Raw genomic sequence first — 56,622 nt, 5'->3', positions numbered from 1 at the left:
CTCCCCCGGGCACCAAGCAGGGCGACTACTACTCGCGCACCATCGGGGCCTACGACTACTGGGCCATCGAGTACGGGTACAAACAGGTCAAGGATGAGAAGAAAGACCTTGCCGCGATCGCCGCCCGTAGCGGTGAAACCGGCCTCGCCTTCAGCACAGACGAGGACACCCGCGGCATCGATCCCGATCCGCACAGCCGCCGCTTTGACATGAGCGACGACCTGGTAGCCTTCGCCAAGAATCAGGCTGCCATCGTCGCCGAGGCCCTGCCGAAGGTTGTCGCCGATCTGGTGGGCGATGGCGAAGATTACGAACGGGCGCTCCGCGGATTTCAGGTGCTGCTCGCCACGCACGGCCGCGCGATGTTCGATGCGTCACGCTACGTCGGTGGGCTGTACGTCAATCGCTCGCACAAGGGCGACAAGAACGCCCCGCAGCCCTTCCTGCTGGTCGAAGCCGATCGTCAGCGCGCCGCGATGGACCTGATCGGAGAGCAAGTCTTCAGCGATCAACCGTTCCTCGTGCCCCGCGAGCTGTACAACCAATTAGCACCGTCGAAGTGGTCGCACTGGGGATCTCCCACCGCGCGCCGTGCGGATTACCCCGTGCATGAGGTGATCCTGCTCTGGCAGGAGCGGATCCTAGATCGCTTGATGGCCTCGTTGACACTCCACCGAATCCAAGACAACGAGCTTAAGGCGGACCCCGACGTGGACGTCTTTACCAACGCGGAACTGTTCGAGCGGCTGACTAAGCTCATCTTCCGCGAGGTCGATGACTTCAAGCCCGGCGAGTACTCCAACCGGCAGCCCGCCATCTCCAGCCTGCGCCGCAACCTGCAACGCGCTTATCTTGAGCGGCTCGCCGAGATCGCGATGGGACGCTACTACATCTCGCTCATGGAGACACGAGGCGGAGCGATCATCGATGTTCCGCCGCAAGACTGCCAGACGATCGCCTTTGTCGAGTTGCAAGAACTCAAAAAGAAGATCGACGAGCTGCTCGAGGACGAGCCCGCCCTTGATCGCTACACCGAAGCGCACCTGCGCGAGACCACCGCACGGATCCAAAAGGTCATCGATTCGGAGATGCTCGCGTTCCCCATGCGCAATCGTTACCTCGACAAGGCGATGTAAGTAGCGGCCATTGGTGTTGGTAGTCGGTCCGAGGCACCTCGCTGCGACAGCATCCCAAGCCGGCCGATACCCGTGAGCGGCGGCTGAAGCTACGCTAACGCGACCTGATTAAGCCGTCCTCCTCCGGTCGTGACCAAACGTCGTGAAGCTCATCGTCGCGGTTATCCAACCCACCAAGCTCGAAGCTGCCCAGCGTGCGCTGGCGGCGATCGGCGTAACGCGGATGACGATTGCCGACGCGATGGGATTCGCCCGCCAACGCGGCCACATCGAAACCTATCGCGGGCACGAGTATCAGACGCAGCTTCTGCGCAAGATCGAGCTCCAGATCGCGGTCAACGACGACTTCGTCGACCCCGTGCTGGCGTGCCTAGAAGAGCACGCCCGCACCAGCAAGGAAGGTCACATCGGCGATGGCAAAGCGTTTGTCCTGCCCATGGAGCAGGTGATCCAGATCAGCGACGGGTTGGAGGGTCCGGGTGCGGTGTAGTCACCCGCCTACGGCGTGCAAGTCGGAATTCCTCGACAACGAACGAAGAGTCGAATAAGAACCTATGTCTGCCCTGCTCATCGCGACTGACCTAATGTCGGTTTCTGCCGCGTCGGGAGCCGCACAACGTGCCGGCACCGAGCTACGCACCGTTGGGCCCACGGCGATCGAGAAAACGCTCACTAGCGCGGCCGAGGCCCGGCAAATAGGTCTGATCGTGATCGATCTTACGGCCCCGATCGCCGACGTGGCCGCTCTGGTGGTCTGGCTCCGTAGTGCGGCACCCGCAGCCCAGATCATCGCATTCGGCCCCCATGTGCAAGAGCAGCGTTTGGCCGCCGCGGAGTCCGCGGGCTGCGATCGTGTCATCTCACGCGGGCAGTGGCACAAGCAGGCCGAGCAGCTCTTGCGAGACTACGCCGTCTGACTGTCGGGTGCCGTGTTGGTGGCGTTCTCGTCGATGGCTTGGCCATCAACCCGATGCCGCATCACCAGATAGATCGCGGCCCCGGCAGCGAAAAAGTAGGCGGGGTAGTAACCGCGCGCAAAGCGGCTGAGGGCTGAAACAATCGACACGGGCCCTGTTGGAGCCGACAGATCGAGTGCCCCGAGAGATGTCGTAACGCCCGCGATGAACCCTTCCAGGAGCGCCCCGCCCGCGATCCCGATAACCACGGCAAAGGCCAGGCACCACGCCAGCGTAAACGGACGTTGCAAGGTGTAGGCATAAGCGCGACTAATCGCGTCGAACGCGTCGGACCGATCGATGACGATCGCCGCCACGATAAGCGGCGAAAGCAACAAGGCCCCGCCTGCCAACAACAGCAGCGGAAAGCCAACCCCCACCGCCAACACGGCCCAGACCAAAGCGGGAAGCTGTCCGTCCGAAAGCCAAGCCACGCTCCGCAAGCCTCCGGCAAGCAGCAAGGCCGCGATGCTTGGCATTGCCACGGCGGCAGCCAACGAGGGCATGAGGCCCAAGGCATTACGGGCAATCCGGATCACCCCCGGCGGAGTCGTTCCTGTCAGCTTGTTGCCAACGGTCTCGACTACGAGAAGCCCGACCACAAGCCACCCGAGGGCTCGCCCGATCGTTGCGAAGACCGCCAGCGTGCTCGAAAACAGCGTTCCTGTCGTGACAAGCTCCACATAAGCCTGCGGCCAGCTGGCAAGGTGCCTGACGGCCGACGCAAGCGGATCTGCCCCCTCAGCACCTAATCGGGTGGCTTCTAGAATCCCTTGGTCCAGCAGCACCGCCCCCAGTCCCGCAAACACCAGCGGCCACCCGATCAACGCAGCGGGAGCACGGGCGATCAACAGCCACGGTGCCACCGCCAGCCAATCGATCTGCCGCAAGGTCGGCGGTTCGTCATGCCGACCGCTTGCCGTGGAGTCGGTGGGACTGGTGAAGGAGGTCAACAGCGGATCGGTCCGTTCGGGGGAGAGCCAGCGACAGGGCTAGTTGAGCGAGCCGTCGTGATAATCGTCCGGATCAGGAAGATGGGGCAAGCCCTGCCCTTCGTCGAGCCAACGCCCCAGGTCGATCGTCCGGCAGCGTTCGCTGCAGAACGGCTTCGCCTCGCTCGCGGCGGGCTCAAATTCTTTTTTACAGGTGGGGCACTGCATAAGCGTTGATAACCGCACAGAGAAACACTAGTCCTTGCTCGTCGGCTTGGCGGGCTTGCTCTCGTTCTTGGAAGACTTTGCTTCCCCCTTAGATCCCTCGCTCTTGGAATCTGATTTCTTCTCGGTCGATTTCTTGTCCTTCTCGGCAGCCTTCTTGTAGGAGTCGCTGCGGTAGTCGGTTTCGTAAAAGCCGGACCCCTTGAATACCACTGCCGCGCCCGTGCCAAAGAGCCGGCGCAGCTTCAACTTGCCACAGCTGGGGCACTTCTTCTTTACCGCTTCCGAGATCTGCTGAAAGAGTTCGAACTCGTGTCCGCACGCGTCGCACTCGTAGTCGTAAGTGGGCATCGGGGGGGCTAGCGGGGGGAGTACGGGACGGGGGGAGTACGGGAATTGGGGGGAGAGGAAGCAAAACGCAAGGCAATCTACCGAAAGCTTACCCGGGGGCCCCCGAGGATACGATCACCTGGGCCGGGCGAACCACACGATCGTGCAGGCGGTATCCCACCTGGGCCACATGCATGACCGTTCCCGCCTCGTGCTCTGCTGAGGGCTGCTGCAAGATTGCTTCGTGCAGGTTCGGGTTGAACGGCTCGCCGAGTGGTTCCACCGGCTCACACGCGTGTTGCTTGAGTACATTCAACAACTGTTGCGCAACCAGCCGAAACCCTTCGATCACTCCGTCGGCGGCCGCCCCCTCAGCTTCTGCTAAGCCCTCCTGCGTCTTGCTCGCTGCCTCGAGCGCCCGATCGATCGTATCGATCGCCGGCAGCAGATCGCGCAGCAGAGACAAGGCCCCGTACTTCCGCTGGTCGGCCACTTCGCGGCTCGATCGGTTGAGCACATTCTGCAGCTCGGCTTGCAGGCGCAACGAACGATCCTTCTCGGCGGCAAGCTGCTCCTCGATCGTCGGCTGGTTGTCGGCGGCGCCGCCGCTCGGGTTGGATCCCGAGTCCTTACCGGCTGCTACTTCGCCGGGCAACTCGTCATCGGGCGCGAGCGCATCGATCAGCGTTTCTTTGTCATCGGCATGAGATGAGTCATTCATTGCGGTGTTCGGCTCCTCTTAATTTCAGTTGGCTATCGCTTGGCTTTGTTCTTGGCCTGACGCGGAGCCTCGGGCACTTCGTCCGCATCCGATTCGTCGTTCGCAGCGCCGTTTTCATGGGCCGTGAAGTAATCCTTAAGCTTCGTGAAGAAGCTCTTACGCTCAGGTGCCACGTGCTTGTGTTCGAGCTCTGCCAGCTCACGTAGCAGACGCTCTTCGTCCGGCGAGAGCTTCTTGGGCACCTCAATGGTCACCTGCACAAGCAGATCGCCCATGCCGCGACCGTGGGGATCGGCGATACCAAGGCCCCGTAAGCGAAAGACGTCGCCCGATTGCGTACCGGCTTTGAGCGTGACGGTGGCCCGCCCGTCGAGCGTGGGCGTTTCAAGTTCGCAACCCAGCGCGGCTTGGCTGTAGGTGATCGGCATCCGCACGATGAGGTGCTGCCCCTCGCGATCAAACAGCGGGTGGGCCGCGACCGAGATAAAGCAATAGCAGTCGCCGGGAGGGCCACCGTTGGGGCTTGGCTCGCCCTGCCCCGTGATTCGCACCCGGGTGCCATCGTCCACGCCCGCGGGGATGTTGACTTCCGTCTCCACCGCGCGAAGCCGCTGCCCCGTGCCCCGGCAATCGTTGCACGGCTTGCTAATTGTCTGGCCGGCCCCCTGGCAGGCGGGGCACGTGGTCTGCATCCGCACGATCCCGGCGGACTGGATCACCCGGCCCGCACCACCGCAGTAGCCGCACGTTTCTTTCGAGCTGCCCGGCGCGGCACCGCCGCCGTCGCAGGTCGCGCACCGCTCGTGGCGCTGGAACTCAACCGTTTTGGTGACGCCGGTGGCCGCCTCGTGCAGCGTTAGCGATACGTCGCACCGCACGTCGCGTCCGCGGCGCCGTCCACGTCGGCCGCCACCACCGCCACCGAACAGATCGCCAAACACGTCTCCAAACGCGGAGAAGATATCCTCAACGTCAGAGAACCCACCACCGCTGGCCGCGCCGTTGACTCCGGCATGGCCAAAACGATCGTAGCGCGAGCGTTTCTCCGAATCGTTCAGCACCTCGAAGGCCTGAGCGGCTTCTTTGAAGCTAGCGATCGCCTCATCGTTGCCGGGGTTCTTATCCGGATGGTACTTGATCGCCAGCTTGCGATACGCCGTGGCGATCGTGTCGCCCGAGGCGTCTCGTGAGACGCCTAGCACCTCGTAGTAGTCACGCTGCGTGGCCATACCGTCGCTCGGTGTTCGCGCCGACTGTGTTTAGCAAACCGGGCCACACGCCCTGCGGCGGTGGCCCGGTGAAGGGTCAAAGATCGAGACGCTCGTTAGCGGATGCTGCCAACGATCGCCTTCTTGTCTTGATCACCGGCGTCAAAGTTCGTGACCAGCGTCTCGGTCGTAAGCAATAGGCCGGCGATGCTGGCGGCGTTGGTGATCGCGGTCTTAACGACCTTGGCCGGATCGATGATGCCCGCCTTGAACATATCGGTGTACTCGCCAGCGTTGGCGTCGTAACCGATGTTCTTACCCTTCTGGCTCACTTCGTCCGCGATCACGCTGCCGTGCAAGCCGGCGTTATCGACGATCTGCTTGAGCGGTGCTGCGAGCACACCCAAGACGATATCCACGCCGATCCGCTCATCGCCCTTGGCCGCTGAGCGGGCCTTCTCGACCGCCTCGCGGCTGCGGAGCAGTGCGACACCGCCGCCCGGAAGGATGCCTTCCTCGACTGCCGCCCGCGTGGCGTGCAAGGCGTCCTCGACACGCGCTTTCTTCTGCTTCATCTCGGCTTCGCTCGAAGCGCCAACCGAAACAATCGCGACTCCGCCGGTGAGCTTCGCAAGACGCTCTTGGAGCTTCTCTTTGTCGTAGTCGCTCGTCGAGGACTCGATCGTCTTGCGGATCTGCTCGATCCGCTTTTGGACGTCGGCCGAAGAACCGGCACCCTTGACGATGGTTGTGGTGTCCTTGCTGGCGGCGATCCGCTTGGCCCGGCCAAGGTGCTCGAGCGTTACGCTCTCCAGCTTCACGCCCAGGTCCTCGCTGATGAGCGTGCCACCGGTGAGCGTGGCGATATCGCCCAGCATCGCCTTGCGACGATCGCCGAAGCCCGGGGCTTTGACCGCCGCCACGTTCAGCACCCCGCGGAGCTTGTTAACCACCAGGGCCGCCAGGGCTTCGCCCTCGACATCTTCGGCGATAATCATCAGCGGCTTGCCCTTCTGGCTGACCGCTTCCAGCACCGGCAGGAGTTCACGCAGGTTGCCGATCTTCTTCTCGTGGATCAGCAGATAGGCGTCCTCAAGAACGGCCTCCATCGTCCCCTGATCGTTGATGAAGTAGGGTGACAGATAGCCCTTGTCGAACTGCATGCCCTCGACGAACTCGAGCGTCGTTTCGGTGGTCTTGCCCTCTTCGACCGTGATGACGCCGTCCTTGCCGACCTTCTCCATGGCGTCGGCAAGCAGGTCGCCGATCACCCGGTCATTGTTAGCGCTGATCGAGCCAACCTGGGCAATCTCTTCTTTGCTGCTGACCTTCTTGGAAGAGGCGTCAAGGAACTCGCACACCGCGGCGGCCGCCTTGTCGATGCCCCGACGGATCGCGGTCGGGTTGCTGCCGGCAACGATATTGCGGGCCCCTTCCTTGAGGATTGCCCGCGCGAGCACCGTGGCGGTCGTCGTACCGTCTCCGGCAAACTTGCTCGTCTTGTCGGCGACCTCGTGCACGAGCTTTGCGCCCATGTTCTCGAACGGGTCTTGCAGCTCGATTTCCTTCGAGACCGTCACGCCGTCCTTGGTGACGGTCGGACCGCCGAACGACTTGTTAATGATCACGTTACGGCCGGTGGGGCCCATCGTAACGGCCACCGCGTCGGCAAGCTTGTTGACGCCGGCGAGCACCTTGGCCCGAGCCGCGTCATCGAACATCAGTTGTTTGGCCACGGGTTTATTTCCTTGAATGTGCAGGCCGATTATCGGACGGCCTTAGTGGGCTTTAAAGGCGGGCGTTGCGTCGTCAGCGGCTTCAGCCGGTGACCTTCGCCAGGATGTCGCTCTCGCGGAGGATCTTGTACTCCTCGCCATCGACCTCAACCTCTGACCCGCCGTATTTGCCGTAGATCACTTCGTCGCCAATCGCAACCGACAGCTCACCACGAGCGCCGCTGTCGAGAAGCTTGCCGATGCCAACCGCAACCACTTTGCCACGCTGGGGCTTCTCGCGTGCGGCGTCGGGCAGCACGATGCCACCGGCGGTCATCTCTTCGGCGGCGAGGGGGGAAACCACAACACGATCGTCCAGCGGACGCAGCTTGATGCCTTTGGCCATGTTTTTTTCCTTGATACTTTTGATTGATCGCTTCCTGAGAAGCGTTGGTTGTTGTCAGAAGATCACCGTGTGCGACACCGCGTGGCGGGCTACATCATGCCGGGCATGCCACCCATGCCACCCATGCCGCCCATACCACCCATGCCGCCGCCCATGCCACCCATCCCGTGATCGTGGTCATGTCCCCCCGCTGCCTCTTCATCCTTGGGAGCGTCCGTGATCAACGAGTCGGTCGTCAGCAACAGGGCCGCGACACTCGCGGCATTCAACAGCGAGGTGCGAACCACCTTAGCCGGATCGATAACGCCGGCCGCGACGAGATCGACGTACTCGTCTTTGTCCGCGTTGTAGCCCTCGGTCTTGCCCTTCATCTGGCGGACACGGCTAACGACCACATCGCCATCCACGCCGGCGTTTTCGGCGATCGCGGCAAGCGGGTACGAGAGAACACGCTTGATGATCTCGGCACCGAGCTTCTCATCGCCTTCCAGCGTGAGCTTGTCGACTGCCTTCTCGGCTCGCAGCAGTGCGACACCGCCGCCGGCAACCACCCCTTCCTCCAGTGCCGCGTGCGTCGCAGCACGGGCGTCGTCGAAGAGGTCTTTACGCTCTTTCATCTCCGACTCGGTCGAAGCACCAACCTTGATCTGAGCAACACCGCCCGCGATTTTCGCGAGGCGCTCTTGGAGCTTCTCGCGATCGTAGTCTGAATCGGTTGAGTCAATCTCGGCGCGGATCTGGTCCGCACGTCCTTGGATGGCGTCCTTCGAGCCGGCACCGCCGACAATCGTCGTGTTGCCCGAGGCAACGATGACCTTCTTCGCACGGCCCAGGTCGCTCAGCTGCACGCCGTCGAGCTTGATGCCCAGGTCCTTGAAGATTGCCGAGCCGCTGGTGAGCGTCGCGATATCGCCGAGCATCGCCTTGCGACGATCGCCGTAGCCGGGTGCCTTGACCGCACAAACCTGGACGATACCCCGCAGTTTGTTGACCACCAGCGTTGCGAGCGCCTCACCATCAACGTCTTCGGCGATGATCAGCAGCGGCTTGCCCGCCTTGCTGATGGCTTCCAGCAGCGGCACGAGCAGCTTGGCGCTGGAGATCTTCTCCTCAAAGACCAAGATATGAGCGTTCTCGAGGACCGCTTCCATATCGTCTTCGTTCGTGACGAAGTGCGGCGAGAGATAGCCGCGATCGAACTGCATGCCCTCGACCACTTCCACCGTGGTCTCGCTGCCACGGCCTTCTTCAACCGTGATCACGCCGTCTTTCCCAACCTTGGCAAAGGCGTCGGCCAGCACCGAACCGATTGACGGATCGTTATTGCCCGCGATCGTGGCGATGTGCTGCAGGCTTTTCTTGTCCTTGACTTCAATGGGGTCGGCCTGCTTGAGCACCGCTTGACCAACCGCTTCTACTGCCTTTTGGATGCCCCGGCTGAGCGCCATCGGATCGGCACCGGCGGCCAGCATCTTCAGGCCCTCGCGGAAGATGCCTTCGGCGAGCACCGTGGCGGTCGTCGTGCCATCGCCCGCGACGTCGTTCGTCTTGCTGGCGGCTTCCTTGACCAGTTGGGCCCCCAGGTTTTCGTAGGGGTCATCCAGGTCGATGTCTTCAGCGACGGTCACGCCGTCCTTGGTCACCTTGGGTGAGCCCCAGCCCTTGTCGAGCACCGCGTTGCGGCCGCGGGGGCCCAGCGTGCTCTTCACAGCGCGGGCAAGTTTTTCGACGCCGGCCGCGAGCGCCTTGCGGGCGTCGTCTTCAAACACCATCTGCTTTGACACGGTTGTAGATCCTCCAAGCAGGATTGACGGGTGAGCCGGGGGCTCAGTGGTCTAAAAAGTCATCAGGCCCGATGGCCTGTCATGCATCACGCGGAGCGGCAGGGCCTGCCAAAAGCGGCAGCGCACCCTTTCCACACCAGCTGAAACGCAAGTGGTGTGCCAGCGCCGCGTGCAGGGTCCCTGCTGCCGGCCTGTCCCGGTACGAACCGATGGATTTTTTACGCAAATAGCCGCGTCTAACCCCGCAGCGCCTCGCAAGCCGCCGCCGTCCAAGCCGACTTTAAGCTCAACCGGCAGCCAATATGGCAGGCCGATTGGCTGGTCGAAGCGGTCGTTACCCCGCCGGGCAATACCTTCGTCCGCTGGGGCCGTGAGCTATCCTTTCAGGCCCCCTGTCCCCCCGAACCCCGTTTTCGTTCGATGCCCCACGTTTCACCCCCCGACCCGCTTGCTCCCGCAGATGCTCCGGCGCACGGCGGCGTGGCAGGGGTCGATCTGGCAAGCTACACCAGCGGCGGCTACCAACCCGGCCGCGGCCCGATCGTGCGACTGCTCTGGTGGTTCACCAGTCTCGCGTTGCTCGAGTCAGGGTGGTTTCTGCTCACGCGGCTCAAGCCAACGGTGCTCCGCTGCTTCGGTGCCAAGATCGGCCAGGGCGTGGTGATCAAGCCGCACGTGCGGATCAAGTATCCCTGGCGGCTGACAATCGGTGACCATTGCTGGATCGGCCAAGACGTGTGGATCGATAACCTGGCCGACGTAACGATCGGCCAAAACGTGTGCGTCTCGCAGGGGACTTACTTCTGCACGGGCAGCCACGATCACCGCCGGCGCAGCTTTGACCTCATCACGCGCTTGATCGTGATCGAGAACGGCGCTTGGCTGGGGGCGAAAGCGATCCTGCTGGGTGGCGTGCGGGTGGGCACCAACGCGATCCTCTCGGCGGGGAGCGTCGCCAACCGCGACGTGCCGCCGGCCACCATCGCCGCGGGCAATCCGGCCGTGGTGGTCCGCGAGCGGCCCCCGATCGCGTAAGCTCGCGGTTGGTCTACGCCCCTTTCTTGGGGCTCCGATCCCATGACTCAGGGGCTAACGGCGTGAGTTCGGTCGCCGGGTCGAGATCGGGGATGTGCATGAAGGCGATCCGCATGGGGGCGGTGGTTCGCGCTTCGTGCATCGAAGCCAGGTAGATCGAGTTGACGCCAAACTTGGCGTTGACCGCGTCCATGGTGCGTGCAGCGCTGTGCGCTTGACGATCCTCGGCAAACAGCGGCAGCGCTTCGCGGTGAGCAAGGCTCAGCCGCGTGAGCGTCACCCCCACGCGGAAGGGAACACCCTCCAGGGGCCGTTCGCGCCAGAGGGTCTCGAGCGCCTTGAGCAGCGTGGGCGTGTCGTTCACGCGGCTCAGATTGCTCCGCGCTCGCCAGCCGTCTTCGCCCGCGTAACCAACCCCTACCTCAAACCGCCCGGCAACGTAGCCGATCTTGCGCAACCGGGCCGCGGCCTTGTGCGTGAGCCGAACGAGCACCCCCTTCGCTCCGTCGTCGGTCCGCAGGGCGGGGGGCAGCACGTGCGAGTGGCCCAGGCTGCGCCGCGTGGTGGGCGTCGGGGCCACCTCGTCGCCCCGCAACGCGTGCCACCAGTGCTCTCCGATGACGCTCCCCCACACCTCACGCAGGTCCACGCGCGACAGGGCGGTCAGCTGCCGCGTGGTGCGCACGCCGCGGTTCTGCAGCCGGCGCAGCATCCGCGAACCGATCCCCGGGAAATCATCCAGCGCCAAACCGTACAGCCGCTGGGGCAACTCCTCGCGCACGATGACACTCAGGCCGTTGGGCTTCTGCAAGTTGCTGGCAACCTTCGCCAAAAAGCGGTTGGTCGCGAGCCCGACCGAGCACCGCAGCGCCGGGCCGATCTCCTCGGCAATCGCGCGCTTGACCCGCTCGGCCACCCGCACCGCCTCGTCCACCGATCGCTGGCGGGGGTCCAGGCGGCAGGCCATCTCATCGATCGAGCACACCATCTCGACGGGCAGCACCGTGTTGACCACGCGAACGATCTCGTGATGCAGCGTGACATAGTCCTCGTGGTTGCCCCGGATGAGCGCGATGCCGGGGCACCGGCGGCGCGCCTCGCCCACGTTCGTACCGGTCTTGATCCCGTACGGCCGCGCCTCGTAGCTGACGGCGATGCAGCAGGTGCGGTCGGTCATGGTCGGCACGACCGCCACGGGCCGTCCGCGCAGCTCGGGCCGCAGGTGCTGCTCCGCCGAGGCGAAGAAGGCGTTCATATCGAGAAAGAGCCAATCGACGCGGTGCATACATTTGTACACTATCGACCGCGGGGGGGGCCGTCAATCAACTTTTGCCAGAGACTATTTTTTCCCGGGCGAGCCGCTGCTGCTGCTCGCCGATCGCACACGCTTTAGGAACCGCCGCCATGCCGTCCGCCGTAGGGATCACGCTCAAACAAGCCCAAGCCGCCGTTGCCGCCGCGATCGAGAAGTCGCAAGCGATCGGCACGCTGATGGATATCGCCGTGGTCGATGCGGGGGGCAATCTCACAGCGTTCGCGCGCGAGGATGGTGCCTGGCAGGGGTCGATCGACATCAGCCAAATCAAGGCCCGCACGGCCCGCTACTTCGACATGCCGACCGGGGCGATCGGTCAGCTCTCGCAGCCGGGGGGCCCGCTGTTTGGCATCGAGCACAGCAACGGCGGGCTGATCACGTTCCCCGGCGGCCTGCCGATCAAGAACGCCGCCGGCGAGGTGATCGGTGCCATCGGCGTGAGCGGCAGTTCGGTGGAGAACGACCACACCGTGGCCGAAGCCGGCGCCGCCGCGGTGAAGTAAGCAGCGCTGCAACGCATCAAGCGATCGACTCGCAATCCGAGGGGGGCCGCTGCCCGGCTTGTCCGACCGAGGACGCCGGGCACCCGGCGTTCCCGTCCCCTGCCGTCTAGAGCGTTTTGCTCTTTGGAGGAACGCGGTAGCCGGCGTTGGCGAAGTAGTTTTGGCAGTGGGTTGGAGTGACACGACGCAGGGCGTCTCCGATCGCTTGCACCAAGGCGTCGAAGGTAGGCGGCGACTTCTTTCGTAACCAGCTCTTCGCTTGGGACCACGCCTGCTCGATCGGGTTGAAGTCGGGCGAGTAGGGAGGCAGGAACCAAGCCCGGGCCCCGACCACTTGAAGGGCCTCTTCGACGCCCTTCACTTTGTGGACCGCCAGGTTGTCCATCACGACCAGGTCGCCCGGCTTGAGCTGCGGGGCCAAGAACTCTTCGATGAAGCCGAGGAACGTGATCGAGTTAATCGCCTTCTTGGTCACCATCGCCGTGATGACGCCGCCCAGGCCGATCGCCGCGGTCATCGTGTGCGTCTGCCAGTGGCCGCCCGAGGCCCGGTCCACGACCCGCCAGCCCTTCGCGCTGCGGCCGTAGAGCCGCTTCATGCCGACCCGCACGCCGCTCTCGTCGAGGAAGATCAGCCGACGCGGATCGGTCCGTTTCACGCGGCGGGCCCAACGCGCGCGTTCTTCCGCGACATCTCCGCCGGCCACTCGGGCGCTTCCGGCACCGGGATCTTATTGCCGCGTGACATAGGGGCCTCCGGGGTTGAAGACGACGGAGTCATTCAAGCTACAGCCTAATGCACTTCCAATCGACCGGGCGGCTTGCTCCTGGGTGCTCCCTTGCGAGAGCAGCACCTCCGCTGCGCGGAGCTTCCCGATGATCTCCTCCGCCGTATGCTTCTTCCCTCTGGGCATCGTAACCTCCTTCAAGGGTGTCCTGACGCCCTGATCTTCGATATCAGACCGCGGACTGGTTTGAAGGGGCTGGGTGGGGTTCGAGCAGCCGGGGATGAGCGGCCTGCTGGATTGTGGGTGGTAGAGCCCTATCCGCAGAGAGCGACCTCGGATTTTCGTGGGGACCCCACAATCCAACCTGCCCGGCGTCGGGGCCGGTCGGAATCAACGGTTGTTGGGTTCATCCAATTCACCATCAAAAACTCGCTGCATCCTTAGGCGCAACTCGGCCTCATCTACCTCGTAGTCTTCTCGGTCTTCATCAGGTTTGTACAGGTCTACCAAGCAAAAAAAAGTTGAAAGCTTCTCGCTTGTTATAGGGTCATCTTCCAGGATCTCGTTGTTGTCTCTCTCTGTTCGCCAAGCATCGGCATAAGCGTCTACAAAATCTTCTACAGGAGTCTTCCTTTGAAGAAAATCTTCGGCGAACTTGAGTAATCTTTGGCTCATTTCAGGAACCCATCTTTGATGAACTTGTCAAACTGCGGTGTTCCTGGTTTGAGCTTGAAACATGTTACAAAGTTTCCTGCCTTATCCAAGACAACAGCGAGGTTTGTTTGTGGATTGAAGTGAACGACAGAATCTTCCACATATCCATATGTCCCTCTTGCGGCAGTGCCAGCGTCGTCAAGGTGCTTCGCACTCGACTTGCTTGGCTGTTGGTGGGTTACTTGTTAATCCGTACGATGGCACCTTCCGAGAGCCGTATCATCACGATGGTCTTCCCGCTCCTGAGATTCGTAACTTCAACGGGAGGAAAGGGAGACACCCCAGCCCCGACCATAGCTGAGAACTTGACCATTGTGCCTTCGGCGATCTGTTGCCAACCGGCGATCGCTGAGTCGGCAAGAGGCAGGCTAACGCTCTTGAGCATGGCCACCCGCCCATCGCCGAAATCAATATGCTTCTCGGGCAATGCTAGATTTACCGAGGGAGCCAACTCGTCGATCTGCTTGCGATCCAAGACGCCTTCCCACTCGACGCTCTGGTTCCCGAACCGGCGAGCAAGCCCATCGGTGTCCTCACTGGCCCGCAGGCAGTCAGCAAGTTCATCAATGAAGAGACTCCAGTCGCTTCGCCAAGGTGCTTCTGTCGATTCGCTCATGCTCTATCCCCAGGGGCCGAATGTGCCGTTGTCGATTGCACCACCCAATCTGTCCGCGGCGATGAGCGGCGGCCTGCTCGTAGTTGCATCCCTCCGCAGCCGTGCCAGAGCGTGACCGCGACGTGACGCCGACACCCTTTGGGGGGGAGGCAGGTTTTCATGCCCAAAACGTGAAACGTAGGGGCATGAAACCTAGTGCAGTAATTCTAACCCGCCTCTCTCGCACAGATGTTGGCATGACCTCTTTTAATTAGGGAGCGGCAACCCCCGCTCACACCCCCGCGGGCTCGGCTTTACCATTCGCCCTATACGCCGCCACGACTTCCTGTTGTACGTTTGGCGGGGCCGGTTCGTTGTGGCTGTATTCCATGGCAAACACGCCCGCGCCGGCCGTGAGGCTCTTGAGCCGCGTGGAGTACTCCTGCAGCTCGCTCATCGGCACCACGGCCTTGATGACACAGGCGTCGGTTTGCATGAGCGAGTCGCTCACCCGGCCACGGCGCGTGGCGATATCGCCCGTGATGTCTCCCATGTACTGCTGCGGGGCGGTCACCTCGAGGGCCACGAACGGCTCCAGCAGCACCGGCGCCGCGTGGTGGATCGCTTCGAGGAAGGCCTTCTTGCCGGCCGTGATAAAGGCGATCTCTTTGCTGTCTACCTCGTGATGCTTGCCGTCAAACACCTCGACGCGGACCCCCGACAGGGGGTAGCCCGCCACGGCACCGTCGTCGAGCACCTGCCGGATTCCCTTCTCGATGGCGGGCATGAACTGGCGGGGGATCGAGCCGCCGACGGTCATGTTCTCGAACTCGAAGCCGCTGGGATGGTCTTCGGGCAGGGGGCTGACGCGTAAAGAGACCTCGCCAAACTGCCCGGCCCCGCCGGTCTGCTTCTTGTGCCGATAGTGCCCCTCGGCCGGGGAGCTGATCGTCTCTTGATAAGCGATCATCGGCGGTGAGGTGATCAGTTGCACGCCGTATTGCGCATCAAGCCGTTCGATCACCACGCGCAGGTGCAGCTCACCCAGGCCGCGCAGCACGGTCTGCTTGGTGGCCGCGATGCGTTCCAGCACAAGGCAGGGGTCCTCTTCTTGCAGCTTCTGGATGGCGTTGGAGAACTTGGTTTCGTCGGCGTGACGCTTGAGCTCGACAGCCAGTCCGTACATGGGCCGGGGCAGGGGCAACGGGACGATGTGCGGCGGATTCTCGGGCGTCGCGCCGTCGTGGAGCACCGCGTCGAAGTGGATCTCGTCCAGTTTAGAGAGCGCGCCGATCTCGCCGGGGCCGATGGCGTCGGTCTCGCGATGCTCCTTGCCCTGCAGGCGCATCACGTGCCCCACCCGGATCGGTTTGCGTGAGTCATTGAGGTACAACTCCGAGCGTGCCCGAACGACCCCCTGATGCACGCGAAAAACGCTCAGCTTGCCGATGTGCCGATCGGTAGCCACGCGAAAGACATGGGCGAGGGTGGGCTGGTCAGCGTCGCACTGGGCAATGAGCGGCTGCGAACCGCTGACAAACGGACGCGGGTTGCCTTCGAGCGGGCTGGGCAGGAGCGACGCGGTAACGTGCAACAGATGCTGAATGCCGGCCCCGCTCTTGGCGGAAGCGTAAACAATCGGCACGAGCTGCCCTTCGCGGAGGGCTTTCTCAAACGCGTCGTGCAACGCTTGCGGGTCGAGCCGCCCTTCGCCGCCATCCAGATAACGCTCGGTAAGCGTGTCATCGACCTCGACCACCTGCTCGACGATCTGGGTGTGCGCCGCCTCGGCGGAACTGAAGGCGGTCGGCTCGTGAGCGTCGTGCTCAAAGACTTCGATCACCGATGAGCAGTCAGACGTCGGCAGGTTGATCGGCAAGCAGACCGCGCCGAACGCCTCGCGGATCTGATCCGTCAGGCCCGCCAGGTCAAGATCCGGGACGTCGATCTTGTTGACGACGATCATCCGTGGCAAACGCCGCTGGGTGGCGACACGCATCAGCCGCCGGGTTTCACTCTCGATCCCTTTGGTGGCGTCGATCACAAGCACTACCGACTCGACCGCGGGGAAGCAGGCGATCGCGTGGCCGATGAAATCGCTGACGCCGGGCGTGTCGATCAGATTGACGTGGTGCCCCTCGTAGTCGAAGTGCATGACGCTTGGCTGCAGCGAATGGCCGTGGAGCCGTTCTTCTTCGGCGTAGTCAGAGACCGTGTTGCCCTGTTCGACGCTGCCCAGGCGCTTTATCTCGCCCGCGTGAAAGAGCAGTCGCTCACAAAGGGTGGTCTTGCCAGCACCCGCATGCCCGCACAAGCACAGGGCGCGAATCGAAGACGGAGCCGGCAGCTCCGCGGGGGAAAAACCGTTCATGGACAAGGTCTCCGCGTGCCTGAGAAAAGAGCGTCACTCGGCTGCAGGGAGCCGAGCGTACGCCGGGGCGACGCGGACCGGGTGTCGAACAACGCCGTCGCGGCGTAGATCGCTAGGTTGACCCTAGTCTAACCACACGAGCCACTCCTCGGTAGAGACAAGACCGGCGTCAGCGACAACACCGCCCGGTAACGCAAGCTGAGTCGGCTTGCGCACGCATTCCCCAAGCGCGCAGCGCTGACGAGCACGACGGCCAAGCCGCGATCGTGCTCGTCAGCGCGAGAGGGTGCCAGGAAGATCGACCGGCAGATCGATCGAGCAGCGCAAGATTCTTCCGCCGCTTTCGTAGCCAGCGGCCCCTCGAAAGCGGCACCACCGCACCAAAACCTCGATGCGCAGGTCTCCCAACCCCATGGCAAGCAGGCCATCGTCCGCCGCGACCAACCGCAAGCGACTAAACGCCAGCGGTTGGTCGTGGCGGAAACCGATGCCGGTCTGTTCTAGGTCGCGACCCGTCACATAAACCGCTTCCTCCCCGCTGCGCAACTCGTCGCGCCGTCCCTCCGCCACGGCTTCGACCCGGAGCCGATAGGCAAAGTCTTCTCGTAGCCCGAGACGCCGTTCCTCGCGGCGTTGTCCGCCGCTCAGGATTTGGAGCAAACGGTCGGGACGAGCGGAGCGCAGCGGGAGCGCAAGTAAGGTCATCGGCAGTCGACCTCGCGGGACCGAGCGGCAGCAGAGAAAAGAACCGGTGGCGGAGCCCCCGTTGACCGCGTGCGATCAGCGTCGGGGTGCCATCTGAAAGGTAGGTTGTGCTGCGGTGGTTGGTGGGTCGTGCTGGCCGAGTTCTTGAAATCGGTTGGCCCGGGGATCGCTACAACCGGACACCACGCTTACAGGTTCCACCAGCGGAGCGCTAACGCGACCCCCCAAGCTAGGGCCCCCATGGAAAGCGTTGCCGAGGCGGCGAGGATCATCACCGCAGCGATCCGCTCGAAGAGCGTGGGAACCTCGTGGGTGTGTGCCGGTGGGGCCGTGGCCTGGATCCGCCGACCCGCCGTCCAGGTGCGCCGCGCCGGTGGGGCGGCACGCCGATACAGCCGCAGCGGACCGGCAGAGAGCCGCCCCGTCCCACCGTTGGCACCACGCAGCAGCGCCGCGACCGCTTCCTCGCGTGGGGCGAAAGCTGGCAGGGGCTCGGCGCTGGGTTTCCGGAGCGCTTCGTGAAACAACTCGGGAGCCGGACGTAACGCCTCGGCCAGGCGTAAACACGACTCGCAGCCGACAAGGTGCTCGAGCACCGAGGCGTCTTCAACGGCGTGACCGGTCAGGGGGCCGCGGGTGAGCGCCGCAAACGCTTGGTCGCAATCCATACGCAGGCGTGCAGGCGAACGACGCCAGCGCTGAGCCCGCGCGGCGTGACCACCAATGCAGATAAGGAGGTTGGCGAGATAAGAACTTCGATCCGTGCCGCCGCCTAGTCGCAACTTAGCGTTCGAGCGCAGGTAATCACCAGACCAAACCCCAGGTTTACGGTGATCCGTCAAGAGTTTATTCCGATCTGAGCTGGGCGAGCGCTTCGAGCACCTGCGTCTCGTGGCCCTCAACTTTGACTCGCTTCCACAGCTTCGCCACTTTGCCATCGGCATCGATCAGATAGGTGCAGCGCTGGATCCCCCACGACTTCTTGCCGTACATATTTTTTTCGCGCCAGGCCCCGTATTTTTCCGCGACTTTGTGCTCCGGGTCGATGAGCAGCGGAAAGTTCAGGTGGTACTTTTCGCGGAACTTGGCGTGGCTGGCGGCGTCGTCGGGGCTGACTCCGAAGACTTTCGCCCCGGCCTTGGCCAACGCCGCGCTGGCGTCGCGGAACGCGCAGGCTTCTTTCGTGCAGCCGGGGGTGTCGTCTTTCGGGTAAAAGTACAGCACGACGGGCCCCCCCTTCAGGTCGGCCAGCCGGATCTTGTCCCCCTCGTCCGAGGCAAGGGTAAAGGCGGGCGCTTTGGTGCCGTGCTCAATCCAACCGTCTTCGCTCATGATCAATTCTCTCGTAACTGGCGGGGGAAGAGGCCGCGGGAGGGAGGAAAACGGGGCGGCCGAGCTCGTTTTTCAATCGCAATAGCTTAGGCGGAGTCCCCCTATCGGGCGCCCCCTGCCGACAAGAAGTTGCGAACTTCGCGCTGCTCAGCGCGGTCCTTCACCAAGCGGCCCGAGCCGCAAGCCGTGCCACGGCGTCGCCCCCGCGGGATTCCTCGACTACACTAGGGATAGCGAGGCGGGCATCCAGACGAACCTTCGGGGGTCTGCTTGCCAAACAGCCTCGCGGTCGGGCTTGCGTGCCAGTACTTCTGGAGCAACCGATCGCTTTGCCTCCCCCCGCTCCCTTGGCACACCGCGTCTCGCTCTAGGAGTTGGCCATCCGTATCGATCCTTCAGAAACCCGCGCCGAATTGATTTCCGACACCGTTCCGGCCACCGCGCCGATCGCGGCCGATCCCTTTCGGACCGAATCTCCGCAATTGCCGCTCTCAGCGCGGCCGGCCGGGCAGGCCGAACGCAGCCTGCAGTTGGCCTTGGCAGCCGCTGACGTGGCGCGCGAGAACCGTGGCGAGGAGATCCGCGTGCTGGATCTGCGCGAGGTGACGCCCGAATTCGACTACTTCGTGATCGTGACCGGCAAGAGCCGGCGCCAATTGCACGCGATCAGCGAAGAGATCGACCATCGCCTGGAAGACACGCTGGGCGACTCGCGCCGCAGCATTGAAGGCTACGACGAAAGCCGCTGGATCTTGCTCGACTACGGCTCGGTGGTTGTTCACCTGTTCGACGACGAGACGCGTGGCTATTACGCCCTGGAAGACCTGTGGAACGACGCCCTCGTGACGGAGATCCCCAGCGAGAGTTCCTCCGGGTGAACTAGCGAAAAGCTCGGTTCACGTTGCTCGGGGGCTCCCGACGTGCCTTGCGGCATCGCTCTTCAGGGGGCATCTTCCTGAGCATGAATGCCCTCGTTGAACTCCGCCGCCGCTTTGTCGTTGCCCTAGAAGGACTCGCCGACGAGCCCGCTGCGCTGGCGGAAATGATTCTCCCCAGCCAGGATCCGCGCTTTGGCGATTATCAGGCCAACTGCGCTATGCCCTTGGGCAAAAAGCTGGGCAAGCCGCCCCGCGAGATTGCCACGACCCTTGTCGAGCGCCTCGTCGCGGCACCCGGCTGGGAGAGCCTGTGCGATCCGCCAGAGATCGCCGGTCCCGGCTTTATCAACCTTCGGCTTAAGGACGATGGGATCGCAGCGCGCCTGGTGACGGCGTTGGCAGACACCGAGCGATTGGGCATCGTCCCGGTCTCCGCGCCACGCAAGTATGTGCTCGATTATTCGAGCCCCAACGTCGCCAAGCCGATGCACGTGGGCCACATTCGCTCGACCGTCATCGGCGACGCCCTGTCACGCGTGCTTCGCTTCCTGGGGCATCAGGTGATTACCGACAATCACATTGGGGATTGGGGCACCCAGTTCGGGATGATCATCTACGGATACAAGCACTTCGTTGACACCGAAGCGCTCGCCGCGGCATCGGTCGCGGAGCTGAGCCGTCTCTACAAGCTCGTCAACCAGATCGGCGAGCATCAAGCCAACCTTGCCGAGAAGCGGCCCGCCCTGGCAGAGAAGATCGCCACGCAGGAGACACGCCTTGCGGAACTGGCAACGGCTCCGCCCACGGGTGACCCGAAACAAGACAAGCAGGCTGACAAGAAACGACGGCAAGCCGAGGGCACCCTGGCAGATCTGCGCCGCGAACAAGCCGAGCTCGAAGCCAAGATCGCGGCCTTCTTGGCAGACGCTCGCCTTTCGTCGCTCGCTGCGGCCCACCCGGCAATTGGTGCCGCGGCCCTGGCGGAAACCGCCAAGCTGCACACCAGCGACCCTGAAAACGTTGGCCTGTGGAAGCGTTTTTTGCCAGCCTGCTTGGAGGAAATCCAGCAGACCTACGACCGCCTGCGCGTAACGTTCGACCACACGCTGGGCGAGAGCTTCTACCACGATCGTCTCGCGGGGGTCGTCGAAGCGCTCCAGAAAAAAGGGCTCGCACGCGAGAGCGACGGAGCCCAATGCGTTTTCCTTGAGGGTTACGAAGCGCCGTTTATCGTTCAAAAGAAAGACGGGGCCTACCTCTACGCGACGACCGACCTGGCGACCATCCAGTACCGCATGGAGGAGTGGGCTCCCGACGCGGTGCTCTATGTCGTGGACCATCGGCAGAGCCTGCACTTCGAGCAGCTCTTCGCCACCGCCCGGCAGATTGGCTACGACGACCTCGAGCTGCAACATATCTCGTTCGGCACGGTGCTCGGCGAAGACGGCAAGCCCTACAAAACCCGCAGCGGATCCGCCGTCGGGCTCATGGGCCTGCTCGATGAAGCGGTCGAGCGGGCGGGCACCCTCGCTGCCAAGAGCTCGGTCCTAGAGACCGACACCGAACGGGCAGCCGTCGCCGAACGCATCGGCATCGGAGCCATCAAGTACGCCGACCTGTCGCACAACCGCACGAGCGACTACGTCTTCAGCTATGACAAGATGCTTGCCATGCAGGGCAACACCGCGGCCTACATGCAGTACAGCGTCGCGCGGGTGAAGAGCATCTTCGGCAGGGGGGGAATCGATCCCGAGACGCTCCGCGGAGACGATGCGACGATCGCGTTGTCGAACCCCGCCGAGCGCGCGCTGGCGATGGAGCTGCTGCGTTTTACCGAGGCCCTGGCCCGCGTCGCGGCCGAGTACAAGCCCAACTATCTGACAGCCTACCTGTTCGATCTCGCGCAGCGCTTCGCCGAGTTCTTTGAACAGTGCCCCGTGCTCAAGGCGGACGACGACGCCACAAAGGCGAGCCGCCTGCGACTGTGCGACCTCACCGCCCGCACGCTAGAACAGGGGCTGGCCCTACTCGGTATCCGCACGGTCGAGCGGATGTGACCCAGACGGCAGATCACGGGTGGCTTCTGGTACCTCCAACTCGGTCATGAAGAATTTATGTGCTAGCGGGCCCAGACGGATCGAGCCATCCACTCCCGTGGGAAGACCCAGCCTAGCCGCCAAGGCATCGACCGACTCTCCCGTTAAGGCAGCTGCCTTGGCGAGCGTCGTTCGCCCGTAAATTGATGATGCGTGCCTGGTAACGATCACGGGGCCATCCGCTGAATGCGTCTGATCTGACGAATGTCTTTCGTGTGGTTGGTGGGCCGCTGTTTCAAGAGGGACCATCATCGGGGTGCTGGCGAACGCCAATAGTGCGAATAGCGCTAACATTGCGATAAGCCTACGCGTGCCGCGGCCCTGCTCGGCCCGCCCGTTGACTACACATGCGATCCACTTCCCGTGGATCGCTAGGTGCGCCAGCAATGTGGCGATGGTCGCCACTGCGATCCAGAAGTGCACCTCGCCCCAACCATGACGATCGAGAGACCAGATCGTTGCTCCGCGACCCGAACCAGGCGGCAGTCGTAGCCAGATTAGCAGCCCGGTAGACGTCAACGCCAACGCTTCAATGAACGCCGCGGCGTCGATGGTTGCGTTCCAGCGCGTGCGTGTCATGGTTCCGCCCTCCTAAGGTTTGGGGGGCGTTTCTGTGGCAAGGTAAGCCCCTTAAGGCATTCTTCACCCTATCCGGGCTAATTGAATGTGACGAAGCGTCACCCCTCTGCCGAGCTACAAATCCATGACTGCTTCGGACAGCCTAGGCCTGGTTAAGATGGGCCCTTTCTCGCGTTCGCTACTAAGACGACTCCGCTTCCCCGGCAATGAGCGGATAAACCACTCCGGCAAGAGCTGCACCAACAATCGGGGCAGCCCAGAACAGCCAGAGCTGCTGTAGCGCAGCGCCTCCTGCGATCAGTGCAGGGCCAGTACTTCGGGCCGGGTTCACCGAGAGGTTTGTTACCGGGATGCCAACCAAGTGGATCAGGGTTAGGCCAAGCCCGATCGCGATCGGGGCAAAGCCTGCTGGTGCTCGGCTATCGGTCGCTCCGAGGATGATGAACAGGAAGAAGAACGTGAGCACGGCCTCGGCAACGCCACAAGCAAGCAGTGAGTAGCCCCCCGGTGAGCTTTCCGCATAACCGTTCGTCGCGAAGCCGCCGACACTCTCGAAGCCCGTTTGCCCGCTCACAATCACATACAGCACCCCTGCTGCTGCGAGCGCACCCAACACCTGGGCGATGACATAGGGAATCAGCTCAGCGGCTCTAAATCGCCCGCCAAACAATAAGCCGATCGACACGGCCGGATTGAGGTGGCACCCGGAGATATGCCCTATCGCGTAGGCCATCGTCAGCACGGTAAGGCCAAAGGCAAAGGCAACGCCGAGCCAACCGATGCCGACATCGGCAACTCCGGCTGCGAGGACGGCGCTGCCGCAGCCGCCAAAGACGAGCCAGAACGTTCCCAAAAACTCCGCCGCACACTTCTTGCCCAGTGACATGATCGATCCTTGATTAGCCGAATGACGCCGAGACGGCAGGAGCACCCTCCAGCCACCCTTTGTCTGACGCAAAGAAAAGGAATTGCGGGTTATGACCCTACAGCGCCGCAGGGTGCAACCTCGATTCTTGCTCAAATCCCCAGCGCTGTCGGGCCCTCAGCAGCGATGGCACCCTTTGTTGCCTACCTGATGGGCTGTCCGAGATAGCGCAGCCAGCCCACCAGTGTTGCGCGAGGACCGCTAAGTCTCGTGACTTTCCGTCCCTGCGCCCGTAAGCTACTCGTTCTCCGCGTTTTTTAGCGTTCCGCCCGGCTGTAACCCCCTCCCCGCCCTTCGCATGTTCGACGCCCTTCAAGAAAATCTTGGCGCCGCCTTCAAGACCCTCCGTGGTCAGGGCAAGCTGTCCGAAGCGAACATGCGCGACGGGCTCAAGCTCGTCGAAAAGTCGCTACTCGAGGCCGATGTCTCGTACGAAGTCGCTCGCGCCTTCATGAAGCGGGTCTCCGACCAAGCTCTCGGCGAGAAAGTCCTGCAGTCGCTGCGGCCCAGTGAGCAAGTCATCGGCATCGTCTATCAGGAGCTGGTGAACCTGATGGGGCCCGTCGATCATTCCCTGCACCTGAAGGGCAAAGGGGAGGTCACCGTCCTCATGATGTGCGGCTTGCAGGGTTCGGGGAAAACGACCACCTGCGGCAAACTGGGCCGTCTGCTGAAACAATCGGGACGCAAACCGCTGCTCGTTGCGGCTGACCTGCAGCGCCCCGCGGCGATCGATCAGCTGCACGTGCTCGGCGAACAGCTCGACATCCCCGTCTATAGTGATCGCACTTCGCAAGACCCTGTCAAAGTGACCGGTGCCGCGGTCGAGCAGGCCAAGCGACTCGGGGCCGACGTGGTGATCCTCGATACCGCGGGCCGGCTGCACATCGACAACGAGCTGATGGACCAGCTCAAACGCGTCGACAGCCGATGCTCGCCCGATCAGGTCTACTTGGTCGTTGACGGCATGACCGGGCAAGACGCGGTGAACAGCGCGAAGGCCTTTAACGAAGCGCTCGAGCTGGACGGGGTCATCATGACCAAGCTCGATGGCGACGCCCGGGGCGGAGCGGCCATCAGCGTCAAAGAGGTCACGGGCGTGCCCCTGAAGTTTATGGGCACGGGCGAGCATCTCGAAAATCTCGAGCCGTTCCATCCCGAGCGCATGGCCGGCCGCATCTTGGGCCAGGGCGACATGATGTCGCTCGTCGAAAAGGCCCAACAGGAGTTCGACCAAGACGAGGCCCGCCGACTCGAAGAGCAGCTCTCCAAAGGAGAGTTTTCGCTCGACGACTTCCTCAAGCAGATGCAGCAGATCAAGCGGCTGGGGCCGTTGCGGAAAGTCATGGGGATGATCCCCGGCATGAGCCAGTTGCTGGGCGACATGGACGACGTGGACGCCGAAGGCGACCTCCGCCGCCTGCAGGGCATCATCCACTCGATGACGCCAGCCGAACGCCGCAAGCCGAAGCTGATCGATCACAGCCGTCGCCGGCGGATCGCTTCGGGCGCGGGTGTCGAGCCGCACGCGGTCAACGAACTGGTCAAGCAGTTCGATGCGATCGCCCCGATGATGACCGCCATGGCGGGCAAAGGCATGGGCGACCGCATGAAGATGGTCAAAGAGGTTCAGGCGCAGATGATGGGCAATCCGGCCGGACAGCTTGGCAAGAAAAAGCAGAGCACCGGCAAGCGCCTGACCGCCAAAGAAAAGGCCAAAGCCCAACGAGACCGCGAGAAGCGGCTCAAGCAGCTACGCAAGAACAAGGGCCGGTAGACACGCCCAACCACTCACCAGCCGCCCCCCCCCGCAAGAGGGGTTTCTCTCGGGATTATCAAACCCCGACACGACGGGGCTGAGCGGGGGCTGCCTGACTGGCCTGAGCGGACCCAGCAGGGGCCGTTTGCCGCGTGCTTTGGGGCGGCCCCGGGCCGGGTTGACCGTCTTCCTGCCAACAGGGGTTGATGGAACGGGGGTGGCGTCGTCATATTACCCAATTCCCAATGAAACACCGGCCCCGACCAGTAGCGGGGACGATCCTAAAAACCGTGTGAGACCAAGGCAGTGGCAGTACGCATCCGCATGAAGAAGATGGGCCGGGCCCACCGGCACTTCTTCCGCATCTGCGCCATCGACAAGCGAACCCCGCGTGATGGCCGCGTGCTCGAAGAGCTGGGCACCTACGATCCGATGATCACCGAGGCCGACGCCCGCGTCGTGCTCAAGAACGACCGTGTCGATCACTGGCTCAGCGTCGGGGCGTTGCCGTCCGAGAAGTGCGCCGTGCTGATCAAGAAGTACGGCTCGCAGGGCACGCACCTCGATGCCCAGAAGGCCGCTTTCGAGAAGCTGGCGATGCCGGTCGAGCTGCCCGAAGTCGGCCCGCCCGCCGAAGCCCCCAAGCCTGCCGAGGAGCCCGCCGCTGAAGAGCAATCGGCTGAGGCACCGGCTGCTGAAGAGGCAGGTGCCGCAGAAGCCCCTGCTGAAGAAGCCAAATCCGAGTGAGTTCAGCCGAGTGAGTTCAGGCCGGCTGCCTTGAAGATTCAAGGCAGCGGGCGTGTCGCGCACAGCGAGTGACGCCATGCGGTTTGACGTACTCACGCTGTTTCCGGAAATCTTCTCGGGCTACCTAACCCAAAGCTTGCTGAAGCTTGCGATCGACCGCGATCTGGCTTCGGTCCACCTGCACAACTTACGCGACTACTCGAAAGGAAAGCACAAAGAGGTTGACGACCGGCCGTTTGGCGGTGGTCCCGGCATGTTGCTCAAGCCCGAGCCGACCATCGACTGTGTCGAGGCGGTTCAGGCCGACCCGAGCGCGGGCGGCCCCGGCCGACTGCTGATGCTGACCCCGCAGGGACGCCGACTCGATCAACCGTACGTCGAAGATCTTGCCCAAAGCCCCCGTTTGCTGCTGCTGTGCGGACGCTACGAGGGTTTTGACCAGCGGATCACGGACCTGCTCCAGCCGGAAGAGGTTTCGATCGGCGACTATGTGCTCAACGGCGGCGAAGTCGCAGCGATGACCATTATCGACGCGGTGGTTCGACTTGAACCCGGCGTGCTCGGAGACGAAACAAGCAGCCAAGAAGACACCTTCAGCCGTGCCGGACGCAACCTGGAGTACGCTCAGTACACCCGCCCCCGTGAGTACCGCGGGCTAGCGGTGCCCGAGGTGCTCCTCAGTGGCGACCACGAAGCGATCGCCCGCTGGCGCGAGCAAAACGCGGCCGAGCGAACCCAGCAACGCCGGGCCGACCTGCTGCCCGCCGCTTCACGTTCCGATCAGCCCGCAGCCGATACCACCAACTAACTCCACTATTCCGCAGCCCCCACCGCTACCATGTCACAGAAAATTCTCGATCTGGTTGAGCAGTCCAGCCTCAAACATGGCGAGGACTATCCCGAGTTCGAGATCGGCGACACCGTCGATGTCCACACGCGGATCCTCGAGGGCAACAAGGAACGGATCCAGATCTTTACCGGCGTTGTGATCGCACGCAGCGGCAGCGGATCGCGTGAGATGTTCGTTGTGCGCCGGATTGTGAACAACGAGGGGGTCGAGCGTAAGTTCCCGGTCCACTCGCCCAAGATCGCCAAGATCGAGGTCAAGCGTTCGAGCGTTGTCCGACGGGCAAAGCTCTACTACCTCCGCGACCGCGTCGGCAAGAAGACCCGTTTGACCGAGCGTCGTCGCGACATCGCCAAGTCGTAGGCGAACCCCCGCCGAAACAGCTCACCGAGGGCACGCAGTTTTCTGCGTGCCCTCGGTGTTTCTAATGATTAGAAAGGGGGCCATGCGTTGGTTCCCTTGGCAACTTGGCACCCCCTGGCAGCTTGTCACCCAACCCCTGGGTGAGCGGGGCGAGCGCTTCGCGGCACGGCTGCTCCGCCGCCAGGGGCATCGGGTGCTAATCGCCGGCGGACGAAACCGTTACGGCGAACTCGACCTTGTATCGATCGACCAGCGCACCGCCGAGCGGCGGCTCGTCTTCACCGAAGTGAAGACCCGCCGCAACTTGCGGGCCGGCTCTCCGGCCGAGGCGGTCACCCCTGAGAAGCAGCGCCGCCTGATCCGCACGGCCCAGGCGTTTCTGCGGGCAAACGACCTCGACGATCACCCGATCCGCTTCGACGTGGTCGCGATCCACTGGCCCAAGGACGCACGCCGGCCGTTGTCGGCACAGCACTTTGTCGCCGCTTTCGCGGCGTTCGGGCGGTAGGAACGCAGCCAGCTCGGCTTGTAAAGCGCGCAAGCGGCTCGCTCGTCGGGATGACGAGAGTGGCCAGGGACCCTCAACTAGGGGCTCATCAGCCAAGCATTGACCCGCTCGGCGTGGGTCCAGTTGATGAGGTGGCGGCCCTCCTCGATCCAGTCGGTTACGTGCCGTTTGACGGGCGGGATCACCCCGTCGCCACGGCCATGGATCTGACGCACGGGCACGCCTTGCGCCTCGATGTCGTCGTCATTGAATCGCCACCCGGCGATCGCCCGCGCACCGGCCATCAAGAGCGGATAATTGACCCTTTCGGACATGCCCCGCAGCCGCTGGGTTTGCTCCGCATCGAGCCGCTCCCTGCGGGCAAGCAGGCCGGCACCGCCCCTCAAGAACGCCGGAACGACACTCCTGGGCACGAACCCACCGAGCGACCGTGCCACCGCGAACCGTAGTGGCAGCGTGGCGCGGGTCCGATTGGCCGCGATCAGCATCAGCCGTTGGGGTTTGCGATCGAGAAAGCGTGTCATCTCGACCGCCAGCGAGCCGCCGAAGGACATCCCCCCAAGCTGATAGGGCTCGCGAGTGAGCCCCAGGTGCTTCATTCGATGCGCGAGTTGCTCGGCGGCGGCGGTGAAGGACTTAGCTAGCGGTTCCCGCTGAGGCAGACAAACCACCAGCTCGCGCCCCAACGCTTCCTTCTGGGGGTAAAAGAGCTCGGCATCGGCACCTAAGCCAGGAATCAGCACGGTCCGCATCGTGGATTTTCTTCTCGGGTTCTGTCGTAATTATCCGCTGGGTCGTGGCCGTTGGATTGTCGCCCCTCGACACTCCGGATACGGTAACGCACACCCCCCGTGAGTAACGAGTCCGCTCAGCAACCGAGGCCGACAGCAGATGAACATCTTAGTCACAGGCGGAGCCGGATACGTTGGCTCGCACGCGGTAAAGCGTTTGTTGGCGGCGGGACACAGCGTGGTGGTGCTCGACAATCTCGTGTACGGCCATCGGGCCGCGACAGGTTCAACGCGCCTCGTCGAGGGAGATCTGGCCGATCGTGCGCTGGTCGAAGGGCTGCTCACCGAGAACGCCATCGAGGCGGTAATGCACTTCGCGGCGTATGCGTACGTGGGCGAGTCGGTCACTGATCCGGCAAAGTACTATCAGAACAACATTGTGGGCACCCTCTCGTTGCTGGACGCGATGGTCGCGTGCGACGTGAAGAAGCTGGTGTTTTCTAGTACCTGCGCCACCTACGGCGTCCCGAACACGGTGCCGATCCCCGAGGATCATCCGCAGGCACCGATCAACCCTTACGGGTTCACCAAGCTCGTGATCGAGCGGGCGATGGCAGACTATCGTCGGGCGTACGGTCTGTCTTACGCCGCGCTGCGCTACTTTAATGCTTCGGGCGCGGCCGCTGACGGTTCGATCGGCGAAGACCATAAGCCCGAGACCCACCTCATCCCGCTGGTGCTCGACGTAGCGCTCGGCAAACGCGAGCACATCACTATCTTTGGTGAAGATTATCCGACCCCCGACGGGACCTGCATTCGGGACTACATTCACGTCGATGACCTCGGCGATGCCCACGTTGCCGCGATCCAAAAGCTGGGCAACAGCGCTGACGGTCCGACCGAGCTGCGCGTGAATGTGGGCACGGGGCAAGGCGCGAGCGTTCGCCAGGTAATCGCCGCGTGTGAGTTAGCCACCGGCAAAACCATTGCGTGTGTAGCCGGTCCCCGTCGCGAGGGCGACCCGGCCAAACTGGTTGCCGACCCGCGTGGTGCCGAACGGCTGCTGGGCTGGCGGGCCCGTCACACGGATATCAATGAGATTGTGGCCTCGGCGTGGCGCTGGCACGGGACGCACCCCGACGGGTACGCCGATCGGTGAGTGTCTTCCGTGCCAAGCTCGGGCGTCGCCTCGCTGCCGTGGTACAGGGCTTGGTAGGTTTGGCGATACTGGCGGTGCTCGTCGAAGGGTTTGTTGCCTCCGGATTGATTCGTCCGGTGGTCGTGGCCGGCGGTTCGATGGCACCCCACTTGGTTGGATCGCACCGTCTTGCCGTTTGCTCCGGTTGCGGTGCTTCATGGGCGATCGATCAGGCTGCACAATCCCCCGACGCCTGCCCTGAGTGCGGCTCGGCTTCAACCCAGGTGGTGGCTGACGGGCCGGCTGACCGGCTCCTCGCGGGGCATTACCGTGGCTTGCCTCAGCGCTGGCAAACCGTTTTGCTCCGTTCGCCCGAGGACGCACGCCAGCTGCTGGTGAAGCGGGTGCTTGGCCTGCCAGGCGAAGCGGTTGCGTTGGCCGACGGAGACCTGTGGATCAACGATCGGCGGATCGCCAAATCGTTGTCGGAACAGCAAAGCCTATGGGTTCCGATCGCCCGCTCGCTGCATGGTTGGCGCACTGAAGACGGAGCACGCTTGCCAGACGCGATGATGCGGTACAACACATGGCGCTGCCATGGGGGACGCCTTGTCTTCGCAAATCCCCTCACCGACGACTTACCTTACAACGCCCAGGTAACGCGGCGGGTGCGGCCGATGTTTGACCGGGCCGTCGAGTTTCGGCTGAGTTTGGCGGAAGGAGCGTTGATCGAGGTTATGCCCCAGGGGCGTCGCGATCTACGGGTGCGAGTCGCCCAGGAAGCCGCGGGCAAGCGGGTTGTTGGGTTCGTTGGAAGGCGATCGATTGGGGCGACCCCCTCGAGCGCACCGCGAACGGACCCGTTGGTAACCGTTTCGACTTTCGATCATCAATTGCTTGTCGCGATCGATGGTAAAACCGTGCTAACGGCTCCGCTTGAGGGGCACTTCCTGAGAGCGGGCAGCACAGACGATCGGCTGACCCTTGTGGCGTCGGGCGCGATCACGGTGGCAGGCCTGACGGTCTATCGCGATCAGTACCTAAATGCCCCCGCTGCGTCGCAGGGCACGGACGCCGCTTCGCTAAGCGCTCCGATCGGTGGCTGGCAGCTGGGGCCGGAAGAGTGGTTTGTCCTCGGTGATAATACGGCGATTTCACGCGACAGCCGTAATTGGAAAGCCGGGCCGGGCGTCCCCACCCGCTTGCTGAGGGGGATCGTGCGACGTTGAACGAGGGATGGCTGGCGGGGCCCGGCGCAGAACGCTATATTTCATGCCCGTTGTGTGGCCCCCCAACCATGCAGCCGTCGGCAGTGAACCCCTTTCCCCGGGGCGCGCATTCGACAACCGGGGCGGTAGCTCAGTTGGGAGAGCGCTGCGTTCGCAATGCAGAGGTCGAGGGTTCGACTCCCTTCCGCTCCACTCTTTTTCGGCTTCCTCGGGGTGGTTTTCGCCTACCTCCAGCCAGTGGCAAGATCTACCAAGTCACTCGCGTCTTGGATCCGCGTTCCATTGGGAAGAATGGCTTGGTCGATCTGGTTAGGTTGATCCGGCTTGATCGATCCGGCTTGGCGATCTGCCGCTCATCGCGTTAGGCTGCCGCTGGCACGATGTGCGACGCACAGCGCCCACTCGTCTGCCTCATGCGGGGCCACGGAATCCCCCACGTATCCAGAGCATCTGTCCTGCAACGGAGAGCCAACGATGAAGCTAACCGAGTTCTACACCGTCGTCTCGGGTCGGGTTGATACGGACAAGACCAAGATCAACGCCGCCGAGACTCGCCGCGTTCTGTCCGAAGCCTTTATCGTTCTCCAAGGGCTATCAGCGGCCGAGGCGGCCGATTTGTTTGCCAAGGGGCTTGCGACCGCCGCCAAGAAAGCGGGCAAGTAGACTGTCGCAGCGGCCAGCTGGTCGCGGCCCTGTTGTACGCCGTCCACCATGTCGCCACGGTCTGCTTACCTTCACGTGCCGTTCTGCCGTCATCGGTGCGGCTATTGCAACTTCGCCGTGATTGCCGGGCGTGATGATCTGGCAGCCGACTATCTGCGTGCCATCTCGAAAGAGCTGTCTTGGCTGGGCGAGCCACGGCCTGTCGAGACGCTGTACTTCGGCGGCGGAACTCCCACGCGGCTGGCGATCGGACCGTTGCGCGAATTGCTGACGCTGGCCGATCACTGGTTCCCCGCCGCCGAGGGGGTGGAGCGCGAGTGGACCGTCGAAGCCAATCCCGGCGATTTGTCGGCCGAATCGGTGGAGCTGCTTGCCGACCTTGGCGTCACGAGGCTGAGCCTTGGCGTCCAGTCGCTCAAGCCAAGCAAACTGCTGCGTCTGGAGCGCGATCACACACCCGAGGAGGTGAAAACGGTTGTTGGCGCGGCGCGCGAGGCGGGCTTGGGCGTTGCCATCGATCTGATTTTTGCGGCCCCCGAAGAATCCTTGGAAGAGTGGTTCGACGATGTCCGCGACGCGTTACAGCTTGAACCGCACCACATCAGCACCTACGGCTTAACCTACGAAAAAGGTTCGACGTTCTGGGCCCGCCGCGAGCGGCAGAGCTTGGCAGAGGTGGACGAAGATCTGCAAGCGCAGATGTATATCGGCGCGATCGATCTGCTAACCCGTTCGGGTTTTGAACACTACGAGGTATCGAATCACGCTCAACCCGGCCGACGCAGCCGCCACAACGAAGCCTACTGGTCGGGCCGAGAGTACTACGCCGCGGGTCCCGGCGCGGCGCGGTACGTGGGGGGCGTGCGTGAAACCAACCATCGCAGCACCACTACCTACCTACGCCGCGTCTTGGCGGGGCAATCTCCTGTGGCAGAGCGCGAGACGCTCTCGCCCGAGGCGCGTGCACGCGAACGCATGGTTTTCGGCCTGCGCCGACTCGAAGGGCTGCGGCGCGCAGAGTTTAGGTCTGCCGCTGGGTATTCGCTCGACGAGCTCGCCGGCGAAACCCTTGCCCGACTCGTGGGGCACGCGCTCCTCTGTGACGACGGCGAAGTGGTGCGTCTGACACGCCGTGGTCTGCTGGTCAGCGACGCGATCTGGCCCGAGCTGCTCTGAAGGGGGTCGTTCCGAAGGCCGAACCGTAGAAAGCGCGTGTCGCCACGATCCCGTGTTGAGTGCGAAGCCTACATCGGGGCCCGCGGCAGACGGCGGCGGTGCGGCGGTTCGGCGAGTTCCGGCGGTTCCGAGCCCATCTCGTCGGCCCACATCTCACGCTCTTCGTCTGTCGCGTAGTACTGGAGCCAAATCTCGGGATCGTCGCTGGTGTTGGCGCAGTCCCAGTGCAGGTAGCTGGTTCTTGTCTCGAGCTTTTTCTCGTAACTCGGCAAGATGTCGCGCGCAATCAGCGTGTATAGCTCGCGATCGCTTAAGTGGTCGGTAAAGTCCAGCACCACGTGCTTCGAGTACAGCAATCGAACCGTCTCGGACAGTCTCCGCCGGACCTCGTCATCGCCCAGCGTGTCCGACTCGGGGAGCCGCAGCGGCGGATCAAACCACTCGGCAATCGGCAGCATGGGTGCCCGCTCCCAGGCTAGCATCGACGCCAAGAAATCGTTCTCGCTGTCGGTCGTCATGCGCGCCACATCGACCGACCCTATCGATTCGTCGAAGAGCGGTTCGAGTTCGTTGCGCAGCTCCGCGTTACGGAGCAGACAATCGACTTGATCAGGTTGTTTGCTGGGCGGCTGGGGAGCGTACATCGTCAGCACCGCTAGACGCGGCGAGGTGCAGGAACGAACCGAAGTCTGCGGGGCCGAAGGGATACGACACCGCGGTACAGCAACCTCGACTTTATCAACGGCCGGCGACCTTCGGAAGCGATTGCCACCCCGCTAGTGGGGTTCTCGTCGAGCGCCCGTTATACCTGACCGACACGACGCGCAAGGTCGCGCGGACAGGGTTGCGCAATCGTTAAAGTCGGTGCCACCCGCTTCTAGCGCTTGTCAGAACAAGCGCGCTTTCGGACTCAGACTCAAGGCACCGCCTGCAAAGACCAGCCGGAACAGCGGCGGTCTATCTCGCCGGCTGGTTCCCCGACGGGGGGATCGCCACGCCCATCGCGTTCATCAGCAGCTGCAAATCTTCCCAAGCCTGCCGCTTGGCAGAGGGATTCCGCAGCAGATAGGCCGGGTGATAGGTGCAGACGACCTTCCGCCCCTGGTGTTCATGGACCGTGCCCCGCAACCGCCCGATGGGAGTGGTTGTTGCCAGGTAGCTCTGAGCAGCGACCGCTCCCAGGCAACCGATAAATTCGGGCGCGATCAGGTCGAGCTGACGGCCGAGAAAACCCGCGCAAGCCCGCGCCTCATCGGGCGTGGGGTTACGATTGTCGGGGGGCCGGCACTTTAGCACGTTGAGGATGTAAACCTCGTCGCGGGACAGTCCGCACGCTTCGAGCATTTTGTTCAGCAGCTGTCCGGCCCGACCGACAAACGGCTCACCGAGGCGGTCCTCATCAGCGCCGGGCGCTTCGCCCATCAGGCAAAGCCGCGCCCGGGGGTTTCCGACGCCAAAAACCGTCTGCGTGCGCGAGCTCACCAGCTCGTTGCAGGCGGTACAGCCGGCCACCTCTTGGCGGAGCACTTCCAGGGTGGGTGCCGACGAAGGCTCTGGCGGCACTGCCGTGCGGAGGGCAGAGGGCTCCCGGGTCTGTGCAGGGGGCGATCCAGGTCGCGTTGGTGAGGCCTCTCCGGGCGGCTGCTGGACGTGTGAGATCGCCGGTGCTGCTGAGACGCTGGCGGAGGGGGGGGACTCCTGAGAAAGGCGAGCCGTCGCCCGCGGCAGGATCGAGACTCCCGCCCGTTGGAGGCTCTCCAGACGCTGCAGCACGGTTCCTGGAGAAAGCGGGACCATCGACCTGATCCAAAAAGGGCAGAGACACAAAGCTATCAGCTTTGGCGGAACTGAGGGGGCACTCAGGCGTCCGCCGCAAGACCATGAAGATAGCCGATCGCAGGGGGCCAGCGGTATTCCTCGCGGGTCGGGGCAACTATGCTCAAGGGCTTGCTGAAACGGCGTCTTCCTCGTTCCTCCCTCGGTTTCATGGGTATTCCACAAGTCGCGATCGTCGGGCGGCCCAATGTCGGCAAGAGCAGCTTGCTGAACTGGCTGGCCGGCTTACGCGTAGCGATCGTTGACGACCGACCAGGTATCACCCGTGACCGCGTCGTCTACCTAATGGAGCACGAGGGCCGTTTTTTCGAGCTGATCGACACGGGGGGCATGGGGCACATGGACGCCGATGCCCTCACGCAGGACATCGAGAATCAGATCAGCCAAGCGATCGACTCGGCAGACCTGATCCTGTTTGTGGTCGATACCCGCGAGGGAATCGCGACCATGGACTCGGAGGTTGCCAAACGGCTCCGCTACCTCAAGACGACCGTCATCTGCGTCGCCAACAAGACCGATCACGAAAAATTCGACACCCAAGCCGACGACTTCGGTCGGCTCGGCCATGGCCAGCCGCTCAAAGTCAGCACCGAACAGAACCGCAATCGTTCGGTCCTGCTGAATCGTATCTTCGATGCGCTGCCGGAAGCGGATGAAGCCAACGGCGCGCCAACCGACCCTGACATGAAGGTGGCGATCGTCGGACGACGCAACGTCGGCAAGAGCACGTTCGTCAACACGCTCGCCCAGGCTGAGCGGATGATCGTTAGCGAGGTGCCAGGCACGACGCGCGACAGTGTCGATGTGCGTTTCGAGCTCGACGGCCGCGCGTTCGTCGCGATCGACACGCCGGGCATCCGCCGCACTCGCGCCCAGCAGACCTACGACATCGACTTTTATGGTGCCCACCGCGCGCAGCGCAGCATCCGCCGCGCCGACGTGGTGTTTCTGTTTCTCGACTGCACGCAGCGCATCGGTAAGATCGATAAGCAGCTCGCCGACTATATCGGTAAGCAGCACAAGCCCTGCGTGCTGGTTGTCAATAAGTGGGACCAGCTCGCCGGTTCGATGCCGACCGAGAAGTGGGTCAACTATCTGGCGGACAACTTCCGCATGATGCCCTACGCACCGATCGCATTCATTACTGCCAAGACCGGCAAGAACGTTAAGGCACTGCTCAACCATGGGCAGATGCTCTTCAAGCAATCGATGGAGCGCGTCGGCACGGGTGAACTCAACCGCGTGGTGCGCGACGCCGTTCGCCACACTCCGCCGCCGCTCTATAAGAACCGACGTCCCAAGATCTATTACGCAACCCAGGTGGGCACGCAGCCGCCGACGATCGTGCTGTTTGTCAGCCAGCCCGCGGCGATCACGCCCCAGTACCAGCGCTACCTACTCGGCCGGTTCCGCGACGAGTTTCCTTTCGCCGAGGTGCCCATGAAGATCTATCTGCGGCGCCGCGAGTCGAGCGACACCCGCGACGAGGTCCGGCAGCCTGAAGAGGTCGCCCCTCGCGAAAGCACTCTGCCGGCCGCTGAGCCCGACGCCGCCACCGAGTAGAGCACGCCCTGGGGGGCGACGGAGCAACCGAACCGCTTGGCGGCAGACCGCCACTGCTAGCACTCGGGGCGGTTGCGCGAGTTTCCTCAACATTTGCGGGTCGAAGGGGTAGCAATGAGCTTGCCGAATAAGCGAAGGCTTGCTGTAATCGGGTCTTGGCTATGCGATGGAGCCGTAGCCGAAGCGTGATCCGCTGAGTCTTGCTATGCGAAGAGTCCTGCTTACTTGGAAAGCCGCGATCCACTACGGCGAAGTCTTTGGCTTCGTCGCGGCATGGGTATTTGGGCTCACGGTCCTGTCACAGCTCGCCAGACCGGTTAGTGAGGCTGAGGCTTGGGGTCCGATCGCCTCGGCTGAGCAGCCCGCCGACGTCCTTCGCTGAGCCAATCTGCCGGCGGCTTCTTTGCTTTTTTCGGCTCGCAGGCGGTTCTCCGCCCTTGCCGGGCCTGCCACAGACTGCGGTCTAGGCGGTAGGGCCGTTCTTGCTGCCCTCTTTCCGGCAGCTCCAGCAACTGCGGGGCGACTTGCTCGGGAGATCAACCGAGCCGCGCCTACTGGCATGCCCCTGGCCCAGACGATAAACTACTAGTCTCGGCCCGCGACAACCGCGGGCAGGGACACGAGGGCGCGTAGCTCAGTTGGTTAGAGCGCTTGCTTGACATGCAAGAGGTCACAGATTCGAGTTCTGTCGTGCCCACTCAAATCGTTACTTGGCAGTGATTTAATACAAGGGAAGGCCGGCGTAGAGCGGATGCGTTTTTCGCAAGCGCGCGGTCTCCGTGGATGAAGCCGTAATCCACTGTGGTGGAACGGCTTGGGTGAAGCTGCCTTGCCCGGCTGCCCACAGACTCTGGCAGTTTTGTCAGAGTCGTTCTTTCGGCGACGCCTTTCTCGGTCGCTTAGGTCGCCAAGTTGGACGCTCAAGAGCCGATCGCATGCAACCTGCAGAGGTCTTCGCCGGCGCCTGCTGTTGGCCTTGTCGCTAAGTGCGGTCGGTTGGTGCACCCGAGGCGACTTGTAGAGCGGCGAAACTTGCAGCGGTGTGTAGGACGCGGCTGCAATAACTTCAATCCGAGGACGATAGCTCCGCCGTATAACGTCAAAGGTGACTCACGGCTCCCCGTGGCGCGAAACCTGCCCCGAGCGAAGCGAGGAAGAAGGAGGCGTGACAAGGGGTGCGGTTGATTCCACCGCCTTGTTCTGCCATCACACTTATACTGGATCAGGATGGCACTTACTTTACGGGAACAGCTGCCGGAGGAATCCAATCCCCCTCAAGAATTTCCGTTTCCGGCAGGTATAGACGCACCAGGTAATTCCAGCCTTCGGTAATCGGAAGGTAATTGTCAGCGCCCGGATCACCCCCGAAATGGATGGTCATGCTACCGTCGGCATTCTTCTTGCCTGTCACATTGTTTTTGGAGTAGGCGCCCAGCTGGTTGGGTTCAAAGAAGCCATCCTTGTTGTAGACCGTCACCGACCAGAACGCGCCGACGGGGACATCCTTCGGCATTGTGAGCGTGTAGGCCGTTTTTCCGTCATTCATCTCAGGAAAAATGCTGACGTATGTCGCACCACGAGCCGGATTGCCGCCCCATCCACCGGCGGTCGCCATCAGGTGGGTGATGGGATCCACCTGGCCTCTCTTTCCGAATCCGTCGGAAAAGTCGGACAGCCTAGCCACTAGAAGATTGAGATCTTTCCGTGTTCGCACAAAGGAAGTCATGTCCCATTCCGGCAATTCGAGTTTGCCCGGGGATGCCTGCTTAGTTTGGATTTTATCCTGCAGGGCGTGCGCGGCCTTCATGTCTGCTGGGTCATTTGGATCGGCAAAAGTCCGGAAAAGTGCCATCGCGTAGCGCGTCCCCACAGAGTCCATTGTCAGCATGACTTCCCCGCCTCCGTGCTTGAGGATAGGCATGTAATGATCCTGGCTAATGACAAGCAGAGATTGAAAGCGGTCTGCTGATTCGGGTTTGACGATCACCGCCGGCGAGCTGAGATCGAGGACCACTGCGGAATACAGCGTGTCACGGTTGCCGCGGATGGTCGTCTGGTTCTCGACTGAGTAAGGTTCGCGTAGATGCAGAATCTCTCCGACTCCACCCGCTCTCTCCGCGTACCCCTTGAACTGCACATCGCTCTCTGCGCGAATGTAGTTCATGATGGTGACTGGGATAGTCTCCGCAAGGCCGGCATTCGGGAGGATCGCGGCCAAGGCGACCAATGCTGAGATGGCTATTTTCATAGTGTTGTACTCGTGTGTTGTTGATTTCTTTGCCGAACGCCCCGCATCACCTGTCGGTGGAAGCGGGCGAAGCCCGCTGTATCCGGTCAGGTGCATGCGGTTCTTATGCGGCGTTCTGTTCGAAGCGGCCACTGGTCGTCCAAGCTCCGATAATAGGGGGCTCGTGCCTGGAGCGATCATGGGTGATTTGGCCGATTCGTAGTCTGTTGGCTGGCTTCAGCGTTGTACTGATAGTTGCCCACAAGCTCGTCGAGAACGATCGTGTTAGGCGGTTCGGAATCGGCGGTGGACGTCAGAATCATTTCCTGATCCAACTTGCGCGATCTGAATTTCCAACCTTCCGGTAATTTCAGGCGCTCGCCGAGGGTGGGCAGGTTTTCAATGGTGTTCTTGGGGTCGATCTTCAGGGACAGACTGAACATGGTGTAGACGGCGCCCTCTGGGGTGATAAGCTCGTATACCGTTTCGCCAGCATGGAACTTAAAGGAATTGGTTCGTTTAGAGGTCAGGACATAGTAAGCAGGCGGTTCTTCAGTAGCAGCCTTATCGAGGCTAGGGGTTTCGAAGACGCCTAACACGCGAAATGGGATCGTTCCGATCACCGTCTTCTCGCCGCCATTCCAGGCGATCCCCCCGGTGATACTGTTAGCCACGAGACGGCGCGGACCATTGAAGATGACCCCATCACCCCCGTATTTCTTTATCAAGGTATCTGCATCCAGAGCCCGGAAGCGGGCGTCCATCACCTCGTTGGACGCCTCAAGGTCTAAGCCGAGAGAATTGTGGTAGACACCGAGCCCGCTGCCGTCGGGCTGGCGGTTCATGAACAGAAGTTCGTAGAACGCCCTGCCGCGCCAGTTTTCAATCTCGATCTGGACGGGATCCTTCAGGGCAACTTCCTGTTGGGCAAAGGCCGGCGTCATGGCGCCCAGCAGCACAAGCGCAAGCGCGATTGTCTTCACGGATATGGTTGTCATTGTCTTCACTGTCCTTCTCCTATTGGTTTACCGTCTTGTGACGGTGGTTGTTTTACTGATGTTCTCGCACTCTCTTCACTACTCCAACGATTTCGCTTTGGGAAAGCTCCATGTCCCGTTTAGGATATCCTTCTTCGGCTTACACTCCATAGATGCCACTGCTGGCTTTGCCCAGCAGTGCTGAAGCGGGTACCCGGGGCCCACTGCCGGACAAGCGGGACAGTGGCACACGACGGCACGCTTCGTCTCCACCGTTCGACGCATTCTAGCAAAGAGCTGGCCACGCTTAGGAGTGACCGTATTGAGCGGCGAGAGGCGACCAGCAAACCCGCCGAGGCTGCCTCAACCTCCGCACCGACGGAAATGCTCGAATTCGCGGAGGTCTGATCCACCTACCTCGGAGCAAGTGCGGACGCTTGTCAGAGAAGTGCCAGAGGACCCTCGCAAGGGGGCAGAAAAGCCGATAGATAATCGATTCGTGAGACGAACGGATTGGCTACCTCGACTCAACACAAACGCCTACCAGAAAATTGCTTACGCGGCGTATCGGCCAAGATGACCGACTTGCTACACCTGCAAGAGGTCACCGATTCGAGTTCTATCGTGCCCACGCTTCCTTCCCTAGGCTTCAAGGCTGAATGCCCTGGCCTTAAAGGGCGGTTCCTCTCACCCTTCGAGCGAGCGCTGCTTTTTCCGGCATTGGTGCCGTCCTGCATCTCCTGAGGCCAACTCATGGCGATTACTGCCGCGCCACCTAATCATCGTGTGGAAGCCTCTTGGGGCGCACACAAAGTTCGGTGCCGAGACTTTGTTGCTTCAAACGTGGTGGCCTGCCGAGCTTGATTGCTTGATGATTCTTGCCCACTGCCAAACGATGTCCGTGCTTATCACACCGATCAGCTTAGCCCATGGCCTCCTTGGGCGATTGGCTTGCCGGGGATCGCGCGTCGGTACACTAGAAGGTTGCGACGCCTGGTCGCTGAGGTACGATGGCATCACGCATCCTAAGTATCTTGCCAACCCCCTGTACCGCCATCCATGACGTTCCTCACGCGCGGCAGCCTGAAGGGTCTGCTCGCTCTTGCCGTTGTCCTCACGACGGTCTGCCGCCCGGCCACGGGTGAGACGCCCCTCTCGCCTGAGCGGATCGATAAGATCGCGTTCGGTTCGTGCGCGAAGCAGGACCTCGATCAGCCGATCTGGGACGACATCGTGGCCCAGCAGCCCGATGCCTTCCTCTTCATCGGCGATAACATGTATGCCGACAGGAAGCACCCGCCACGCTCGGCCGGCGATATCGCTGCGGCCTATCGCAAGCTTGGTGCTAAGCCTGGTTTTCGTCGGTTGCGGCGTGCCTGCCCGGTGCTCGCCACGTGGGACGATCACGACTACGGATTGAACGACGCTGGAGGCGAGTTCCCCTTCAAGGAGGCTTCGCAAACCGTCATGCTCTCGTTCTTTCGTGAGCCGGCCGACTCGCCGCGTTGGGGTCGAGAGGGCGTCTATGGGGCCTGGCGTTTCGGGCCCGAGGACCAGCGCGTACAAGTCTTGCTGCTCGACACGCGGTACTTTCGTAGTCCTCTCCGAGAGGTACCCGCTGAGAAGCGGCAAGGCCGAGGTCCCTATGGCCCCCAACCGGACGGCGGAGGGTCGCTGCTGGGCGAAGCACAGTGGCAGTGGCTCGAAGAACAGCTCAGCGAACCTGCCGCGGTGCGACTCATCGGCTCGAGCGTGCAGGTGGTTTCCGACGAGCACGGCTGGGAGGGCTGGAGCAACTTCCCCCGAGAGCGGCAACGACTCTACGACCTGATCGATAGTACCAAGGCCCGAGGGGTGATCTTCCTGAGCGGCGACCGCCACCTAGCTGAGATCTCTCGCAGCACCGAGGCCGGCACGCCCTATCCGATGTGGGACTTCACCTCGTCGGGACTTACCGACCCCAAACAGCCAGCACGCGAGCCGAACCGCAACCGCGTTGGACCGCTCCTCAAGCAAACCCAGTTCGGTATGGTGCGGATCGACTGGTCGGCTGGGCCGCAGTTGACGCTCGAAGCAATCGGGCTGGGGGGCGAATCGCTGCTGAGTCAGCAGATAAACCTTGCCGACCTGCGGGTGACCCCCGCGCCGGCAGTTGTCCAAACGAATTAAGCCACTCTCAGGCCGGATGACCGCCGAACTAACGCTGAGCGCTTACCGCAGCGGTAACTCGCGATCGTAGTCGTGAGGACTTGGACTTCGCCGTCATGGAAGCCGTCTTTTCAGATGACACGGCTTCGCTAGGGGGCGATCGCAGAATCTCCGTGAGCAGGTCGGGCCCTTCGTCATGCCGCTTCAGAACGGCGTGGCGAGGTCCCTCGCTGTAGCTGAGCTCGTGAACCGAGTACCACTGCCCTTCGCGGACGATCAGATCGATCGTTTCACCGTCTCGATACTTTGCGGCCGCGTCCAATTCTTGATTAAGGACCGAGGGCGAGAAAGCACGGCGGTTGACCGCGACCACCTCGGAACGCTCGCGCAGGCCCGAGTCATCGGCAACGCTCTCGGGGACAACGCGTTCGACGACTCCGGCCGTCGAGACCACGATCCCCAGCGAATCGATCGCTTGGATCGAACCCAATACCTCTTCGCGATTGTTGACAAACGTGGGTTTGCGACGGACCCAGCCCAGCTCATAACCCGAGCGATTCACGCCGTCGAGCGCTAGCTCAGCCTGAGGCAGGTAAACGTGCCTTTGGATCATGCCGCGCCATGGGTGATCCGCGAGCGACTCCAGGTTCGCTACTAGGTCGTCCAAGGAGTAACTCGTGGCTACCGGTGAATCGGTATCAACGGCAAAGAACTGCTTGCAAAAATCATCCATCGAGGCCTTGCCGCCCGACTTCTCGCGGAGCAAGCAATCGACGTTCAGCCAGAACAGGGCACCTTCATCGTAGTAATCCTGGCCACGACGCAGATCGGCCCAGTTCGAAGGTCCCCCACGCAGGGTGGGTGCCGACACCGCGGTGTCGGACAACGGACGCCACTCGCGCCCCGTCCGCTGCAACTGCTCCGAGACCTGATACGCGAGGTACTCGCGATGGTAGCCCATCGACACTTGTCCGGAGCGAACCGCCACTAACTGCATCAGGTACTGGGTGAGCCCCTCATAAACCCATAGCAACTCGGTGCCGAGCGGCTCGTGGAAATTGGTGCTCGACATCTTCTCGGGCAAGCGGTGCTTGCCGCACCATGCGTGTACCAACTCGTGGGGCAGCAGGTAAGCCGGACGGTGCCGGTAGAGCGAGTCGTCACGCAGCGCCATGGCCCGCACGCAATTGAGCGAACTCGCGCCGTGCTCTAAACCGAAGCGCGGCAGGCGATCGGTGCAGACTACTAAGAAGGCGTAATCATCAAACGGAGCGGAGCCAAATAGCCGAACAGCCTGGGGCATGATCTCCGTCAGCTGATCGACACGTTCCTGCGGCACGGTTGTGCAGGCGTGGCTGTCTCCGACCAAGTGCATAACCGTCGGCGGGAACCCCTCGCGATCCAGCGGTACAGCCCGGTAATAGCGACCGGCGATCAGCGGTGAATCCACCAACCGCTTAAGGCTGGTACGACCGAGGTCGATCTCGCCCGTCTGGCGGTCGGACGAGATCGGCTTGATCGCGGTACCGACTCCCCAGCCTGCCGGCACACGGACACGTGTATGAATCGCGGTCTGCGAAACATCGCACCCGTCGGGATAGACAAGACAGGTATTAAAGTTGAGCGTCAGCAGTTGTCGCGTTCCGAACGTATCGACACCCGTTGAGAGTTGTGTTGGCTGGTTCGCCAGGTAGGTCAACCGAACCTGAAGGCGATCGACCCCTTCGGGGACCGTCACCCAGAACCGATTCAGGTCGGTCGGGTCTCGCGACCAGCGCAGCGGCTCATCGTCCTCGTTGCTAAAGACCACGCGTGCCAGGTTGGCAATCTGACCGGTTGGCCCCGCGACTCCCGGCACCCAGTTGGCAAACCAAAGCGAGCGGCGGCCCGGCTTGATGGGAATCGTCTGCTCGCTTGTCAGCAGGCTGCGGTGCAGCGTGGTGGCATCGACACTTAATTCGATTACCGGCGTAGCGTCGTCAGGGGCCGCCGTTGCGGGCTCTTGCGGCTCAATCGCTGGTGGCACGGGAGACGGACTGGTCTCTGGGTTGGCTTGCGCGAGCGGCTTAGCGACTTCCGCCGCGGTCAATCGCGCGGAGACCCGCGTCGTTTTCTTGGTTGGGGTCGCTAGCGCTGCAGGGGTATCCGCCAGCGAGACGCTGGCGGCCACAATCAGCCCTAATGCAATGCGAACATAGCGGCTCGATAGCCATGCCCCCGAAGTCGCCGGGCGGCTAGTTGCCGATCTAAAGACCAATCGCTTTGGCATGTTTGCTCCCACACTTCCTTGTGCTTAACGACGATAAAAGCCCCGTCGTTGCCGTAGAGAGAGCGCTCCCACCGCCGCGATCATCAGCGAGGCCGGCTCAGGCGTCGCGAAGCTCATTGCGGTAGGTGGCGCCTGCCTTCCGTACTCGGCTACCCACACGAGGTAGTCCGCTTCGTCAACCGTGCCGCTTCCATCGGCGTCGGCTGCAAGTTGCTCCGTCGAACCGTAGCTGTCTCTCCAGATAGTGTAATCCGCGAGGTCAACAACCGCATCTAGATTGAAATCGGCCGCGAGAGGCTCCGCGGCAAAATTCGGTAGGACCTCGTATCCCAAGTCGCGAAGCAACGCCACATCAATCTCGGTGAGGTACTTGCGGACCCCGCTGAGCGAGTTGGGATCCAGCAAGGCTTCCGAAACAATACCCTGTGAATCCCATACGAACGACTGCAGGTTCTCGGCAAAGTGGCCTCCCGCTGCCGGCACCGGTCCGCCGTGAACGGCGACCACATTAGGGCCCAGCAGATCGCCCTGAGGGCTTAGCCCCACATAGTCAGTAAAATTACTGGTGGTTGCGCCCAAAGCGTGCAGGAGTTCGTGCAAGGCCGTTCCGTAGAGATCCCCCTTGCTAGCGGCGCCAGCGTCGATCGTCCGCAGGTCAAAGCCCTTCCAGCTATCCGAGACCGTTGAGTAGTCCCAGTTGTCGGTCGTAATATCGACCAGCGGCATCTTGTTAGGGTCCTGAACCCCGTAGTTGTCGGTCGGGTTAGGGCCCGGATTTTGGCCCCAGTACCAGTTCTCGCTCAGATCGAAGTAGATCCGCCCGCCCCAGGTGTTGAACTCGACACCCGCGAAGCCGGCGGGGTTCCGTCGGTCGGCGTCGTTCCAGCCCCCCTTGGCTCGTGCCGTGGTGGCGGTGTCAAAAGCGAACGCTCCCACATAAACCACGTACTGGTTCGCCCCTACCGCCGATCGGTTACTGGTTGGGATCGAGTACTCATACCCACGCCCATCCGATTCGGCGAAGCCAGCAATCGGCTGGCCATCCAGTCCGATGATCGAAGACGCAAACAAGTCCGTCAGACCGAATGAACGGTTCAGCGATGGCAGGGCGCTCCAGTCTTCGTTCGTAATGATCGCCGATAAAAAATCTGCCGCGGCGTCGAGTGTCGCACGCCGCGCGATTCCCTCGGGAGAAACGCCGAACCAATTCGCGTTGTTCTCATCTAGCGTGTAATCGAGTACCAACTCGATTGCAGCGGCAGGGCTAACTGGAACCGAGAGTGACAACAGCGTGAGACACACCCCGAACCGATTCGCTCGACTAGCAGCGGGACGGGGCGAGCGTGACATCGGCAGAAGACGGCGACCGCTAGGACGCCGCATGCAGGAGCTAAGTGAAGGACACTAAGAACGATTTGCCAGCAGACCAAAGGCACCCACCGCCGCTACGCCGCCTCCGGCAACCTTCAACCAGAAAGCCGTCTTACCCGCCGCATCGCGTGTGGATTCGACTTTCTTCCGGGCCTCACGATAGCGGTCACGGACCTCGCTCATCTGGGCGTCGCGTTCAGCGGCGGTGCGGGCGGCGGCGGCCGATTCCATCGCCTGGCTAGCGTCGAGGAATTCGGTCGCTTCGTTTCGGGCCGCCTCGGAGGGCCTGCCAAAGAGCACCGGCCAGGCAAACCCCGCAACCAGCAACGCGATTCCTAGCGTTAGGCAAGCGACCAACAGCAAAGAAGGCGGTGGAGACTTTGACTTTGACACGGGCGATCGGGCGAAACGCCCGGCAATGAACGGGGAATCGGGCTAGCGGATGCTACTACCGTCGCGTACGTACACGAGGTAAGTCATGACCAGCGGATCAATATCATCAAGGACGAATTCCACACGCCCGTCGAGGTAGCCAGCGTTCACTCCGCCCGTGTGAGCCGCGCGCGGTGCGGCCGATTGGAAAGACAGGCCCCCCTCTCGGCCATCCCCGGTGCAGGGGAGCCCCTCAAAGAGTGCTTCTTCAGGACCGTCGCACCGATCGATCGCGTCGTAGATCAGCCCGTTAGGCGTCCTGGCTAAACCGTCTTCGAGCCAAGCTGTGAGCGGTTCGAATCGGTCTACCGCGTCGGGTCCGCTGATGCCATTAGCGCTGTGCATGTCATAGGCCAGCAAGGCGGCACCGGCCCAGGGCAACGCCCAAGCTCCCCGGACGTCTTTCTCGGTAGCGCGCGTGCGAACCTCGGAAACCATCAGCGTAGCGGTCGTGCCGTCTGACACCTCCCGCAGCTCTTGCCCGAAGAGCGGAATCGCCCCGGGAAAGCCCAGCCGATCGGCGTGATAAACGCTTGTGTAAGCAGCGTAGTTGCCTTTGCCAAAGTAAGACGGCTGCCCATCGATCTTCAGCAAGCGATGCTCGTAACGCCGACCGCTGGCACCATCGGACGGGCACAGCAGCGACGTAGGCTGGTTGGCGGCCGGTGAACCTGGCGTCAACGCGACATTGACCGACTGGACATCAAACTGATCAAACAACGCCTGCTCTTCCAGATACTCCAGGATGAACACGAACCAGCTGTGGTTCAGGCCCGCGATCAGCGTGACCTGCGCGGTCGGCGAGCTGGTGGGTTTGGGTCCGTAGGAACCGCCGGGCGGGAGCTTGCCGCGTGCGGATTCATAGTTCAGAACCGCCAGACCAATCTGCTTCAGATTACTGGTGCAGTTGATCCGGCGGGCGGCCTCACGCGCTGCTTGAACTGCCGGCAGCAACAACGCAACCAAGATGCCAATGATGGCGATCACCACCAAGAGCTCGACGAGTGTAAAACCGGCCAAACCTCGCCACGGTCGCGGCTTCTTGCCTGCGCGTCGTCTCTTGGCTGGAATCACACGCTTCTCCATTGGATACCAAAATAGGTGTCAGGCTAAATCGTCGCACGCTTGTTGATTCAGTTCGGCAAGCTCCGCACCGCATCCCTCGTGAGTGGCGCTGACCAGTACGTTGCCAGCAACCCGAGCAGAACAAACCCCGCCGTACCGGGCTCGGGCACCGCGACCGCGTTGACACCATTGAAGGCGTTCACCCAAAACGCATAGTCCGCCTGGTCAACCACGTTGTTATTGGAGCCATCGGCACGCAGATCGGTTGTCGAATTCAGCGTGTCACGCCACACGGTGTAATCCGCCAAATCGACGAGGCCGTCGGCGTTGTAATCTCCCGGTGCGGCTTCGAATAGCGGGTTATCGACCAGATAAAGCTCGTACAGATTATCGATTTCACCGTCCGCTATGTAGGCAACCTTACGCCCGTCAGGCGACCAAGCGATCGCCCCTTCGGCCTCCAGGATATCGCTATCGATGTTGCCATCGGAGATGTCCGGGAAGCCATCGCCCGTGATGTCCAAGTCAATGGCCTCAGCCGTGAACGGCAAACTGACTTTCACCGGCGCGCCGCCCGTGATCTCTGCCACATACAGCTCAAAAACATTGACGGTCTGGAAGTCTGACGAGAACGCGAAGTAACGTCCGTCAGGAGACAGACGGAAGTCGCGGATATCGGCGCCCGAAGGGATGCTGAAGCCTGGGAGAAGAGCGGCGGTACCACCACCAATCGGCACAAAATTTAAGTTGTAGTTGTTGTTGACCAAATAGTCGGCCACGAAGGCGACGCGGCCATCGCCCGTGACCTCAACGCCACGGATGTCGATGATGTGCGGAGCGGTGGGGCCAAAGTTGATCAGGGTCGGAGCGGCACCCCCAGCGGCGGGAACACGAAAAAGCGAGTCCTCGTTCGCTGAGGTGGGGTTGAGAAAGCTCGACGCAAACACCACCGTCTGGCCGTCGGGAGTAAGCTGAAAGGTCTCGCGGTCAATATCGCCCTGGGTGGGAGTGGAAAGCACCGTGGTTGCCCCGCCGGTGAGCAGAACCGAGCGGAGCACGTCGGGCGTGCTACCGGTTGGCCGCGAGATGTAGACGACGCGCTGACCATCCGAAGTAATGTGAAAGAAACGGGTATCGTCGGTGGTGATAGTGGTTGCCGCTCCCCCTGCCGCTGGAACACGCAGCAACTGGTTATTGGCGGAGTAAACAATCTGCGTTCCGTCAGGTGTGTAGCGTGGAACGAAGTCCACGTCTGCCGTTCCTTCGTTTACCTTCGTTGGGATTCCCCCGCTGAGCGGGAGAGTATAGGCAAAGTCGTTGGTGGAGCTCGCGGTCAGGGCCCCGCGGATCAGCAGTTGCTGGCCGTTGGGGCTGAAGACAACACTCTCGATCGTGCGGAGCGGGTTCGCGGTGTTGTTGGGGCTGACGCCGGCAACAGGCACCTTGGCTCCCTCAGCCATCGGCCCCCAAGCCATCATGGCAATCCAGCAAGCAGCGGCTCCGCCAATAGACTTCCGACGATTGCGACTCATAGAAACTGCGGGGGAGTGAGAGTATCGGGTGGGCCGACTCGCGATGAGGCACGAGGCAAGTTGGGCGAGGCAGCGAAGCAGCAGCGACAACGATCAAAAAAGCGGCGGCGGATTGTCCATGAATCAGAGACGATCCGCACGCCGCAAGACGGTCGGTTCGTAAGCAATCAGCGGAGACGACCACAAATGATTCCCGCTCCTGCAACCAGCGCCAGAACACCGGTCATCGGCTCGGGAACAATCTGCAAGGTCACGGCGCTGAAGCCGTCCCAGTTGTTTGGTGAGAACGTCCCGGGGCTCAGAGCGTAACTGGTTGAAGCCAGGCCGTTAAAGACGCGGTTCCGGACATCGGTGATCTGATCGCTGGGGAACACGAGCGACGCATCGAACGAATCAAGGCGGACCGAGGCCCCGCCGGTTAGCCAGCTATCACCGTCCGCGTCAGCCAGCGAATCGATAAACGTTGCCGTTGAGGAACCCTTGAGGAACAGCGCGACCCCCTCTTCGAGTTGATCGGCTTCTAGTGTCGAGGTTCCCTCAAGGCTCAGCGTGTGAACACCAACCGATGAACTGGCAAAAGCGTTCTCGACATCGCCCGAGAACACAAAGCTGGAGTCGATCGCGCGAACTGCGGTTACCGTTTCGCCATCAATACCCAGCAATCCCCCTCGGAAAGACGAGCTCGAAACCGTCATGCTCGGTGTCTGAAGAATGATGAACTGATTGAAGTCGGTCGTCCCCATGCCCGACGCGAAGAAGTCGCTGCCGCTGATGGAGACAATTGTCGCGGTGTCACGAAACTCGATATCGTCGCCCGTGCTCTCGAACATCGAATCGGCGATGGTAGTGAACCCCCGCAGGAAAATATCATCGCTCGCCGTGACCATCGATCCGGAGATCGAGACGGTCGATCCAGAGCTGAACTCGATCTGGCCGGTCGCTCCCGAGTTGGCGGACAGCGCGGCACCAGTCATCGTCAGCGAGGCCGCTCCCTGGATATCAAACCCACCGCTCACCGTGAGCCCGGCACCGGTGTTCATCGTCAGCGACCCGCCGCCAAAAACGACACTCGCTCCTGCCAAGACCGCAGCGTTATCGATCACCAAAGCGTGCTCGATCTCGCCGGTTACGCCATCGATGACGGGCGTCGATAGGAAGGCACCCAGTCCATCGGCTTGGTCGTTCCAGTTGGCGGCATCAAAGAAGTTGCCGTTGCTGGGGCCGACGTAAAAAAAATCCATACCGAGTGCGTGGGGGGCTGCGGAGAGCAGAGCTAGCCATCCCATGCACGCTGTGGCTGCGAAGCGAATGCTATTCATTGGATCACACAATCTGGGGGGTCGATCGGGAAGGAACAGGATCATCGGTCGATAGCGGATGACGTTTTTTGGCAACAGCGCACGCAATTACCTGTGTGCAAAAACCAAAAGAGGAACGCAACCTCGAAATGCGCTGTGAGTCCGATCCGTCAAAAGCGGACTCGCGGGCTACTTGCCCAAAAAAACGCGAAGCGGTTGAAGGGCCGCGGGGCCAATCAGGTGGGGAACAAAGAAACAGCCCGCCTAACGCATCATCAATAAAATCGCTAACTATCTGCCCGCAATAAGTCGCCAATTGTAGCTACCAGAGCAGGCTTGGCTACAGCCTCGGCCAGAAAAGAACCGTAGAAACCGCACCGGCAATCAAAGCCGTCGGCGTGCCCAAAAACCTCGGTGACCCCGTAGAGGGGGTCGATGAGGCTCTGCGTAGCCAGCGAGTTGGCATCCGCCAACAGACCCACGCATCGCGGCATGCCAAGAAAATCGCGGCATGCCAAGAAAAAGGCCGAAAGTCGTAAAGACTGGCGGCCACACGATCAAGCTCCCCCGGTAGGACTCGAACCTACGACAAAGCGGTTAACAGCCGCTCGCTCTACCAACTGAGCTACAGGGGATCGTTCAAGTAGTATCGTCCCGAAAGAGCGTTTCGTCCAGGGCTAGCACCGGGGGCGGCTACCGAGCTTGGGCAAGCACGGTCAGGCGGCACCGCTTTGGAGCATTTTGACGATCAGATTGGCTAGGTCCTCCGGCTCGGCCATTCTGCCGGGGCCACGAACCCGGCAACTCAGCCACCCCTCGCCCGGCTCAGCCAGGTGCACGCCATCGGCCCGAAGCTGCTCAACATTGCGTTTTACAGCGGGTTTGGCCCACATCTCGGCGTTCATGGCCGGGGCCATCAGCACCGGTCCGGTGAAGGAGAGCAGCAGCGTGCTGAGCAGGTCGTCGGCCAGTCCGAGCGCGGCTTTGGCGAGCAGATCGGCGGTCGCCGGGGCCACGCAGAGCAGGTCGGCACCGCGGGCAAGCTCGATATGCGGTCCGAGCGGGTGTTCGGCCAGATCGAAGGAATCGACCAGCACCGGGCGTCCGGTGAGCGCGGAAAAGGTGGGGGGGCCGACAAATTGGGTTGCGGCCCTGGTCATCACCACACGCACCCCGTGCCCGGCCTGCGCAAGCCGACTGACCAAGTAGGCCGTCTTGTAGGCCGCCACACCGCCGCTCACGCCGATCACGATCTCCGACACGGCGGCAACTCGCTCAGAGGCTATCGAGATCGAACTCGAGCGCGCCCAAGTCCTGCGGCGCGCCGGTGATCTTCACTTCGCTGGACGAGTCGAGGAAGATTTTGTCCTGAAGAATCTCCTGGACCACAATCTCCATCTTCTCGTGAGAGTCGATATTCACGAGCGGACGAGCGCCCCCGTTAAGGGCGACAAGGCGCTTTTGGATCAGGGTCGAGAGCTTGAATCGACCACCGACCTTGTTGACGATCTCTTCTTCTTTCAGCGCATCAATCATACGGGCAATCCTTCGGCGACCAGCAATTGGTGGATTTCATCGACGGCGAAGTCGAGGCCCCCTTCTTGGGGCCCGCCGTTGACGACGGTGTATCGGTATCGGGAACTCCGCTGGAGCTCGCGTTGGGCGACCTCCAGCCGGCGGGCAATCGCTTCGGGATCTTCGGTGCCACGGGCTTCGAGCCGCTCGCGGAGCACCTGCAGCGCCTCGGCGGGATCGGCCGCCGCGGTCAGGAAGATGCTTACCGCCTCAGGAAACGCCGCCAGCGCTCGCTCAGCACCATCGACATCAATCTCTAAAAGTACCCACCGGCCGGCTTCTAGGCTAGGCGTTACCTCTGCAAGAAGCGTTCCATACCAGTGCCCCCGGCCAAAAACCTCGACGCATTCCAAGAATTCGCCCCGTTGCCTCCGGCTGGCGAACGCCTCGTGCGAAAGAAAATGGTAGTCCACGCCGTCCGCTTCACCCGGGCGGGGGGGGCGGGTGGTTGCCGAAACGCTCAGCCGTAATCGCTCCGCGGTGCGACCAAGCAGCTTGCGAACAATCGTCGATTTTCCGACCCCCGAGGGGCCCGAAAGGATCACGAGTTTGCCGGTGGCTGCGGGCATGGGCGGGGGCGATCGAGACGAATCCGACGGGGGGCGGTGCAGCGGAGCAAAGGAGCCGGTCTGCCGGCTAGGGGGAGGGGGGGCAACTGGTCGCGGACGTGCTTACTCCACGTTCTGGACTTGCTCTCGGACACGCTCGAGCGAAGCCTTGACCTCCACTACCCGACGCGAGATCTCCGTGTCGTTGGCTTTGGACCCAATCGTGTTCGTCTCGCGGCCCATTTCCTGGGCGATGAACTCCAGCTTGCGGCCGGCCCCCTCCTGCTTGTTACCGTTGGTACCAGCGCTCTGAGCGTCGGCGGCAATGGTCGCCTCGAACTGCTCCAGATGGCTGCGCAGCCGCACGATCTCTTCCGAGATGTCACTCCGATCGACGAACAGCGCGATCTCGCGAACCAGGTCCGCGGGCTCGAGCGAAACGCCCAGCTTTTCGACCGCCTGCTTCACTCGGTCGTGAAGCCGCTCGCGATAGTCCGCCGCCACGAGCGGCGCTCGCACCTCGATCCCCGCCAGCTGCTCCTCTACCTGGCGACGATTGGCGATCAGGTCTTCCGCCAGTGCCGCCCCCTCTTGGCGCCGCATGGTGTCCAGCGCGGCAAGTGCCGCTGACAGAGCCGCTTCGATCGTCGGCCAATCGGCCTCGGGATCGGCGGCAGATGCGTCGGGCGTGGAAATCACGCCGGGAAGCGAGAGCAAACGCTCGAGCGGGGGCATCGAATGGACGCCTCCCAGTTGCGTCAATTGCTCCTGGTAGCTCTGCAGCACCGCGGTGTTGAGCCGGTAATCGGCCGCGGCGTTGCGGCGCTCGATGCGGACGTTCACCTGCACCGTACCTCGCCGTATCGACCCCCGCACGAGCTTCTCAACCTGGGGCTCCAGGCCGTGATAGCCGTCGCTCGATCGATAGCTGATCTTAAGGTGCCGATTGTTGATCGAACGCACCTCGGCCGTGACGGCGATCGAGGCCGATTCGCTCCGGCCTTCGCCGAACCCGGTCATGCTAACGAGCACTGTAGAGCTAGCCTCACTCGCTGGCGGGCTGGTCGTCGGGAGTGGTCGAGCCGTCCTCGCCGGTGCCGCTGGTCTCAGCCGGGGCATCGGTGGTGGTCTCCGCAGCGGGCGAGTCTTCGGAGTCGGCGTCAGCCGTCGCGGCACCTGAAGTGCTAGCGCCCGAGTCGCCACCGTCCGATTGGCTCGTACCGGTCGCGAGGTTGATCTCGCTATCGCCAAACGAGTCACCCCGATTGTTGGCCCAGTAGGCACACAACACACAGGTGATGATCCAGATGGCAGCGGCCCAGACCGTGATCCGGGTAAACGTATCGCCGGCTTTGGCACCGAACGCGCTTGAGCCGCCCGGGCCGCCCAAGGCTCCCGCCAGTCCGCCTCCCCGGCCGCGCTGCACGAGCACCAGCAGGATCATGAAGACCGCCATGGCGGACAGGATGAGCTGAATCAAGGTTTCCATAGAACGCTTTTCCGTAGCGATGCCGCAGCGAATCGGCCCACTAAACACTAAAAGGGGATTCGGCCACGAGCGATAAAGTCTTCTTCTTTAGAGTCCCGCCTTGGCGATCCCCAGGAAATCGGCCGGCTTGAGGCTCGCGCCGCCAATCAAACCGCCATCAACGTTGGGCAGCGCCAGCAGTTCGGCGGCGTTGCCCGGCTTCATGCTCCCGCCGTAGAGGATGCGGATCCCCTGGGCGATCTCCGCAGTGTAGCGTTCGGTGAGCAACCGGCGAAGGTCGGCATGGACCTCTTCGGCTTGCTCGGGTGTAGCGACTTTGCCCGTGCCAATTGCCCAGACGGGCTCGTAGGCGATCACGACGCTGGTGATCTGGGTCTCCGACACGCCGGCCAATGAGCCCTCAAACTGGGTGCGGATCACTTCGGCCGTCTTGCCCGCCTCGCGTTCTTCCAGCAGCTCGCCGACGCACACGATCGGGGCCAGTCCGGCCGCGAGGGCCTTCAGAGTCTTGTCGCTAACGTTCTTGTCGGTTTCGCCAAAGATCGTCCGCCGCTCGCTGTGACCAAGGATCACGTACTCCACGCCCAGGTCGGTCAGCATGGTATGGCTGATTTCACCGGTGAAGGCACCATTGTCTTGGCAGCACATGTTCTGGGCACCCAGCGCTACCGGACTGCCAGCTAAGGCCTCGGCAACGACCGACAGGTAGACCGCGGGGGGGCACACCACGAGGTCGGCGTCGCCGGCCTCGGCGGCACCCGCAGCCACGCCCTTGGCGAGCTCAACGGCCGTTGCCCGGTCGGTGTTCATCTTCCAGTTGCCGGCGATCAGCTTCTTACGCATCAAAGTCACCTACGTTTTTTGGTAAGGCCTATTTTTTGGTACGCCCTAGTAGAGCAACGCGTGAGCGGCGGAGTCCTGTGCTTCCTGGCGTTCTCGGCTTCGGCTTCAGATGGTTTTGCCAACCGCCTCGGCGACCTTGCGAATCTGCTGCGCTAGTTCGGCATACTGTTCGGGCAGCAGCGCCTGAGGCCCGTCGGATAGGGCGTCTTCGGGGCAGTTGTGTACCTCGATATGCACGCCGTCGGCACCGGCCGCCACGCCCGCCAGGGCACAAGCGGGGATCATCTCGGGGCGACCCGTCGCGTGGCTCGGATCGACGATAATCGGCAGGTGCGACAGCTCATGGGTCTGCGGGATCGCACACACGTCGTACATGTTGCGGCACGCATTGTCGAAGCCCTTCACGCCCCGCTCGCACAGGACCACGTTCGGGTTGCCTTGCGAAAGGACATACTCGGCCGACATCAGCAGGTCTTTGACCGTGGCGGCCATGCCACGCTTCATAAGCACGGGCTTTTGGGTTTTGCCAACTTCGGTAAGCAGAACAAAGTTCTGCATGTTGCGGGCCCCCAGCTGGATCATGTCGGCCCATTCGGCCACCAATTCGACATGGCGCGGGTCGATCGCTTCGGTGACAACGGGCAAGCCGTGCTTGTCGCCGATTTCGCGGAGCAGCTTGAGCCCGTCCTCGCCCATCCCCTGAAAGGCGTAAGGGCTGGTGCGGGGCTTGTAGGCGCCGCCCCGGAGGACGGTTGCTCCCGCCTTTTTGATTGCCCCCGCGATCTTGTCGAGGCGTTCGGCCGACTCGATGGCGCACGGTCCGGCGATCATGCCGACATGGCCGCCACCGAACCGAGCCACATTTTTCCCCGACCCAACCTCGATCACCGAGGGTTCCGGGTGGGCCGTCCGGCTCGCCAGCTTAAAGGCGGGCTGGACCGCGACGACTTCGGCCACGCCGGGGATCGCGGCCAGCGGAGCCGAGCGGATCTGCTCCTCGTCACCGATCACCCCGATCACGGTGCGATAGGTTCCTTTGCTCAGATGGGCCTGCAATCCGAGGGATTGCACGCGTTCGACCACATGCGTGATCTGATCTTCGGTCGCGGACTCGCGGAGGATGATGATCACGGCGACGGGCGGCGGCTGGGGCTCGATCGGTCGGAAAACGGTGCGGCACTCGCCCACCTGGCCCACGCCGGTCGGGGGCCGCGAAGCTCGGCAGTTTAGCCGAGCACCGCCGCACGCGCATAGGATCCGAGGACCCGCAGCAGAACACATTTCTTCTGTAGTGAATCGATAGCCCGGCGTACGCGGACCTCGGCCTGGTGTCCCATCAGCTCAATAAAGAACAGGTAGCGGCCGCCGTCGGCCCCGGCCCCCCGGCTCCCGGGGATCGGGAACGACTCGATCCACGTCATATTCAGCCCCCGCCGCTTGAAAATCGCCATCGCGTCGGCGAGCGAGCCGGGTTCGTGCGCGATCTCGAACATTAGGGCCGTTTTATCGTCGCCCGTCTTCTCGCCCGACTGCGGGCCGATCACCGCGAAACGCGTGATATTGTCGTGCTGGTCCTCTATCCCTTTGGCCAGAACCTCAAGCCCGTGTCGCCGGCCCGCCTGCTCGCTGGCGATCGCCGCAATACGCGGGTCCGCCGCCGCCAACGCCGCGGCCTCGCTCGTGCTGGAAGCAGGCGTGGTCTCCACGCCCGGCAGATGCTCTGCAAGCCAGTGATTGCACTGCGAAAGCGCCTGCGGCTTGCTGATTACCCGGCGGATCGCGGAACGGGGCCCCTGCCCCAGCAGGCAGTGGCGGATCCGCATGGGGGCCTCGCCACAGATCTGCACCTCGGTCTTGGAGAACGCCTCGAGCGTGTCGGTCACCCGGCCGTGGGTGCTATTCTCGAGCGGCACGACGCCCAGCGCACAGCTGCCGCAGGCCACCTCCTCAAACACGGCCGCGATGGTCGAAACGGGGGTCAGCTCGCTTGCCTCGCCGAAGCGGGCGATGGCGGTCAGATGGCTGTAGCTGTCCTCGGGACCCAGATAGGCCACCCGAAACGGAGCCACCGCCGCGTGGCTGGCGGCCACCACCTCGCGAAACACGGCCCGCATGGCGGCGTCGCTCACCGCGCCGCTACCCTGGTTGACCGCGGTTACGGCCAGATCGCTCAGGCGGGACTCGGCAGTCGGCTGCTGCGCGGCGAGTTGCCGCACCTGCTCGGCCCGCTCGGCAACAGCGGCTGCGATCTGCTTGTCGAGCTTGGCGATCTCGGCCCGCAGGGTTCGGATTCCCGGCGTGGCTGACGGCGTGGTTGCCGGAGACGAGGCCACCGCTTTGCTCGGGGGGGAGTTCGCGGCGGAGTGGGGGGGCTTCTTCTTCGCCATCGCTCGTGCGTAACCGTCGTTTTCGCCGGGGCTTCTAAATGCCAACTGCCATTCTGGCCGGTCAGACCGTGGCCGGGGAGAGTCCCGATCGCCCCCGGATGGCGATGTGGCAGCCGAGGGCCTGCTGAGGGCCCCCAACCGAATCGCCCCGTGTGTTCGTAAGTGTTGCTCCCGCATTGGCTTAAGTCAAGACGGTTGCAATCGGCATGGGCGGCACGCTCTTTGCTTAGAACATGTGACGGCTACGACCAATTTGCGCCGCGGGCCTGCGCGCCCTGCGTTTCATACACCCGCTGCACGCGTCACCTACCCCCGCTGCACGCGACCCCCCACTCGCACAAGGAGCTACCAAGATGGCCGCCGGAGAAAAAATCATCGGCATCGACCTGGGCACCACCAACTCGGTTGTCGCCGTGATGGAAGGCCGCGAGGCCAAGGTGATCCCCAATGCCGAGGGCAATCGCACGACCCCCTCGGTCGTAGCGTTCACGGACAAGGGCGAGACCGTTGTCGGCGAGCCAGCGCGCCGTCAGGCCGTCACCAACCCCAAGAAGACCATCTACTCGGTCAAGCGGTTCATGGGCCGCCGCCACAGCGAGGTGGCCTCGGAAGAGAAGATGGTCCCCTACGAGGTCGTCGGGGCCGCCGAAGACTACGTGAAGATCAAGGCGGGCGATCAAACGCTCACCCCGCCCGAGGTGTCGGCCAAGACG

At 62.5% G+C, this 56,622-nt stretch carries 57 protein-coding genes and 3 tRNA genes (2 of these 60 only partly in view); 22 read left to right on the top strand and 38 right to left on the bottom strand.

The window, feature by feature from the left end:
• From Pla111_RS07015 to Pla111_RS07005, 3 genes are all read left to right on the top strand, one after another.
• Positions 1-1,136 carry the final stretch of a zinc-dependent metalloprotease gene (locus Pla111_RS07015; RefSeq protein WP_197524826.1) on the top strand. Its footprint begins 1,678 nt before the window's first position, so only the last 1,136 of its 2,814 coding nucleotides appear in the window; the start codon falls outside the window, past its left edge; its stop codon occupies positions 1,134-1,136.
• Positions 1,137-1,278: 142 nt separating this feature from the next.
• Positions 1,279-1,626: a P-II family nitrogen regulator gene (locus tag Pla111_RS07010; protein ID WP_146572682.1), complete on the top strand. Its 348-nt coding sequence runs from the start codon at positions 1,279-1,281 to the stop codon at positions 1,624-1,626.
• Between the two features lie 64 nt (positions 1,627-1,690).
• Complete coding sequence (locus Pla111_RS07005; protein WP_146572680.1) at positions 1,691-2,053, top strand: response regulator; 363 nt, start codon at positions 1,691-1,693, stop codon at positions 2,051-2,053.
• Here Pla111_RS07005 and Pla111_RS07000 read toward each other — a convergent pair.
• The 8 genes from Pla111_RS07000 to groL (Pla111_RS06965) form a co-directional block, all read right to left on the bottom strand.
• A complete protein-coding gene (locus tag Pla111_RS07000; RefSeq protein ID WP_146572678.1) occupies positions 2,041-3,045 on the bottom strand; it encodes a hypothetical protein in 1,005 nt (334 codons plus the stop codon). The genes Pla111_RS07005 and Pla111_RS07000 overlap by 13 nt on opposite strands.
• Positions 3,046-3,084: 39 nt before the next feature.
• Positions 3,085-3,252: a DNA gyrase inhibitor YacG gene (locus Pla111_RS06995; RefSeq protein WP_146572854.1), complete on the bottom strand. Its 168-nt coding sequence runs from the start codon at positions 3,250-3,252 to the stop codon at positions 3,085-3,087.
• A gap of 27 nt (positions 3,253-3,279) precedes the next feature.
• Positions 3,280-3,600, bottom strand: coding sequence for an FmdB family zinc ribbon protein (locus Pla111_RS06990; RefSeq protein ID WP_146572676.1), 321 nt, complete (start codon positions 3,598-3,600; stop codon positions 3,280-3,282).
• Positions 3,601-3,688: 88 nt separating this feature from the next.
• On the bottom strand, positions 3,689-4,300 hold the full coding sequence (locus Pla111_RS06985) for a nucleotide exchange factor GrpE (protein ID WP_146572674.1): 612 nt from the start codon (positions 4,298-4,300) through the stop codon (positions 3,689-3,691).
• Between the two features lie 32 nt (positions 4,301-4,332).
• Positions 4,333-5,529, bottom strand: coding sequence for a molecular chaperone DnaJ (dnaJ, locus tag Pla111_RS06980; RefSeq protein WP_146572672.1), 1,197 nt, complete (start codon positions 5,527-5,529; stop codon positions 4,333-4,335).
• Positions 5,530-5,624: 95 nt separating this feature from the next.
• Positions 5,625-7,244: a chaperonin GroEL gene (gene groL / locus Pla111_RS06975; RefSeq protein ID WP_146572670.1), complete on the bottom strand. Its 1,620-nt coding sequence runs from the start codon at positions 7,242-7,244 to the stop codon at positions 5,625-5,627.
• A gap of 82 nt (positions 7,245-7,326) precedes the next feature.
• Positions 7,327-7,629, bottom strand: a complete 303-nt coding sequence (gene groES, locus Pla111_RS06970) for a co-chaperone GroES (RefSeq protein WP_146572668.1) — start codon at positions 7,627-7,629, stop codon at positions 7,327-7,329.
• 89 nt (positions 7,630-7,718) lie between these two features.
• On the bottom strand, positions 7,719-9,413 hold the full coding sequence (gene groL / locus Pla111_RS06965) for a chaperonin GroEL (protein WP_197524824.1): 1,695 nt from the start codon (positions 9,411-9,413) through the stop codon (positions 7,719-7,721).
• A 420-nt stretch (positions 9,414-9,833) separates the two neighbouring features.
• Between groL (Pla111_RS06965) and Pla111_RS06960 the strand changes: the two genes are divergently transcribed.
• The gene (locus Pla111_RS06960) at positions 9,834-10,448 is read left to right on the top strand and encodes a WcaF family extracellular polysaccharide biosynthesis acetyltransferase (protein WP_146572667.1); all 615 of its coding nucleotides are present in this window, start codon (positions 9,834-9,836) and stop codon (positions 10,446-10,448) included.
• A 13-nt stretch (positions 10,449-10,461) separates the two neighbouring features.
• On the opposite strand, the gene Pla111_RS06955 is transcribed toward Pla111_RS06960, so the two are convergent.
• Positions 10,462-11,733: a Y-family DNA polymerase gene (locus Pla111_RS06955; protein WP_146572665.1), complete on the bottom strand. Its 1,272-nt coding sequence runs from the start codon at positions 11,731-11,733 to the stop codon at positions 10,462-10,464.
• A 119-nt stretch (positions 11,734-11,852) separates the two neighbouring features.
• Here Pla111_RS06955 and Pla111_RS06950 point away from each other — a divergent pair, with 119 nt between their 5' ends.
• Positions 11,853-12,266, top strand: a complete 414-nt coding sequence (locus tag Pla111_RS06950) for a GlcG/HbpS family heme-binding protein (protein WP_146572663.1) — start codon at positions 11,853-11,855, stop codon at positions 12,264-12,266.
• Positions 12,267-12,372: 106 nt separating this feature from the next.
• On the opposite strand, the gene Pla111_RS06945 is transcribed toward Pla111_RS06950, so the two are convergent.
• From Pla111_RS06945 to bcp, 7 genes are all read right to left on the bottom strand, one after another.
• Positions 12,373-12,972, bottom strand: coding sequence for an IS630 family transposase (locus tag Pla111_RS06945; protein WP_146572661.1), 600 nt, complete (start codon positions 12,970-12,972; stop codon positions 12,373-12,375).
• Positions 12,973-13,383: 411 nt separating this feature from the next.
• Positions 13,384-13,668 carry a colicin immunity domain-containing protein gene (locus Pla111_RS06940; RefSeq protein WP_146572659.1) on the bottom strand — a complete coding sequence of 95 codons (285 nt, stop codon included), beginning with the start codon at positions 13,666-13,668 and terminating at the stop codon, positions 13,384-13,386.
• Between the two features lie 217 nt (positions 13,669-13,885).
• The gene (locus Pla111_RS06930) at positions 13,886-14,323 is read right to left on the bottom strand and encodes a hypothetical protein (RefSeq protein ID WP_146572657.1); all 438 of its coding nucleotides are present in this window, start codon (positions 14,321-14,323) and stop codon (positions 13,886-13,888) included.
• Between the two features lie 271 nt (positions 14,324-14,594).
• Entirely contained in the window at positions 14,595-16,673 is a 2,079-nt protein-coding gene (gene fusA, locus Pla111_RS06925) for an elongation factor G (RefSeq protein ID WP_146572655.1), read from the bottom strand.
• A 273-nt stretch (positions 16,674-16,946) separates the two neighbouring features.
• Positions 16,947-17,378, bottom strand: a complete 432-nt coding sequence (locus Pla111_RS06920) for a hypothetical protein (protein WP_146572653.1) — start codon at positions 17,376-17,378, stop codon at positions 16,947-16,949.
• Positions 17,379-17,566: 188 nt separating this feature from the next.
• Entirely contained in the window at positions 17,567-18,046 is a 480-nt protein-coding gene (locus Pla111_RS06915) for a hypothetical protein (protein WP_146572651.1), read from the bottom strand.
• A gap of 178 nt (positions 18,047-18,224) precedes the next feature.
• Complete coding sequence (gene bcp, locus Pla111_RS06910) at positions 18,225-18,710, bottom strand: thioredoxin-dependent thiol peroxidase (protein ID WP_146572649.1); 486 nt, start codon at positions 18,708-18,710, stop codon at positions 18,225-18,227.
• 374 nt (positions 18,711-19,084) lie between these two features.
• Between bcp and rsfS the strand changes: the two genes are divergently transcribed.
• Together rsfS and argS are read left to right on the top strand one after the other, a co-directional pair.
• On the top strand, positions 19,085-19,588 hold the full coding sequence (gene rsfS, locus Pla111_RS06905) for a ribosome silencing factor (RefSeq protein WP_315851483.1): 504 nt from the start codon (positions 19,085-19,087) through the stop codon (positions 19,586-19,588).
• An 83-nt stretch (positions 19,589-19,671) separates the two neighbouring features.
• The gene (argS, locus tag Pla111_RS06900) at positions 19,672-21,645 is read left to right on the top strand and encodes an arginine--tRNA ligase (RefSeq protein ID WP_146572647.1); all 1,974 of its coding nucleotides are present in this window, start codon (positions 19,672-19,674) and stop codon (positions 21,643-21,645) included.
• Here argS and Pla111_RS06895 read toward each other — a convergent pair.
• Positions 21,613-22,263, bottom strand: a complete 651-nt coding sequence (locus Pla111_RS06895) for a DUF4405 domain-containing protein (RefSeq protein ID WP_146572646.1) — start codon at positions 22,261-22,263, stop codon at positions 21,613-21,615. The genes argS and Pla111_RS06895 overlap by 33 nt on opposite strands.
• Positions 22,264-22,444: 181 nt before the next feature.
• A complete protein-coding gene (gene aqpZ / locus Pla111_RS06890; RefSeq protein WP_146572644.1) occupies positions 22,445-23,149 on the bottom strand; it encodes an aquaporin Z in 705 nt (234 codons plus the stop codon).
• Between the two features lie 337 nt (positions 23,150-23,486).
• Between aqpZ and ffh the strand changes: the two genes are divergently transcribed.
• The 5 genes from ffh to Pla111_RS06865 all read left to right on the top strand — a co-directional run bounded on the left by ffh (position 23,487) and on the right by Pla111_RS06865 (position 27,412).
• The gene (gene ffh / locus Pla111_RS06885) at positions 23,487-24,965 is read left to right on the top strand and encodes a signal recognition particle protein (RefSeq protein ID WP_146572642.1); all 1,479 of its coding nucleotides are present in this window, start codon (positions 23,487-23,489) and stop codon (positions 24,963-24,965) included.
• Positions 24,966-25,271: 306 nt separating this feature from the next.
• Positions 25,272-25,694 (top strand): 30S ribosomal protein S16, encoded by a 423-nt coding sequence (gene rpsP / locus Pla111_RS06880; protein WP_146572640.1) that lies wholly within the window; start codon positions 25,272-25,274, stop codon positions 25,692-25,694.
• Positions 25,695-25,770: 76 nt separating this feature from the next.
• Positions 25,771-26,502 (top strand): tRNA (guanosine(37)-N1)-methyltransferase TrmD, encoded by a 732-nt coding sequence (trmD, locus tag Pla111_RS06875; RefSeq protein WP_146572638.1) that lies wholly within the window; start codon positions 25,771-25,773, stop codon positions 26,500-26,502.
• 30 nt (positions 26,503-26,532) lie between these two features.
• Positions 26,533-26,904 (top strand): 50S ribosomal protein L19, encoded by a 372-nt coding sequence (gene rplS, locus Pla111_RS06870; protein WP_146572636.1) that lies wholly within the window; start codon positions 26,533-26,535, stop codon positions 26,902-26,904.
• An 82-nt stretch (positions 26,905-26,986) separates the two neighbouring features.
• Positions 26,987-27,412, top strand: coding sequence for a YraN family protein (locus tag Pla111_RS06865; RefSeq protein WP_146572634.1), 426 nt, complete (start codon positions 26,987-26,989; stop codon positions 27,410-27,412).
• A gap of 77 nt (positions 27,413-27,489) precedes the next feature.
• Here the strand turns inward: Pla111_RS06865 and Pla111_RS06860 are convergent, their stop codons facing one another.
• A complete protein-coding gene (locus Pla111_RS06860; protein ID WP_146572632.1) occupies positions 27,490-28,164 on the bottom strand; it encodes an alpha/beta fold hydrolase in 675 nt (224 codons plus the stop codon).
• Between the two features lie 139 nt (positions 28,165-28,303).
• Between Pla111_RS06860 and galE the strand changes: the two genes are divergently transcribed.
• The 5 genes from galE to hemW all read left to right on the top strand — a co-directional run bounded on the left by galE (position 28,304) and on the right by hemW (position 32,349).
• Positions 28,304-29,302: a UDP-glucose 4-epimerase GalE gene (galE, locus tag Pla111_RS06855; protein WP_146572630.1), complete on the top strand. Its 999-nt coding sequence runs from the start codon at positions 28,304-28,306 to the stop codon at positions 29,300-29,302.
• Complete coding sequence (locus Pla111_RS06850) at positions 29,299-30,510, top strand: S26 family signal peptidase (protein WP_146572628.1); 1,212 nt, start codon at positions 29,299-29,301, stop codon at positions 30,508-30,510. The genes galE and Pla111_RS06850 overlap by 4 nt, the downstream gene beginning before the upstream one ends.
• Before the next feature lie 119 nt (positions 30,511-30,629).
• Positions 30,630-30,702 (top strand) — tRNA-Ala (locus Pla111_RS06845).
• A 282-nt stretch (positions 30,703-30,984) separates the two neighbouring features.
• Complete coding sequence (locus Pla111_RS06840; protein ID WP_146572626.1) at positions 30,985-31,173, top strand: hypothetical protein; 189 nt, start codon at positions 30,985-30,987, stop codon at positions 31,171-31,173.
• Between the two features lie 48 nt (positions 31,174-31,221).
• A complete protein-coding gene (hemW, locus tag Pla111_RS06835) occupies positions 31,222-32,349 on the top strand; it encodes a radical SAM family heme chaperone HemW (RefSeq protein ID WP_146572624.1) in 1,128 nt (375 codons plus the stop codon).
• 68 nt (positions 32,350-32,417) lie between these two features.
• Here hemW and Pla111_RS06830 read toward each other — a convergent pair whose 3' ends face one another.
• Positions 32,418-32,993 (bottom strand): hypothetical protein, encoded by a 576-nt coding sequence (locus Pla111_RS06830; RefSeq protein WP_146572622.1) that lies wholly within the window; start codon positions 32,991-32,993, stop codon positions 32,418-32,420.
• Between the two features lie 313 nt (positions 32,994-33,306).
• The gene (locus Pla111_RS06825) at positions 33,307-34,146 is read right to left on the bottom strand and encodes a uracil-DNA glycosylase (protein WP_146572620.1); all 840 of its coding nucleotides are present in this window, start codon (positions 34,144-34,146) and stop codon (positions 33,307-33,309) included.
• 189 nt (positions 34,147-34,335) lie between these two features.
• On the opposite strand from Pla111_RS06825, the gene der reads away from it, so the two are divergent.
• From der to Pla111_RS06815, 3 genes are all read left to right on the top strand, one after another.
• Entirely contained in the window at positions 34,336-35,748 is a 1,413-nt protein-coding gene (gene der / locus Pla111_RS06820; protein WP_146572618.1) for a ribosome biogenesis GTPase Der, read from the top strand.
• A gap of 205 nt (positions 35,749-35,953) precedes the next feature.
• Positions 35,954-36,130 (top strand): hypothetical protein, encoded by a 177-nt coding sequence (locus Pla111_RS17165; protein ID WP_197524822.1) that lies wholly within the window; start codon positions 35,954-35,956, stop codon positions 36,128-36,130.
• A 241-nt stretch (positions 36,131-36,371) separates the two neighbouring features.
• A tRNA-Val gene (locus Pla111_RS06815) sits at positions 36,372-36,445 on the top strand.
• A gap of 537 nt (positions 36,446-36,982) precedes the next feature.
• On the opposite strand, the gene Pla111_RS06810 is transcribed toward Pla111_RS06815, so the two are convergent.
• The gene (locus Pla111_RS06810; RefSeq protein ID WP_231930791.1) at positions 36,983-37,996 is read right to left on the bottom strand and encodes a DUF1214 domain-containing protein; all 1,014 of its coding nucleotides are present in this window, start codon (positions 37,994-37,996) and stop codon (positions 36,983-36,985) included.
• A 176-nt stretch (positions 37,997-38,172) separates the two neighbouring features.
• Complete coding sequence (locus Pla111_RS06805) at positions 38,173-38,973, bottom strand: hypothetical protein (RefSeq protein ID WP_146572616.1); 801 nt, start codon at positions 38,971-38,973, stop codon at positions 38,173-38,175.
• A 1,038-nt stretch (positions 38,974-40,011) separates the two neighbouring features.
• Between Pla111_RS06805 and Pla111_RS06800 the strand changes: the two genes are divergently transcribed.
• On the top strand, positions 40,012-41,121 hold the full coding sequence (locus Pla111_RS06800; protein ID WP_146572614.1) for an alkaline phosphatase D family protein: 1,110 nt from the start codon (positions 40,012-40,014) through the stop codon (positions 41,119-41,121).
• A gap of 28 nt (positions 41,122-41,149) precedes the next feature.
• On the opposite strand, the gene Pla111_RS06795 is transcribed toward Pla111_RS06800, so the two are convergent.
• From Pla111_RS06795 to pheA, 15 genes are all read right to left on the bottom strand, one after another.
• Entirely contained in the window at positions 41,150-43,270 is a 2,121-nt protein-coding gene (locus tag Pla111_RS06795) for a M61 family metallopeptidase (RefSeq protein WP_197524820.1), read from the bottom strand.
• Between the two features lie 123 nt (positions 43,271-43,393).
• Positions 43,394-44,719 carry a hypothetical protein gene (locus Pla111_RS06790; protein WP_146572610.1) on the bottom strand — a complete coding sequence of 442 codons (1,326 nt, stop codon included), beginning with the start codon at positions 44,717-44,719 and terminating at the stop codon, positions 43,394-43,396.
• 54 nt (positions 44,720-44,773) lie between these two features.
• Positions 44,774-45,133, bottom strand: a complete 360-nt coding sequence (locus tag Pla111_RS06785; protein WP_197524819.1) for a hypothetical protein — start codon at positions 45,131-45,133, stop codon at positions 44,774-44,776.
• A gap of 42 nt (positions 45,134-45,175) precedes the next feature.
• Positions 45,176-46,192, bottom strand: a complete 1,017-nt coding sequence (locus Pla111_RS06780) for a DUF1559 domain-containing protein (protein WP_197524818.1) — start codon at positions 46,190-46,192, stop codon at positions 45,176-45,178.
• 113 nt (positions 46,193-46,305) lie between these two features.
• Positions 46,306-47,769, bottom strand: coding sequence for a PD40 domain-containing protein (locus tag Pla111_RS06775; protein WP_146572604.1), 1,464 nt, complete (start codon positions 47,767-47,769; stop codon positions 46,306-46,308).
• A gap of 167 nt (positions 47,770-47,936) precedes the next feature.
• Positions 47,937-49,088, bottom strand: a complete 1,152-nt coding sequence (locus tag Pla111_RS06770; protein ID WP_146572602.1) for a hypothetical protein — start codon at positions 49,086-49,088, stop codon at positions 47,937-47,939.
• Between the two features lie 541 nt (positions 49,089-49,629).
• A tRNA-Asn gene (locus Pla111_RS06765) sits at positions 49,630-49,702 on the bottom strand.
• A gap of 81 nt (positions 49,703-49,783) precedes the next feature.
• The gene (locus tag Pla111_RS06760) at positions 49,784-50,329 is read right to left on the bottom strand and encodes a flavoprotein (protein WP_146572600.1); all 546 of its coding nucleotides are present in this window, start codon (positions 50,327-50,329) and stop codon (positions 49,784-49,786) included.
• A 13-nt stretch (positions 50,330-50,342) separates the two neighbouring features.
• Positions 50,343-50,603, bottom strand: a complete 261-nt coding sequence (locus Pla111_RS06755; protein WP_146572599.1) for a DNA-directed RNA polymerase subunit omega — start codon at positions 50,601-50,603, stop codon at positions 50,343-50,345.
• Complete coding sequence (gene gmk / locus Pla111_RS06750; RefSeq protein ID WP_146572597.1) at positions 50,600-51,211, bottom strand: guanylate kinase; 612 nt, start codon at positions 51,209-51,211, stop codon at positions 50,600-50,602. Before gmk ends, Pla111_RS06755 begins: the two co-directional genes overlap by 4 nt.
• Positions 51,212-51,313: 102 nt before the next feature.
• The gene (locus Pla111_RS06745) at positions 51,314-52,210 is read right to left on the bottom strand and encodes a YicC/YloC family endoribonuclease (protein WP_197524817.1); all 897 of its coding nucleotides are present in this window, start codon (positions 52,208-52,210) and stop codon (positions 51,314-51,316) included.
• Between the two features lie 25 nt (positions 52,211-52,235).
• The gene (secG, locus tag Pla111_RS06740) at positions 52,236-52,679 is read right to left on the bottom strand and encodes a preprotein translocase subunit SecG (RefSeq protein ID WP_146572593.1); all 444 of its coding nucleotides are present in this window, start codon (positions 52,677-52,679) and stop codon (positions 52,236-52,238) included.
• Positions 52,680-52,766: 87 nt separating this feature from the next.
• Positions 52,767-53,522, bottom strand: coding sequence for a triose-phosphate isomerase (tpiA, locus tag Pla111_RS06735; protein ID WP_146572591.1), 756 nt, complete (start codon positions 53,520-53,522; stop codon positions 52,767-52,769).
• A gap of 105 nt (positions 53,523-53,627) precedes the next feature.
• The gene (gene aroF / locus Pla111_RS06730) at positions 53,628-54,653 is read right to left on the bottom strand and encodes a 3-deoxy-7-phosphoheptulonate synthase (RefSeq protein WP_146572589.1); all 1,026 of its coding nucleotides are present in this window, start codon (positions 54,651-54,653) and stop codon (positions 53,628-53,630) included.
• A gap of 95 nt (positions 54,654-54,748) precedes the next feature.
• Entirely contained in the window at positions 54,749-55,909 is a 1,161-nt protein-coding gene (pheA, locus tag Pla111_RS06725; RefSeq protein ID WP_146572587.1) for a prephenate dehydratase, read from the bottom strand.
• 353 nt (positions 55,910-56,262) lie between these two features.
• On the opposite strand from pheA, the gene dnaK reads away from it, so the two are divergent.
• Positions 56,263-56,622, top strand: partial view of a molecular chaperone DnaK gene (dnaK, locus tag Pla111_RS06720; RefSeq protein WP_146572585.1) — the 5' end (the start) only. It continues 1,542 nt past the right edge of the window; 360 of the gene's 1,902 nt are visible here — the first part of the coding sequence; its start codon is at positions 56,263-56,265; its stop codon lies off the right edge, out of view.

Origin of the sequence: Botrimarina hoheduenensis, from assembly GCF_007859815.1 — a bacterium.
GTDB classification, from domain to species: domain Bacteria; phylum Planctomycetota; class Planctomycetia; order Pirellulales; family Lacipirellulaceae; genus Botrimarina; species Botrimarina hoheduenensis.
The sequence above is the reverse complement of the archived record's forward strand: the minus strand, read 5'-3'. Positions and strand labels throughout refer to the sequence as shown.

Coding starts and splice junctions, on each gene's coding strand:
- Pla111_RS07005 (WP_146572680.1), top strand. CDS start 1,691: ATGTCTGCCCTGCTCATCGCGACTGACCTAATGTCGGTTTCTGCCGCG.
- Pla111_RS06995 (WP_146572854.1), bottom strand. CDS start 3,252: ATGCAGTGCCCCACCTGTAAAAAAGAATTTGAGCCCGCCGCGAGCGAG.
- Pla111_RS06990 (WP_146572676.1), bottom strand. CDS start 3,600: ATGCCCACTTACGACTACGAGTGCGACGCGTGCGGACACGAGTTCGAA.
- Pla111_RS06985 (WP_146572674.1), bottom strand. CDS start 4,300: ATGAATGACTCATCTCATGCCGATGACAAAGAAACGCTGATCGATGCG.
- dnaJ (WP_146572672.1), bottom strand. CDS start 5,529: ATGGCCACGCAGCGTGACTACTACGAGGTGCTAGGCGTCTCACGAGAC.
- groES (WP_146572668.1), bottom strand. CDS start 7,629: ATGGCCAAAGGCATCAAGCTGCGTCCGCTGGACGATCGTGTTGTGGTT.
- Pla111_RS06960 (WP_146572667.1), top strand. CDS start 9,834: ATGCCCCACGTTTCACCCCCCGACCCGCTTGCTCCCGCAGATGCTCCG.
- Pla111_RS06955 (WP_146572665.1), bottom strand. CDS start 11,733: ATGCACCGCGTCGATTGGCTCTTTCTCGATATGAACGCCTTCTTCGCC.
- Pla111_RS06950 (WP_146572663.1), top strand. CDS start 11,853: ATGCCGTCCGCCGTAGGGATCACGCTCAAACAAGCCCAAGCCGCCGTT.
- Pla111_RS06940 (WP_146572659.1), bottom strand. CDS start 13,668: ATGAGCCAAAGATTACTCAAGTTCGCCGAAGATTTTCTTCAAAGGAAG.
- Pla111_RS06930 (WP_146572657.1), bottom strand. CDS start 14,323: ATGAGCGAATCGACAGAAGCACCTTGGCGAAGCGACTGGAGTCTCTTC.
- fusA (WP_146572655.1), bottom strand. CDS start 16,673: ATGAACGGTTTTTCCCCCGCGGAGCTGCCGGCTCCGTCTTCGATTCGC.
- Pla111_RS06920 (WP_146572653.1), bottom strand. CDS start 17,378: ATGACCTTACTTGCGCTCCCGCTGCGCTCCGCTCGTCCCGACCGTTTG.
- Pla111_RS06915 (WP_146572651.1), bottom strand. CDS start 18,046: ATGGATTGCGACCAAGCGTTTGCGGCGCTCACCCGCGGCCCCCTGACC.
- bcp (WP_146572649.1), bottom strand. CDS start 18,710: ATGAGCGAAGACGGTTGGATTGAGCACGGCACCAAAGCGCCCGCCTTT.
- argS (WP_146572647.1), top strand. CDS start 19,672: ATGAATGCCCTCGTTGAACTCCGCCGCCGCTTTGTCGTTGCCCTAGAA.
- Pla111_RS06895 (WP_146572646.1), bottom strand. CDS start 22,263: ATGACACGCACGCGCTGGAACGCAACCATCGACGCCGCGGCGTTCATT.
- aqpZ (WP_146572644.1), bottom strand. CDS start 23,149: ATGTCACTGGGCAAGAAGTGTGCGGCGGAGTTTTTGGGAACGTTCTGG.
- ffh (WP_146572642.1), top strand. CDS start 23,487: ATGTTCGACGCCCTTCAAGAAAATCTTGGCGCCGCCTTCAAGACCCTC.
- rpsP (WP_146572640.1), top strand. CDS start 25,272: ATGAAGAAGATGGGCCGGGCCCACCGGCACTTCTTCCGCATCTGCGCC.
- trmD (WP_146572638.1), top strand. CDS start 25,771: ATGCGGTTTGACGTACTCACGCTGTTTCCGGAAATCTTCTCGGGCTAC.
- rplS (WP_146572636.1), top strand. CDS start 26,533: ATGTCACAGAAAATTCTCGATCTGGTTGAGCAGTCCAGCCTCAAACAT.
- Pla111_RS06865 (WP_146572634.1), top strand. CDS start 26,987: ATGCGTTGGTTCCCTTGGCAACTTGGCACCCCCTGGCAGCTTGTCACC.
- Pla111_RS06860 (WP_146572632.1), bottom strand. CDS start 28,164: ATGCGGACCGTGCTGATTCCTGGCTTAGGTGCCGATGCCGAGCTCTTT.
- galE (WP_146572630.1), top strand. CDS start 28,304: ATGAACATCTTAGTCACAGGCGGAGCCGGATACGTTGGCTCGCACGCG.
- Pla111_RS06840 (WP_146572626.1), top strand. CDS start 30,985: ATGAAGCTAACCGAGTTCTACACCGTCGTCTCGGGTCGGGTTGATACG.
- hemW (WP_146572624.1), top strand. CDS start 31,222: ATGTCGCCACGGTCTGCTTACCTTCACGTGCCGTTCTGCCGTCATCGG.
- Pla111_RS06830 (WP_146572622.1), bottom strand. CDS start 32,993: ATGTACGCTCCCCAGCCGCCCAGCAAACAACCTGATCAAGTCGATTGT.
- Pla111_RS06825 (WP_146572620.1), bottom strand. CDS start 34,146: ATGGTCCCGCTTTCTCCAGGAACCGTGCTGCAGCGTCTGGAGAGCCTC.
- der (WP_146572618.1), top strand. CDS start 34,336: ATGGGTATTCCACAAGTCGCGATCGTCGGGCGGCCCAATGTCGGCAAG.
- Pla111_RS17165 (WP_197524822.1), top strand. CDS start 35,954: ATGCGAAGAGTCCTGCTTACTTGGAAAGCCGCGATCCACTACGGCGAA.
- Pla111_RS06810 (WP_231930791.1), bottom strand. CDS start 37,996: ATGAAAATAGCCATCTCAGCATTGGTCGCCTTGGCCGCGATCCTCCCG.
- Pla111_RS06805 (WP_146572616.1), bottom strand. CDS start 38,973: ATGACAACCATATCCGTGAAGACAATCGCGCTTGCGCTTGTGCTGCTG.
- Pla111_RS06800 (WP_146572614.1), top strand. CDS start 40,012: ATGACGTTCCTCACGCGCGGCAGCCTGAAGGGTCTGCTCGCTCTTGCC.
- Pla111_RS06790 (WP_146572610.1), bottom strand. CDS start 44,719: ATGTCACGCTCGCCCCGTCCCGCTGCTAGTCGAGCGAATCGGTTCGGG.
- Pla111_RS06775 (WP_146572604.1), bottom strand. CDS start 47,769: ATGAGTCGCAATCGTCGGAAGTCTATTGGCGGAGCCGCTGCTTGCTGG.
- Pla111_RS06770 (WP_146572602.1), bottom strand. CDS start 49,088: ATGAATAGCATTCGCTTCGCAGCCACAGCGTGCATGGGATGGCTAGCT.
- Pla111_RS06755 (WP_146572599.1), bottom strand. CDS start 50,603: ATGATTGATGCGCTGAAAGAAGAAGAGATCGTCAACAAGGTCGGTGGT.
- gmk (WP_146572597.1), bottom strand. CDS start 51,211: ATGCCCGCAGCCACCGGCAAACTCGTGATCCTTTCGGGCCCCTCGGGG.
- Pla111_RS06745 (WP_197524817.1), bottom strand. CDS start 52,210: ATGACCGGGTTCGGCGAAGGCCGGAGCGAATCGGCCTCGATCGCCGTC.
- secG (WP_146572593.1), bottom strand. CDS start 52,679: ATGGAAACCTTGATTCAGCTCATCCTGTCCGCCATGGCGGTCTTCATG.
- tpiA (WP_146572591.1), bottom strand. CDS start 53,522: ATGCGTAAGAAGCTGATCGCCGGCAACTGGAAGATGAACACCGACCGG.
- pheA (WP_146572587.1), bottom strand. CDS start 55,909: ATGGCGAAGAAGAAGCCCCCCCACTCCGCCGCGAACTCCCCCCCGAGC.